The sequence below is a fragment of the Rhizobium sp. 25PS6 genome (assembly GCF_032464655.1).
GTDB classification, from domain to species: domain Bacteria; phylum Pseudomonadota; class Alphaproteobacteria; order Rhizobiales; family Rhizobiaceae; genus Rhizobium; species Rhizobium laguerreae.
Map to the genome: position 1 here is coordinate 1 of NZ_JAWDIV010000015.1, position 54209 is coordinate 54209.

Genomic DNA, 54209 nt, shown 5'->3' on the forward strand with positions numbered 1-54209 from the left:
TGGGGAGAAGAGGGAGTAGCGAAGTCGAGCACCAAGCAAGGGTTGGGACAAGTATGTCGAACATGATGAAGGCGCTGGTCAAAGCGAAACCGGAGGTCGGGCTCTGGATGGAGAATGTGCCGGTGCCCGAGGTCGGGCCGAACGATGTGCTGATCCGGGTGAAGAAATCTGCAATCTGCGGCACCGACGTCCATATCTGGAACTGGGACCAGTGGGCGCAGAAGACCATTCCGGTGCCGATGGTGGTCGGCCATGAATTCTCCGGCGAGATCGCCGAGATCGGCTCGGCGGTCACCCGCTATCATGTCGGCGAGCGGGTTTCCGGCGAGGGGCATATCGTCTGCGGCAAGTGCCGCAACTGCCGGGCGGGCAGGGGGCATCTCTGCCGAAATACGCTCGGCGTCGGCGTCAACCGGCCGGGTTCGTTCGGCGAGTTCGTCTGCATTCCCGAAAGCAATGTCGTGCCGATCCCGGATGATATTTCCGACGAGATCGCCGCGATCTTCGATCCGTTCGGCAATGCCGTGCACACTGCGCTTTCCTTCGATCTCGTCGGCGAGGATGTGCTCGTCACCGGTGCTGGGCCGATCGGTATCATGGGCGCGCTCGTCGCCAAGCGATCCGGCGCCCGCAAGGTCGTCATCACCGATATCAATCCGCACCGGCTGGAGTTGGCGCGCAAGCTCGGCATCGATCACGTCGTCGATGCATCGAAGGAAAACCTCGCCGACGTGATGAAGGCGATCGGTATGACGGAGGGTTTCGACGTCGGGCTCGAAATGTCGGGGGCCGCACCTGCCTTCCGCGATATGATCGACAAGATGAACAATGGCGGCAAGATCGCCATTCTCGGCATTGCGCCGGCGGGCTTCGAAATCGACTGGAACAAGGTGATCTTCAAGATGCTCAATCTCAAAGGCATCTACGGCCGCGAGATGTTCGAGACCTGGTACAAGATGATCGCTTTCGTCCAGGGCGGCCTCGACCTTGCGCCCATCATCACCCACCGGATCGGTATCGACGACTTTCGCGACGGCTTCGAGGCGATGCGGTCGGGCAACTCGGGCAAAGTGGTCATGGACTGGATGTGAGAAGGGTGAATGCTTTGCGCCGTCGTGCCGGTCGGCAGGTATGCCGCCGGCTTGACGGCAAAACCGGCAGAAAATCCTACGTATGAGACCGCGCGGCGGGCAAAATCTTTACTGCCCTTGTCTTTTGTTCACGGCATCTTAAATAAGGTTCGCAATCGCTGCCGCGGTTCAAAGCCTGTGGATAAGGCTTTTTCCGGTGTTTCGTGCGCTTTTTTTCTGGAAAAGCTTGACGAGAACAAAAAATGTGGGAATCACCGTTCGACTTGTTGAAACGGTGAACTGGGTCAAGGCGGATCGCGCAACCATGGCCGGCAATCCAAAAGCAAGAAAGCTTTGCTGTTCGGTGCCGGCAATCGTGGTTAATCAGGCTTTAAATGTCATCCCGTTAGGTGGGCAAAGGTGATTCGAGGGCGGCGCGTGCGGCGCGTCAGGCCCTGAGACAGCCCGTTCACCGTAGCGAGATTGGATAGCGTCAGGAAGGCGACGATATAAATGGCAACCAAGGTCAAAGAGAACGAAGACGCGGAAGTCGAACGCGACAGCGCAAGCGACGGCCCTCTTCTCGATCTTTCCGACGACGCGGTCAAGAAGATGATCAAGGCCGCCAAGAAGCGCGGCTATGTGACCATGGACGAGCTCAACGCGGTCCTGCCGTCCGAAGAAGTAACGTCCGAGCAGATCGAAGACACGATGTCGATGCTGTCCGACATGGGCATCAACGTCATCGAAGACGAGGAAGCCGAGGAAACCGGTGCTTCCGGCGGCAGCGATGACGACGACGCCGGCGGCGACGAGGAGAGCGAAGGCGGCGAACTCGCGCCTTCGAGCGGCACGGCGCTTGCGACCGCCAAGAAAAAAGAACCGACCGACCGTACCGACGATCCGGTTCGCATGTACCTGCGCGAGATGGGCTCGGTGGAGCTTCTTTCCCGCGAGGGCGAAATCGCGATCGCCAAGCGTATCGAGGCCGGCCGCGAGACGATGATCGCGGGTCTCTGTGAGAGCCCGCTGACCTTCCAGGCGCTGATCATCTGGCGCGACGAGCTCAACGAGGGCACGACGCTGCTGCGCGAGATCATCGATCTCGAAACCACCTATTCCGGCCCTGAGGCCAAGGCTGCGCCGCAGTTCCAGAGCCCGGAGAAGATCGAAGCCGATCGCAAGCTGGCAGAAGAGAAGGAAAAGACCCGTCGCGCCCGGTCCGGCGACGACGACATCACCGATGTCGGCGGCGAAGGCCTGCCTCCCGAGGAGGAGGAAGAGGACGAGGACGAATCCAACCTTTCGCTGGCGGCGATGGAAGCCGAGCTTCGCCCGCAGGTGATGGAGACGCTCGATACGATTGCCGAGACCTACAAGAAGCTGCGCAAGCTGCAGGACCAGCAGGTCGAGCAGCGGCTGTCGGCTTCCGGCACGCTGTCCACCGCCCAGGAGCGCCGTTATAAGGAACTCAAAGATGAGCTCATCAAGGCCGTCAAATCTCTGTCCTTGAACCAGAACCGCATCGACGCCCTGGTCGAGCAGCTCTACGACATCAACAAGCGCCTCGTTTCCAACGAGGGCCGCCTGCTGCGTCTGGCCGAGTCCTACGGCGTCAAGCGCGACTCCTTCCTGGAACAGTATCAGGGCGCCGAGCTCGACCCGAACTGGATGAAGTCGATCGGCAATCTGGCCGCCCGCGGCTGGAAGGAATTCGCCAGGGGCGAAAACACGACGATCCGCGACATTCGCCAGGAAATCCAGAATCTGGCGACCGAAACCGGTATCTCGATCTCGGAATTCCGTCGCATCGTCCATATGGTGCAGAAGGGCGAGCGCGAAGCGCGCATCGCCAAGAAGGAAATGGTCGAAGCGAACCTTCGCCTCGTCATTTCCATCGCCAAGAAGTATACGAACCGCGGCCTGCAGTTCCTCGACCTCATTCAGGAAGGCAATATCGGCCTGATGAAAGCGGTCGACAAGTTCGAATACCGCCGCGGCTACAAGTTCTCGACCTATGCGACATGGTGGATCCGCCAGGCGATCACCCGTTCGATCGCCGACCAGGCCCGTACGATCCGCATTCCGGTGCACATGATCGAGACGATCAACAAGATCGTCCGCACATCGCGCCAGATGCTGCACGAGATCGGCCGCGAGCCGACACCGGAAGAACTGGCCGAAAAGCTCGCCATGCCGCTCGAAAAGGTCCGCAAGGTCCTGAAGATCGCCAAGGAGCCGATCTCGCTCGAAACCCCGGTAGGCGACGAAGAGGATTCGCACCTCGGCGATTTCATCGAGGACAAGAATGCGCTGCTGCCGATCGACGCCGCCATCCAGGCGAACCTGCGCGAGACGACGACCCGCGTTCTCGCCTCGCTGACACCACGCGAGGAACGTGTTCTGCGCATGCGCTTCGGTATCGGCATGAACACCGACCATACGCTTGAAGAAGTCGGCCAGCAGTTCTCGGTTACCCGCGAGCGTATCCGCCAGATCGAGGCGAAGGCGCTGCGCAAGCTGAAGCATCCGAGCCGCTCCAGAAAGCTGAGAAGCTTCCTCGACAGCTAAGACTCCGACGACGCCGTTCTCATTGGAAAAGCCGGGCTTCATGCCCGGCTTTTGCTTTTGTGATTAATTCCAATGATCCCGGCATCTTTCTTGTCCCTCCATGGTGACAAGTCTATAATCCGGCCACGGGGGAAGGCATCGATCGCAACGCGCGAGCGAGCACTGACGTGTGCCTAGATGAATCAATCCTCCGTTAGATCCGGATGATTCAGACCTGACGGGCCTGAAATCTGAATCCGGACCCACATCAAAGAAATAGAGCATGACGCTGTCCGAAAACCGCTGACACTTTTCGGCACCATGCTCTGGGAGGTGCGACATGACCACTTATATTCTTTTGATCAATTGGACGGATCAGGGCATCCGCAATGTCCGCGACTCGGCGAAACGGCTCGACGCCGCGAAGAAATTGCTCACCGGCGTCGGCGGCTCCTTCAACCAGTTCTATCTGACGATGGGCGGGCACGACATGGTCGCCGTCTGCGAGGCGCCCGATGACGCCGTCATGGCGCATTTTACCCTCTCGCTGGCGATGGGCGGCAATGTCCGCACGGAGACGCTGAAGGCATTCCCGGAGGCTGCCTATCGGGATCTCATCGGCTCGCTCGGGTAGCCGGAGCCGGAGATCGTCGATCTTGAAGGTTGCGGAGCGTTAGCGGCGCTGGCAGGTGGTCGACGATGGCGCGGCCGACCAATAACTTTCATCGCTGCTCGATCACGCGATTTTTTTCATTTGTGGCTTGATGCTGCCGGCTTTAGAGGCCACATCGCTGCTGTGACAGAAGAAGACGTAGAACCGGCGGAAGCGCAGCACGAAACGGGAAAGCAGCGGCCTGAAGTCCGCTGGGGCGTTGTCGCGTCCGTTGCTGCGCATATTCCTATCATTGCTGTTCTCATTTTCGGGCTGCCGAAGATCGAGCCGAAGCCTCCCGAAGACGAGAGCGTGAAGGTGGAACTGGTTCCGCCGCCGGAGGAGAAAAAGCCGGAGCCCAAGCCCGAGGAAAAGCCACCGGAACCGAAGCCGGCGGAAGAGGCGAAGAAAGAGCCGCCTCCACCGCCTCCGCCGCCATCGCCTCCGAAAGCTGAGAAGCAGCCCGAAGCGCCCGTCGCTCCCCAGCCACAACGTGTCGCTCGCCCGGTCTTCGAATTTGCCGAGAAGGATTCAGCGCCGGAACAAAGCGAGCGGGGTAGACCGCAGCAGCCGGAAGCGCCAAAACCGCCGGTCGTTGAGGCAAAACCCGAAGAAACGCCGCCTGTAGAATCGCCGCAACTTCAAAAACCGGAGGTTACGGAGACTATGCCTGCCACGAATCCGCTGCCGCAGGATATCGAACTTCCCGAGATAGAGACTGCTGAGGCCAATCCGGAAAAGAACGGGCCGGCTGCCGCAGGACAGGACGAGGCAAAGACGAATTTCGAGCAGGCAGTGCCGCCAACGGATTCAAGCGCCGTAACCTCCTCAACGCCATCAGACGCCGAGGCCAAGGAATCGAACAAGCTCACGAAAGCGAAGACGCTGTTTACCGACAAGTTTGTTTCAGACCACACGGTCAAGACGGCGATGAATAACTTGCCGCGTCAAACGCGAGGCGGCCAGCTTTGCTGGAGCGAGCTTAGGGAACAGCTCCTTCATTCATCTGCGGCATATGATTCCAATATTATCGAGGTGCCTCAATACGAGCTCCCGAATGGCAATTTCCTCACGCTTAAGGGAAGCGCGTTCTATGACGGTCAGAAGTTGCGGCAATTGGCATTCAGTTGCGAAGTGAATGACAACGCGACGAAGATTGTATCGTTTGAATTTGGTGTCGGGAATGTAATCCCCAAAAGTGAGTGGGCGCGCTATCACTATCCAGACGGCGACGCGGAGCATCGGTGAGCTTCGCTACAAGCCCCGCGCAAGGGACCGCATCTAGCCTCTTCCCATGGCCGTGATGATTCCGGTGAAGAAGAGGGCAGATGATATGTCGAACGAGATCGAGCGTTTTTTTGAGCATCAGGACGAAGCCGTCAGTGCGCTGTTCCTGGAAAACAAAGGCGATGAGCTGACCGATATTCTGGTGGCTGCTCTGGAAGAGGCTTTCGAAATCCTTCTCGAAGCCGCACCCGCCAAAACCGTTCATTGAGGTCGCAGAGGGCTCGCTCAGTCTGCCAATGTGTGCTGACCGATCGCGCCGCTTGTGTTGTCCCGCCCTGTCGGGATAATGCGCCAGCATCAATGGCCTAGATATCATGTCGATTTTCCGAGAGGATCAACCGCCGTCGGCGGGCGCGCTTGATGCCCGTCTGGCCGGTTATCGGTTCGAACGCGATGCGCTCGGCCGCTCCGCCGCGAGTGTCTTCCGGCTGGAAGCTCTCGGATTGCCGACGCTTTATCTGAAGGTCGAAAACGTCGGTCCTTTTGCCGAAATCGCCGACGAGGCGGCCAGGCTTCGCTGGCTCAAGGCTTCGGGTCTGACCTGTCCCGATGTCATTGCAGAGGATAGCGACGGTGTGCGCAACCGGTTGCTGATCAGCGCGCTGCCCGGGAGTGATCTCGCCAGTGCATCAGTGCTGACGCCGCTTGCGCGGGTTGAGCTGCTGGCTGCGGCACTTCTTGACCTGCATCGCCTGCCGATCGCATCCTGCCCGTTCGACCATCGGCTGGAGGCGCATATCGCGGCCGCAAAAGCGCGGATGCAGGCCGGCATCGTCGACGAGACCGATTTCGATGAGACGCGGCTTGGAAAGAGTACGGAGGCTCTGTTTGCCGAACTCGAAAGCGGGAGGCCTGGCCGCGAGGATCTCGTCGTCACCCATGGTGATGCCTGCCTGCCGAATTTCATCGCTTCGGAAGACGGGTTCTCCGGCTATATCGACTGCAGCCGTCTCGGCGTCGCCTACCGCTATCAGGATATCGCGCTCGCCTGCCGCAGCATCGCCTATAATTTCGGCGAGGCGCTGGTGCAGCCCTTCCTTGATCGCTACGGCATGCCGGCCACGGATCCAGCGAGCCTCGATTATTACCAGCTGCTCGACGAGTTCTTCTAGGCAGGCATCCTAGCTGCAATGATTGCGTCATCTCACTGTGGCTGGCAGAGTATCCGGCCATCGGACCTGCGGACAGACCATGGCGAAAAACCAGTTCAGGATGTTGCGCTCGGCGCTATCAGGCGTCGAAGCGGTGGAGGCGGAAACGCATCACAGCTTCGCCCGGCATACGCATGAGCAGTTCGGCATCGGCTTGATGTCTGCCGGTGCGCAGTCGTCGCTCAGCGGCCGCGGCATGGTGGAGGCTGAGGCCGGCGACATCATCACGGTCAATCCGAACGAGGTGCATGACGGCGCGCCGATCGGCGAGGGCCGATCCTGGCGCATCCTCTATTTCGATCCGACCATCGTCACCGGTCTGTCGCGAGAGATCAGCGAAAGCGGCGCGGCGCGGTCGGAAATCCCGCATCCCGTCATTCGCAATGCGGCGATCGCCGCCCGCTTCGAAACGCTGTTTGGCGCGGTGACCGGCGATGGAGCGGCGGACGAGTTGCTGCATCAGGAACTGCTTCTGCAGCTCGTCGCCGATGTCATGCGGGAGCGCTGTGATACCGAAGAGCGGCCACTGGTGCCGGCGTCGATCCGCGCGGCCCGAGACCTGATCGACGACGATCCGCTTGCCGCCGTCTCGCTTGCCGATCTCTCCAGGGAAAGCGGGCTCAGCCGCTTCCAGGTGCTGCGCGGTTTTACCAAGGCGACAGGATTGACCCCGCATGCCTATCTCGTCCAGGCCCGTATCCATATCGCCCGCCGGCTGATCGCTCAGGGCATGCCGCTTGCGGAAGCGGCCTTTGCCAGCGGCTTTGCCGACCAGAGCCACATGACGCGCGTCTTCGTGCGCAAATACGGTCTGTCGCCGCGCCTCTATGCCGGCGCCTTTCTCTGAGCGGTGTCGGCCTGTCGAGCTTCGTCACCGGCACGGCGATGCTGGCGGATGGGCGGAGTTTCGATCAGCAGGACGTAGGTAGGTGATGGAGAGATCAGTCCTCCGTGCCTGAGGTACAGCCACCAGCCCTCGTCCTTCGAGGCTCCGGCCTGCAGCCTGCGCGCCTCAGGATGAGGGCTGATCGTGGTGCCGCGGGCTGCCACCTCTCTCCAGCCTCATCCTGAGGTGCCCCGTAAGGGGCCTCGAAGGACGGGGCTGGCCGCCGCGCTTTAGTTCTCTGTTTTATGCCTGCAATTTCGTTCAAGACCCCGACAGGTTCCTGCTGTTTTCTCGGCGCATCTAACAGGAGACGCTGAATGTCGAGGCAGGTTCAAGGTTATGTCTATCTAGCGCTGGCGATGCTGACTGTGGGAAGCACGGTCGTCGCCAGCAAACTCATCGCTTCGGGTCTGCCGCCGTTCAGCGCCACCGCACTGCGCTTCGCCATCGCCTTTCCTGTCCTTCTCCTGCTGATGTGGGCGACTGGCGTGCGGCTGCCGAGGTTTTCCCGGCATGACCGCCTCATCCTCATCATTCAGGCCGGGGCCGGCAGCGTCGGTTATACGACGCTGCTGATCTCCGGCCTCAGCCTGACCTCGGCGGCCGATGCCGGCGTCATCATCGGCACGCTGCCGGTGGTGTCGGCCGCAATCTCCATCCTGCTGCTTCGCGAACGGCCGCAGCGTGCCCTGCTTCTGGCCGTGACGCTTGCAACGGCGGGCGTGCTGTCGATCGCCTTCACGCAGGATGCGGCCGGAGGGGCGCTCTCCGGCAATGCGCTGATCTTCCTGGCTGTCGTCTGCGAGGGGCTGTTCATCCTGCTGAACAAAAGACTGAAGACGGAGGTTGCGCCGCTTGCCCTGTCGACGCTGATGGCCGGCATCGGCTTCATCGTTGCAGCCATCCCGGCTGTTTTTGAAGCGCCTTCCGCAGATGGTATTTCGGCAAGCGCTGTCGCCGCCGTCGTCTATTATGCGCTGGTGCCGACCGTCGGCGGATTTCTGCTGTGGTATGCGGGGGCGGAGAGGGTGAGCGGCACGGAAGCCGCGCTCTTCACCGCGCTGGCTCCGGTTTCCGCCGTCATGCTTGCCTTCGTCATCCTTGGCGAGCAGGTCGGCCTCAACCAGATCGCCGGCATCGCCTGCGTGCTTGCGGCCGTGCTCGGGCTTGCCTTTGCCGGACGCCGCACAGTGAAACTTGTCGGTGGGAGATAGATCATGCAGTTCAGCCATTCCGATGCCATATGGCAGGCCTTTCCGGAGCTTCGCGCCGGCGCGGTCCATGCGAAAGGCATCCATGCGGATGCCGATGTCGAGGCGGGGATCGCAGATTTCAACGCAATCGCCGAGGCCCGGCTGGCCAAAGCGCAGGAAGGCGAATTCCCCGAAATCCAGGCCTGGCGTCGCGGCTTTTCCCGCATGGGGCTGAAGCCGACGCAATATCGCTGCGCTTCCGAGGCGCTGCTGCGCCGTTTCCGCCAGGAGCACGCACTGCCGCGCCTGCATCCGCTCGTCGATCTCTGCAATGCGATTTCACTCGCCTTCGCCATTCCGATCGCCGTTTTCGACACCGAAAAGATCGCTGGCGATCTCGAAGTCCGGCGAGCCAAAGGTGACGAGACCTATCTGACCTTCGGCGGCGACGTCGAACATCCGGAGCCGAACGAGGTGATCTTCGCAGACGGCAAGGAGAGGGCGCATGCGCGGCGCTGGACGAACCGGCAGAGCGGGCTTTCGGCGGTGCGGCAGACGACGCGTTCGGTGCTGATCGTTGTCGAGGCCTTGCATGCCTCCGCCGGCGACGACGTCACCAGGATGATCGAGACAATTGGCGATGCGCTTGCAAGTCACTGGCCAGTGGTGCCGAAAACGGCGATGCTGAGCCTGGCATCGCCACGTTTCGAATTCCGAGGATTTGAGACTCACGACGCTTGATGTCTTGGGCCGGCGACATGTCCGCCCTATCTCAGTGGGATCGATACCTCCTGGAGACGAATCCCCATGTCAGAAAAGATGTCAGATAAGTCGATCAAGATTCCGGGGCCGGATCATCCGATCAGCGTCGATCATAATCCCTCCCGCGTCGTCGTCATGCTCGGCGGCAAGACGATTGCCGATACCCGCAATGCGCTGACGCTGCGCGAAGCCTCCTATCCGCCGGTACAGTATATTCCGCGTCGGGATGTGGACATGTCGCTGCTTCAGCGCACCGACCACGCCACCCATTGCCCCTATAAGGGCGACGCTTCCTATTACAGCATCATTCCGGGCGGCGAGCGTTCGAAGAATGCCGTCTGGACCTACGAGGCGCCGAATGCCGCAGTCAGCAGCATCAAGGACCATCTCGCCTTCTATCCCGACCGCGTCGACGGCATCGAGGAAATGGCCTCTCCGGAAGCCGGCGCCTTCTGACGCTGCGCATGACATCGAAGCCGTTCCGGCGGAACATGTTCGCCACGGGGCCGTTAGGGTGATCTAGCGGGGGATAAGTCGTGCCGAAATTCTACTTTCAGCTTTTCGATCGGGATGGCGTCGGGGCGACCGAGACGGGATATGATTTCGACTCTGTCGAGGCTGCGAAAGCGGAGGCGCGGCGGGTTCTCGCGGAAATGGCCGCCGAAGGCTTGCCGGCTGCACCTTTGAATATGCTGTCGGTGGAACTCTTCGATGAAAGCCGGCGGCCGCTGGCGAAAATCCGGCTGGTTCTCGAAGAAATTTCGAAATAGCCGCGTCGGCGTGCATGCCTTGAGTAGCCCGATCGAGCCGAAGCAATCGAAAGACTATGTCAAAGTTAATTGCCGGCTATGAGGGCGGGTCTTAGCGTCTCGCATCACAATCGACCGAGTCGGATTGATGCGTATGTGTGAGCGGCGGCAGCCCTTAAACGGCGGCCGCTATCGTAAGACGTCGAGCCATTCATTGCTGAAGACGAGACTGGCAACCGTGACAGGAACGCCCTTCTCGTTGCGAACGGTGACGGCGATCGTCATACGATCACTCGCGGGCAGTTCGTCACGGGCCACATCCAGCAGGATGCGGGTCACCTCTTTCGGAATGTCTTCACGAGATCTGAGCTCGGTGCCGTGCTCGTCGCGCGTGGGACCTTCGCCGTTGTGTAGATCGAAATAGTAGCGAGCCATGTTTTTTCCTGCGCGTCACAGGGAGAAATCACAGATGAAGACAATTGTTCCGAGGCTAGAGCCTTTCCCGGTCAGATTGCAGCATTCTGTTGGCTCAAACGGAGTCGGATGGTCGACCGGCCGGCGCGCGTCGTAGCCCAGCTCTACGGCCAAGCCGGCCGATCGATCAGCCGGCCCGTTTCAGCCAACCCCCCGCAGATTTGCCTGGCAAATCCGCAAGAATTTAGAATCGCCGGGCGCACCTATTGCTTCGCATAGCGAAGCAGTGCGGCCGGTGGGCCGGGCATCTTTCCGCCAGCATCAGAGGCGATCGGCTCGGACATACCAGAAGGTATGCCCTTCGCCAATCGCCTCTGCCCTGACGAAAACCTGCTCCGGCAGAATGCTGCAATCTGACCAGAAAAGGCTCTAGGCATTGATTCTTATAGAAAATACAGGTCGCATCGAAATGGTCCGGAACTTTTGCGATATCGGCGGGCAAGGCCATGATTGAATCTCTGCTGCTGAACCTTGGAAGCCGCGATGTGCTATCGGCCGAGGAGGAAAGCCATCTCAGAGCGATCATCGTCAAAGACAGGCACTTCGTTGCCGGAGAGGATCTCGTCTCCGAAGGAAGCCGTCCGACCTACAGCACGCTGCTGCTCGATGGCTTTGCGGCGCGCTACAGGCTGATGGCCGATGGCAGTCGCCAGATCACCGCGCTGCACGTCGCTGGCGATTTTGTCGATCTGCACGCTTTCCCGATCAAGAAGATGGACCATGGCGTCGTTGCGATGTCGTCCTGTCACGTCGCTTTCGCCGATCATGCCGATCTCAAGGCGATCACCGAAGGCATGCCGCATCTGACCCGGCTGCTCTGGCTCGATACGTTGGTCGACGGCGCCATCCACCGCGAGCGGATCGTCGCCATGGGCCGGCGTTCCAAGCGCGCCCATATCGCTCACCTCGTCTGCGAACTCTTCGTGCGGCTGCAGGTGGTGAAGCGGACGCGCGGCGCAAGCTTCCACTTTCCGTTGACGCAGATCGAGATGGCCGACGTCCTCGGCGTTTCCGTCGTCCACCTCAACAAGACATTGCAGGCGCTGAGACGCGAGGGCGTGTTCACCTGGGAGAACCGAACGATCACCATCGTCGATTGGGAACGTCTGCAGGAGATCGCGGAATTCGATCCCGGTTATCTCAGCATCTCCAGGGAGCCGCGCTAAAGGTTGTGCGAGGCGGGCCGAGGCATGGCACAATCCGGTGACGGCAGCTCATTCCGATTGACAAGCCATCTATTCCAGCACCTCCAACCAGCTCGGCGAATTTGAATCCGGCATGATGGCGGCAGCCCGGGCCGGTTGCCACCGGCGTTGTCGGCGGGCTCGGCACGATCGTCGTCGTCGCCCTGTGGATGCGGCTCTTCCCGGATCTCACCAAGGTCAAGACGCTGCAGGGCTAGCGTATCTATACGCGTTGAAAGCGGCGACCGCTCCCGTTAGGTTCGGCCCGAAACATCATTCGGCGGAGCCGCGCGTGACGACAAATTTTCTATCCTATGTGCTTGCAGCGTTTTTTACCTCGGTGCCGGCCGTGGCGCTGGCCGAGTGGCAGGCGGTCGAAGAAGTGCGGCCCTATTCGATATCAGGCACGTCGGGGGCCGGGCTCTATGCATCGATCGGCGAGCGTGGGCCGAAGGCGGGCGGCTTCGGCCGGGCAATCGCGCATACGACGTTCAAGCTGACCTGGACCAGGAAATACGAACCGCAGGCAAATGCCTGCGTGATCGTGACCAACCGGCCGAAGCTCATCATCACCTATACGCTGCCGAAACCATCTGCTGCGCTGCCAGCCGCCGTGAAGAGCAGCTGGGAGGGCTTCATATCAGGGGTGCAGGCGCATGAGCGGGTGCATGGCGAGACCATCAAGGAGATGGTCAAGGAAATCGAGGCGATGAGCATCGGCCTCACCGTTGCCGACGATCCCGATTGCAAGAAGATCAGAATCGAGCTGACCCGCCGGCTCGGCGAGATCTCGCAAAGACAGCGCCAGCGCGGCCGCGACTTCGACAAGATCGAAATGGGTGATGGCGGCAATATCCAGCAGCTCATCCTCAAACTGGTGAATGGGCCGTGATTGGAGTCGGAGAGGTGAGATCGATGCAGATGGCTGGCGAAGCCTCCAGATTAAGGGCCCAACAGGTTGGTGGGACTACCGGTTTCATTGCGTGGGCTCTGTCATAATCCATTATTTGGACAGCCACTGAAAATGGCATCTCTCCCGCGCCCTGATCATAGCGGCTGATTGTCTTGATGAATTTCCCTGAAGTCTTCGATATCCAGATGTCGATTGCCGCACTCCATTTGTAACGGTGCCAGTATGCGGAATAGTGAAAAGCCAGGCCTTCTTCGGTTTGCGAGTTCCCGAGCTCTTTACAAGACGTAAAGATTGGCAGCCCCGAATTTGCATCGAGAGGGGTACGAATGGGCAGCCGCTTATCTTCATCCCAGACACCATTTTCGATTCTGGAATAGAAGACACCGTCTATCGCCCGCGCCTCCATGTAAGGTCTGAGATGACCATCTTCTTGCAACTCCGATACAGTAAAGCTGTAGCGCCCGCTATTGTGGGTGTTTTCGTATGCACGGTTAACGGCATAGCAGGATTTATCCTCCCCTTTGAACGCTTGCAGATGAAAAGAGCGACTATCTTCCGCGCCCAGAACGGTTGCGATTTGGATCAGAGTTAAACAAAAAACGGATGCAGCAATAACACGCATGGGAAACCTGCGGATGAAATGACGGGTAGAATCTGAAGATTTCTACTTATACGTCACATTGATATCGGTGCAATTTCCTACTTCGCGATTTCGTACTATCGACCGCGAAAATCTGTAAGTGCTTCGTCCCTGGACCTGTCCGGCCGCTCTCCTATCTTTCTCTGCTGACAAGTGCAAAGGGGGAGCGAGATGTCCTACGTCGATGGTTTCATCGTGGCGGTTCCGAAGGGGAATATCGAGGCCTACAAGGAATTCTCGACCTTCGCCGGCTCGATCTGGAAGGAATATGGCGCGCTCGAATATGTCGAATGTATCGGCGATGACGTGCCCTATGGCGAGTTGACCTCCTTTCCCCGCGCCGTGCAGGCGAAGGAGGACGAGGTGGTGGTGTTTTCCTGGATCGTCTACGGCTCGCGCCAGGAGCGCGACGATATCAATGCCAAGGTGATGGATGATCCCAGGCTCAAGGGCGACCAGTGGCAGATGCCCTTCGACGGCAAGCGGATGATCTACGGCGGCTTCGAGACGCTGCTCAGGCTCTGAAGCTTGACTTTCAAACTCTGCCGCCGCTCAGGAATGACGATGTGCATGCAAGACTTTAGGCCAGGCGCGCGAATGGCAGGATGCTTGGCCTCCCATGTTCCCTTCTGCCTTGCGCGAGCGCATAATCGCTCCGCGGGGCTCGGCAGGCTACCGGCTGCCACCGTGGGGGGACGGACATGCAGCGACGTGATTTCATCAAGGGACTGATCGTGCTTGGCGCCTGCCCGGCCTGTGCCGGTGCTGGCTTTGCCGCCGAAGGTGCGCATTGGAGCTATGAGGGCCAGTCAGGCCCGGACCACTGGGGCGCGATGGCGCCGGAGAATACCGCCTGTTCAGCCGGTTCGCAGCAATCGCCGCTCGATCTGACGGGTGCTGTCAAGGCGGAGCTTCCGCCAATTGCGATCGACTGGAAGGCTGGCGGCAGGATCGTCAACAACGGCCACACGATACAGGTCAACATGCCCGGTGGCAGCAGGCTTTCGCGGGCCGGTAACAGCTACGAGCTGCTGCAATATCATTTCCATGCGCCGAGCGAACATCATGTCGACGGCAGGAGCTTCCCGATGGAGGCGCATTTCGTCCACAGGCACAAGGAAACCGGCACGCTTGGGGTGCTTGGTGTATTCGTGACACCGGGTGCCGCCAATCCCGGCTTCTCGCGGCTGGCGGCCGCCTTTCCTAAAACGGCAGGCGGCGAGGCTGCGGTCGATGTCAACCCGAACGGGCTGCTGCCGAAAGAGCTCACCTATTGGTCCTATGAGGGGTCGCTGACGACGCCGCCTTGCAGCGAGATTGTCGATTGGATGGTGCTCAGGCAGCCGATCGAGACCGACGAGAACGATATAAGCGCCTTCACGACGCTCTATCCGATGAATGCCCGGCCGGTGCTTGCCGCCAACCGGCGCTTCATCCTTTCTTCTTTCTGAAGCGGTCAGTGGTTTGCCCGCGCAAGCTTGACTTGCACGCGCAAGCTTGACTTGCGCCAGTCAACGCGCCAACTCGCGAGAGATGTCATCTCGAAGCGGGAGAGCGCCTTGCCTCAGACGATCCTCACCTTGTCCACACGCGGACAGGGCCTTTACGAGTTCACGCACCAGGCGGAGGCCTTCGTCAGCGCGTCGGGGCGGGAGGAGGCGCTTCTGACCGTCTTCGTACGCCACACATCCTGTTCGCTGCTCATTCAGGAAAATGCCGATCCCGACGTGCGTACCGATCTTCTCTCCTTCTTCCGCCGCCTCGTGCCTCCGGCCTCCGATCCCGACATGGGCTGGATCGTGCATAGGGCCGAAGGGCCGGACGACATGCCGGCGCATATCAAGGCGGCGCTGACGCAGGTCTCGATCGGCATTCCCGTCGCCAGGGGGCGGCTGATGCTCGGCACCTGGCAGGGCCTTTATCTTTTCGAGCATCGCGACCGGCCGCATCGGCGGGAAGTCGTGTTGCATCTCAGCTCCTGAAATCGGTTAATTCTTGTGAATGCAAACTGAATGCCCGGTTCGAACGCCGTTCAGTTTGCTGCGTTTACTGTCGAGACAATCCCTGAAGGGAGAGCTTGGAATACCAATCGACGGAGACATCCCATGACGCATTTCCTGACCAAGGCTTCGCTTGCCGCTCTGCTCGCCCTCTGCACCATTCCGGCCACTGTTTCCACGGCGGCCGCCGCCGGACCGCAGACGAACTTCGTCGTCGAGGCGCAATATCATCGTCCGATCCGCGGCTGCTCGCCGATGCACGCGGTGCGCAAGGCGCGTGATTTCGGCCTGCGGAGAGCCCACATCACCCGCATGTCGCCGCGGGTCGTCGTCGTTGCCGGGCGCGACCGCCGCGGCTGGGACAGGATCACCTTCGCGAATGTCCGCGGCTGCCCGCTGATCCGGCGCTGAGGACTGCAGCCGGAGGCGCCGATGCGGCGCTTCCGGTCTGTTTTTGCCTTGACGGTGACACTTTCAGCCGTCTCTTCTCTGACCTGTATGAGTGATTCCCAAATGACGCTTCGGCGTCATGCGGATTAATGGGGAGGGCGGCTTGACCGGCCCGACTTTCAAACGAAAAGGTTTTTCGATGATGCAGTTTCTGGCAAAGGCGGGTCTTGCCGTCATGCTGACAGTCGGCACCCTGGCCGGTACGGTGGCCCCGGCCGCCGCCCAGTTGAATATCATTATTGGCGAGCCGGACCGTGGTCCGCCGCAGGATTACCGCCGTCCGCCTCCGGGCCCGGGCTACGGCCGGCCGTCGCGCGGCTGCAATCCGCAGCTCGCCGAAAACCTCGCCCGGGACTACGGCTTTCGTCGCGCCCGCGTCGTCGACATCACCCCGCGCCGCGTGATCGTCCAGGGCTGGACGCGTCGCGGCCCTGATGAAATGAGCTTCGGCAATGTGCGCGGTTGCCCCGCCCTGCGCCGCCGCTAATCGTTGGAAGAATACGCCGCCCCGTCTCCCCGATGCGGCGGCCACAACCGCCTTTGCCAGTCTCCCCGATCGGCAAGGGCGGTTTTCTTTTTGAAAATCTTTTTACAGCCCCGCACATCTGAAAAGACACGCGGCGCTGCAATGTCTACTGTTCGATGGCGAAGGTCACGGTGACGCTGACATTGTAATTGTTCTCGCCGCCCTGGACGGGAACGGCAGCGTCGGATGCCTCCTTCATCATCGTGGCGCGATAGACCGGCTGCGGCATTGCGCGCGGGACGTTCTCGTTGATCTCGAGAATGCGGCCGAGCTTGACGCCGGCGGCTTCGCTGAGCGTCTTCGCCCTCTTGACGGCATCGGCGACCGCATTCTTGCGTGCCTCTTCGATCGCGGCGTCCGGCTTGTCGTTGGTGAACTGGATTTCGCCGCCCTGGTTGATGCCGAGGGTGACGGACTGGTCGATCACCGCGCCGAGCTTGGCGAGATCGCGCAGCCTGACGGTGACGGAATTGATGGTCTGGTAGCCGATCAGCTGCGGCTGCTGCTGCTGGCCGTCGACCGGCTGCGGATAATTGTATTGCGGCTGGATGGAAAAGCCGGAGGTCTGCAGATCTCGCTCGGCGATGCCGCCGCTCTTCAGCGCGGCAAGTACGTCGTTCATCGCCTTGTTATTCTCGTCGAGCGCTTCGCGGGCGGTTTTCGCCTGTTTGACGACGGCGAGATTGACGACGGCCATATCGGGAGCGACGGAGGATTCGCCATCGCCGGTCACCGAAATCACCGGCTCGCGCGGCTTTGCCTCCTGCGCGAAGGCGGGCGCTGAGGCGGCGAGCGGCAGCGCCAGAAGGGCGGTCATCAGGACAGTTTTGGTATAGATCGGCGCCATGTTTTCATTCCTTGGTTGTCGTTTCCCGGAACAGCTTTCTGTCGGTTGATTGTGAAGCTATTACGGCGAGAAAAGACAGGCGCATGCGTAGCGAGAGAAAAATCTGCGGGGGCATGCGTTTGGGCTGAACCCGGAGGGCGTCCGCCGCCCGTTAGAAGCCGAAACGGCTGGACCGGAACCGACGGCTCGCTATCATATGGCGATCATCGACGACGAGGAAACAATGTTCGAAACGCTCGATCCCGTCCCGTCCGAGATCGCCACCGCGATTTCCGATGGCCTGAACGCCTTCAACGAGAGCGCTGAGATCAGACGCGAGGCCTTCGCCATCGTCTGGCGGGAAAACGGAAGGCTTATCGCCGGAATAACGGCGTCCGTTTCCTTCTCGATTCTTTTCATCGGCAATCTGTGGGTCGCGCAATCGCTGCGCCTGAGCGGCATCGGCCGGAAACTGATGGCGGCGGCGGAAGAAGAAGGCCGCCGCCGCGCGGCGGTCGCGGCCTGCGTCGACACACTCTCGACCCAGGCGCCGGATTTTTACCCGAGGCTCGGATACGTCGAATTCGGCAGGGTCAGCGGGCATGCCGGAGGCCGGCCCGTTGACCGGATCTGGTTCCGGAAGGAATTTTCCGCCGCGGCATGATCAGAAGCCGCTGGCGGCTTCCCATCAGATATCAACTGAAATGACATTGGAGGACGTATCGCGGGAGCAGACGAGTCTGTTGACTCGCCAATTGTCCTACTAGGCGCCGAAATCGTCCATGAAGGATGGGTGGATGGCGGGCTTGCGCTCTTCGCGTGCGTCGCGAATGCGCTGGGGAACCGCACCGAGACCGGCGACGAAGCGGGTCAGGAGATTGCGGTGGAAAAGTTTCTGTATGGCACTCATGGCAGTTCACTCATTCTTTTTTTTGTTAGCCGGCAGCATATATTTTGCCCAGACTGCCGTAACAATGGGCAATTTTGCATGACAGTTATGTGACAGTGCATGGCTTGAGGGTGGCTGGCCTAAAAGGTGATCACATTGGCGTTAGAAGGGGCCGCCGGGGGCGGTCGGCTGCTATAAATCCTCGTCGGTAATCGCCGTGGGTGGTAGATTGCCCGCTTGGGGTAAAACCAGCCCCTCCGAAGGAGAAGCTCAGATGAACCGATTTTTCGCATTTGTCGCGACCGGAACGCTGATCAGCCTTGCCACGATCATTTCGGGCTGCACATCGTCCGGAAGCGTCGACCAGACGTCGTCGATCGGCGGCGGTTATTATGAGCGTCAGCCGCTTAATCCGGCGTGTGGGGGTGGGTTCAGGCCGAGCGATGGGCGTTCTTGTAGCTATTAGAAATGTGCGCAGATCGGGCATGACGCCGTGCTAACAGCTGCACGGACGATCAGGAAACGCCCGCCGCCGAGGTCGGTTACCCGCTTGGGCCGTACCGCAATGAACATCACCACCTTGAACTCCTGCTTGGCGTCCAAGGTTATCACTCAGTGAAGCCCTTGCAGTCTGTTTCGCCGCTCTGCCAGCAGTTCATTTTGAACCAAATTCCTGGCATTGTCCGAAAGACCATTTGGCCCGAGCAGACCAAGTTCGGTAAACCGCGCTTCAATTTCCTTAGGAATGCTATCCGCTTCGTGTTGGCAAAGGCGCACGAGCCACTTCCATTCGTCGCTAGTCATATCCCTGTGTACGACCATGAATTGCTACTCCTCCCGAGAACAACGACTTCCATTAATAAGTACCACAACTTCTATCGAAAGGCAGGTGGCTCGACGATCAGGCTGATCATACGCGTATCAATCCGCAAAGCGCTGCACGAACGCGAAGTTTCCGATCATTCTCAATAAATCTCGACCAGCCGATGGTTGGCAACCGTGGTGCATACTCCTTGTCGCAGTCTCACGCGACGATCAGCACGAACTCGCTTCCTAGCCCTCAGGCGTAGGCAGAAAATCAACGCACCGATCCTTCTGCCGTATCGGCGTTTCGTCCTGCTGTGAGGGTTTCTAGAGGAAATTGCCGTCAGTGACGGCCACCCCACCGTCAAAAGACAATCGCGACTTTTTAGGGATAGCCGCGCAAGCCGGACTTTTATTTGCGTACTGTCGTCCGGATCAGGATGATCTCGAAGCGCTCCTGCTTTGCAAAGAAATCGAGCATGCTTCGAAGCGGCTTAAGGGAGCTTCGAAAGGTTTCCGAAATTCCGGAACCTCCTGTCAAAATTGCGGAAATTGGCGTCCGGCTAAAGGAGATTGATTTGAACCACTTAATGCAAAAGATGGTGGGCCCGGAGGGACTCGAACCCCCAACCAAGCGGTTATGAGCCGCCGGCTCTAACCATTGAGCTACAGGCCCTTGGCGCCGTGTCCGGCGCTTGGGTGCCGGGGCAATGGTTCCCGCAGCACGGTTTCCGCTCTAACGCAAATCCGAGGGAGCCACAAGCGGGGAGCGCACGCATCTGTGGACGATGCATAATTCGTGGGCAGCCACTGGAACCTTCTGGCGCGGGCTACACTTACTCAAGTCACATCCGCATGAAGAGGGCGATCGCAGATGGTGGCTTCGAACAGTGCCGTGGTGCTCATCGTGGAGGATGAGCCGCTGATCCGGTTCAATATCCTCGATGTGCTGGAGGATGTCGGTCATGTGGTGCTGGAGGCGGCCAACGCCGACGAGGCTCTGGTGGTGCTGAAGGGCAGGCAGGATGTCGATATCCTGTTCACCGACGTTAATATGGCCGGGTCGATGGATGGTCTCCAGCTTGCCAAGCGGGTGCGAGCGATGCGGCCGAATATCGGCATCATCATCACCTCGGGCATGGTGCGGCTCGATCCGATGGCGCTGCCCGCCAATACCGCCTTCCTGCCGAAGCCTTATCTGCACGACACGCTGATTTCAACGATCGATACGCTGATGACGTAAACACGCCGCGCAGCCGCAAAACGGGGACTGTTTTTGCGGCTGCGCGCGAGGCGCCGGGAGACTTGCTCGTCTTCAGGCGGGGCGGAGGGGAACCACACCCTCAGCTGAAGCTGCTCTTCAGCGCCTCGTTCTCGTGATGGGCCTTCTTCTCGTAGATCGTGAACAGCGCCATCGAAAGGAGATAGGAGAGGAAGGGATCCCCTATCTGCGTGGCGATGTCGCGGGATGCGAGAACATGGCGCTCCAGCGCGCCGATATCCTTCTGCATTGCGGTCTGCGGGGCGGTTTCAGCGAGGCGGTTCATGCTGCCATCTCCAGGAATTGGGTCACGACCGAGCGGGCCGGCACGTGCCTGACATAAAGGGGTAGGGTGAGGCCGAGGGCGGCGCGCATCTTGCGCAGCACCCGGTCCGATACTTCGAAGGCGCCGCAGCAGACGGGGTATTTGCCGTAGCCGTCTGCACGGCCGAGTTCTTCCACTTCGGCGCCGGCGCGCTTGTAGACGCGCTTGAGGTAGGGCTCGTAGTTGGAAATCATCGTATGGATGCCGTGATCGAGCGCGCATTCGCAAAGCGCAAGCAGCATCATGGAGAAGGCGCGACCGGCATCGACATTGGAGAAATCCTTGGCGATCGCCTCCTCGTCAATGCACATGCGCGTGCCTTCCCAGATGCCGGGGGCGATAAGATTGGCGGCATCTGGAAAAGTCTCGCGGAAGACATCGTAGAGAAGGGTCGGGCCGGTCGTCGGCATCAGGCGCATCCCGCCATAGAGGCGGGTGCGGCTATCGTTGCACCAGACGAGATAGGCGGGGGCGAGCGAATCGTAGCTGTCGCGTTCGTAAGGGCCGATGACGGGAACGTCCCAGCCGAGCGTATCGGCGAAGACCTTCTTGCGCAGGCGAAACATCTGGTCGAGTACGGCAGCGTATTTCTGATACTCATGTGCCTGAATGATAACGAACATTTTGCCCTCCAGCGTTTTCAAGTTCGTGGAAAGCACAATGGTTCAAGCGGGCCGGTTCGGAAATTCCCTCAGATGGGCCCCCTCAAATGAGGGGGGCAGAGCATGTCGCGCAAAAGTGTGCAGCGGTTTTGCGAGAACGACATGCGCCAACAAAGACCTAGGGATTGATGATGCGCAATTGCACGGCCCGGGAGGCGGCGGCCGAGATCGTGGCGCAGCCGAGCTTGAAGCGGGCGGTCTTCAGATAATCGCGCGTCGTGTGCTCCGATATGCCGAGGATGACCGAAATATCCTTGTAGTCCTTGCCCAGCGCCGTCCAGTGCAGACACTCGATCTCGCGCGGCGACAATGACGGCACCGGATCGTTCTCGCCGTGCAGCTCATAGACGGCCTTGCGGTGGATCAGATGGGCGATCTCGATCCATTCGTTGCGGCAGCGGCGGACGAGTTCGGCCCATTCGTCGGCCGGTATGCGGGCATTCAGCGACAACAGCGCGCGGCGCTGCGCCTTGTCGGCGACGGGAATGGAGTAGCCGTTGCCGCCGATACCGTGCTTCTGGGCATCGACCAACATGGCATAGGCCTCCGGCGTCGGCTCGACCTCGCTCCAGTCGAAGGGCAACTGGCGTTCGAAGCCCTGTTTGACGATCGGATCGACCTTCACATAGCTGTTCAAGAGGTAGCGGGAGACCCAGGCATCCGGATAGGTGGTGCGCACGAAGGGCGAATCGATCTTGGCCGCGATCGTCTGGGCGAGATGGTAGGTGACGAAATCGAGGCCATATTCCGCCTGGAGAATGCGGATGGCGGCATCCACATTGGCCGCAGCCTTGATCTGTTCGAAAGCGGACTCGAATTTTTCGCTGTAGGTATTCTCAATCATTTCCACTGCCCCAATCCCCTCAATCCTACCGCGAGGGCTGTCATAAATACAAGGCATCCCCACATATGCGGGGAATGACAATCCGGGTCCCATCTGCTAGCGCCTTTCATGAGGAGACCTCATATGGACAGCAAGAGACCATTCGCGATTGCCGAATGCCAACAGGCCGCCAAGGGCCTGAAATCCAGCTGGCAGGACATGGCAGGCTCCGAAGCGCTGATCCGCGCCCTCGTTGCCGAACGCAACGGCGACACGCCGCTGGCGCTATTCTGGACCGAGGTCCACCGTGCGCTCTGCCAGGAAAACAGCCCCTTCTGATAATCGGCTTTCACGAAAGGCTCGGGCTTTTCTCCTTGGCTAAACAGCGCACCACCCGGGCACGGCAGCAAAGAAGTCCCGCCGCCTTTCTATGTAATTATCGATGAACACGTCTTCATTCTTGTCGCGATTCGATTCTACGATGAAAGCGTCGGACGATAGCGTATTCGGATATATGGTTAATAAACCCGCACTATTTCATCGATTTGTGCCAAAACGGGTTGACGAAGAATTTGCGGCAGGAGCAAAGATGTTTGTGGAAACGGTTACACTCCTCACCTGTGCCGCCACTGGCTGCAGAATGTTTCGACTGTCATCACCGATGCGTGGAATGGAATGACTGAAAAGCGCGTGCATCTGGTTTTCAAGACCCATCTCGATATCGGCTTTACCGATCATGCCGAGAAAGTCCGCCGGCAATATCACGAGCGCTTCATTCCGCAGGCGATCGAAACGGCCAAGCATTTTCATGCCGAAAATCCCGACGAGCCGAATTTCATCTGGACGACGGGCGCCTGGCTGATCTGGGACCATCTGAATTCGCGCTCGGCCGCCGAGGTGGCAGCGCTGGAACAGGCGATCGAGCGCGGGCTGATCCGCTGGCACGGCCTGCCGTTCACCACGCATACGGAGCTGATGTCGCCGGACCTTTTCCGGGTCGGGCTTTCCTATTCGCAGGAGCTCGACCGCCGCTTCGGCAAGACGACGATCGCGGCGAAGATGACTGATGTGCCCGGCCATACGCTCGGCATGGTGCCGCTGCTTTCCGAGGCGGGCATCCGCTTCCTGCATCTCGGCGTCAATACGGCCTCACCGCCGCCTGATGTGCCCGACATCTTCCGCTGGCGGGCGCCCGGCGGCGAGGAAGTGGTGGTCATGTACCAGCGCTCCTACGGCGAGACTTGTTTCCCCGACGGTCTCGAGGACGGGCTGAGCTTTGCCCATACCAAAGACAATATGGGGCCGCAGAGCGTGCCGCAGACGGCCGAGGCCTATCGCGAATTACGCGCCCGCGAGCCGGATGCGGTCATCCGCGCGGCGACGCTCGAGGATTACGGCGCCATTCTCTGGAGCGGGCGTGAGCGTTTCCCTGTCGTCGAGCTGGAACTCGGCGACAGCTGGATCCATGGCAGCGGCAGCGATCCGGTGAAGACGGCGCGGTTCCTCGCGCTGCAGAGGCTCTACGACCGCTTCGCGGCGGATGGGCTCGACGCGCGGCGTCTCGCCTTCGGGCGCGGACTGGCGATGGTGGCCGAGCATACCTGCGGCGTCGATATCAAATCCTATCTGCGTGACGACAAGGCATGGTCGCGGTCCGATTTCGAGGCCGCGCGCCGGTCCGATTATCGCTTCGCCTATACCGAAGCCTCATGGGACGAGCAGCGCGCCTATCTCGACCAGGCGGTCTCGGAACTCGACGAGACAGACCGGAAGGCGGCCCAGGCGGTGCTTGCCGATATCGCCACGCCTGCCGTGATCGAGGGCGGTGGGCGGCAGCTCCGTCTGCAGACCGGCGGCTGGTCGATCGGGCTCGACGGTGCGAGCGGCGATGTGGCCGAAATCACCTCTCCCTCCGGCCGGACGATCTCCGGCCGCGATGGCTCGCTGATCGCCTATCGATATGAGAGCTACGATGCCGGCGACGTTATCAGGCATATGGAGACCTACCTGACCCATCGCCAGGAATGGGCGGTGCTCGACCATGACAAGCCGGGGCTTGCCCGGTCGGGGGCAACACTTTCGAAGATTTTTCTGCCGGCGCTGGAAGCAACTGATGGGGCGAGCATCCTTCTGTCGATGCCGGCCGAGGCTGTGCAGAAATATGGCGCGCCGCCGCAGGTGATGCTGCATTTCACCGCCGAGGGCGATCACCTCGACCTCAGCCTGACGTTGCTTGACAAGCCGGCCAACCGCATGCCGGAGGCAAGTTTCTTCTCGTTCACGCCTGATGGTGCCGGGGACTGGAATTTCCGCAAGATGGGCCTCTGGCACCGATCCGGGAATATTGCGACAAGCGGCGGCGGGCAATTGCAGGCGGTGACATCAGCACGTGGTGATCTTGCCGATGGCCCGCTGACGATCGAAACCTTCGATGCGCCGCTGGTTGCTCCGCAAAGCTCGGATTTCATGACATTTTGCAAGACGCTGCCGGATTTTACCGCCGGCATCCGCTTCAATCTGCACAACAATAAATGGGGAACCAATTTCCCAATGTGGTGGCAGGGAGATTTTCAAGCCCGCTTCCGGCTCAGCCTGGGCTGAGCCGGCAAGAGGGAAGGGTCAGCCGGCCTTTGTCGAAGGATTGACCCAGTCCTGACGCGGCATTTCGGGCCGCTGCGGTTTCGGACGAAACTTCACTAGCACCTCGCGGCCATCGACGGAGGCCTGCGTACGTTCCAGCGCATCGCGTTCGGCAACCGCTTGGCGCCAATGTTCGTCGTCGCGGCCATCAGGGCGGCCCTGTTCCTCCCAGATCGCGTAAGCTCTTTTGCTAATCCATTCGTGGCGTCTGTCGCTCATCTATCCGTTCCGTTCGACAAAGTGTTATTCGGCAATTCTGTCCTGCAGAACCGGTGGCCGGCGCTTGGCTGCCATCAGCAGGTCGAGCTCGATCGAGGAGGGCCCGAAACGGGTGAACAGGCTTTCAGCCTGCTCGTTTCGGAGGCCGTATTTGGAGGCGAATTCATCAAGGCTATAGGGACGGCCGCGCAGGATTCTGCTCCGGCGCTCCGGTTCACGGATTTGCGTCATTGGTGGTAACCCCAGTCGGTTTGGCGAATGTAAGAACAAAACAGATTACAGCGCCAAAAGTTCCGTGATTTCGCAGCGATTTCTGCCCTTTGTGCCATTCCGGACCGATCTCAGGCGGGAGGCAAAAATATTTGACGAATGGCGGATGCCGAGAAAATTTCCACTAAAACATGCAAGAATATCATGGCGTTATGGAATTCGCTTCCATGCGCGCGGATAAATGGGCTTTACCCCAGCGCGTTACTCTATAGAATCAATAGTGTTATTCGGTTCGCAGGGGCAGCAAACGCTCCGTTCCCCGCGTTGGCGCGACCGATACCGGAGGACTTTGGCTTCAACCCATCAAGAGGAGACAGACATGATGAATGCACTGCCGCCACTTCATGACGGCCACGCGCCGTTCAACCTCCAGCAGCTGTTTCGCGAAGCGCTCTATGCCTTCGAGGAATGGGACAGCGAATTGACCGAGCCGATCGTGACCTACGAAGGCCGGGTCATCCCTATCAGCTTCGTTTTCGAAGCCATGCGCGAATGCACCGACATCGTGCCGATGAACATCGTCGGCGCTGTCACCGAGCGGCTGACCAAGCCGTGGGAGGGCGAAGGCCCGCTCGACCAGATGACTTTCTCGACGGCGGCGCGTGTCATGCGCGTTTTGGTGCGCAAGCGCCTTCACGTCACTGGGGCTGCGGATCTCGTCGCCGTTTCGGCCCACGCGTCCGAAGACCAGGGCCGCGACTGACAAAGTGAGGATCGCGGCCATGGCTGCGATCCTTTTCCGCTTTTTGGCGGAACCTCGCTTATTCCCAGCCGTTTAATTCGGCAGGCACAGCCCGCCACTACAGCGCCCTTTTCGAGAGTCGCAAAGGGCGCTGTAGCACTTCGAATTGCTGCATAATCTATCCTTAAATCGATCCCGATTTAAGAATTATGCAGTGGTGACGGGCGAGGAATGAAGCACCATGCTAAAATCTATTGTTCATGAAATCATCGGCACACCCAAGCGTGAGCCTGAGCTTCCGCAATCGCTCGAGCAGTTTCGCGACAGGAAACGGGTGCTGATCATCTTTGCCGATGCGCAAGATGACCGCGCGCTCATCCAGGATGAATGGCTGCGCAAGGCGCATATGCGCTTGATCGAGGAAGACGTCGAGGTGTTCAGTATTGCCGGCGGCGGCGCGTTTGCGCTGTTCGACGATGACTGGGAACTCGATGCCGACGATATTCGCGATCGGCTGCAGGGACCGCCGTCCGGCGAGTTCGGGTTGATCCTGATCGGACGCGACGGAACCGTGAAGCTGCGCTCGGGCGAGCCAATGAGCGCCGAGGATATCTTCGCGGCCTTCGAGATGTTGCCAAAGAAGACGCCCTGGTAGGGTTTCGAGAGTTCGTTTGAAGCGGGCGCGGTGAAGCATCCGCGCCCGCATCTTTTGCATGCTCAGAGTTCGAAGGCTTCCTTGAGGCCCAGGCTCTTGCGTTCGCGCAGGTCGAGATCTGCCTCGATATGGGCGATGTGATGCAGCATCAGCTGGCAGGCGCGGTCGAGTTCTTTGCTTTCGATCGCCGAGATGATGTCACCATGTTCGGAATGGCCGCAGCTCGATGCGGTCGACTGCCCGTAAAGGGCAATCACCAGAGACGAGCGGGCGACGAGCTCCTCCATGAAGCGCTGCATGATCGAATTTCCCGATATGACCGCCAGCGTCAGATGAAAATCGCCCGATGCCTTGATTTCAGCGCGGCGCGCCGTCTGACCACGCTCGCTCATCAGGCGGCCTTCTTCCAGTAGAAGCTGTCGCAGATGGGTAATATCGTCAGACGTGATCCGCGTTGCCGCCTCGCGCAATATGCCGGGTTCGACCAGGCGGCGGGCGGAAAAGATCTGGCGAGCCTCATCAGGCGAGGGATAGGCGACGAAGGCGCCGCGGTTCTTTTCGACGCTGACGAGGCCTTCATAGGAGAGCGCCTGCAGGGCGGCGCGGGCAAGCGTGCGGCTAACGTTGAAGAGATTGCCGACATCGCTTTCCGAAAGCTTGGTGCCGGGAGATAGCCTGCGCTCGACGATCGCTTCGCGAATGGCATCGCGGATCTGTTGCGCGCCTGTTTCGGCTGAGTCTTCGGCCTGCTGAGCCTTCGCGGCGGATTTCATGAAATTTATTTCCCGATGGTCGGCAAAGCATATCCGTGTTCGCAGCAAAAGTTAAACAGAATTTGTGCCCGAAATGGTGGTGGGATTGTATACGATGTTTTGCACAAATTGCGCACGATAGCCTAAATCATGTGCAGATGGCGTTGCGCCTATAATTTTCTCTCTCTATGGCGGTTTTGATAAAATCGTTATTTCGCAATGGCTTCCTTTAAGCAGCGGAGTTTGGCACGGCAGATGCATCGTCTTTTCCAAACAGGGGAAGGCATGATGTCGAAAGCGGCAGAGATCGATATAGTATCCGTTTCGAAGGTCTATGGCGCGACGACGGCGGTTCATGCGATCAGCCTGAAGATTCCGGCCGGCTCCTATTGCTGCTTCCTCGGCCCGTCGGGCTGCGGCAAGACTTCGACGCTGCGCATGATCGCCGGCCATGAGAGCATCTCGTCGGGCGATATCCGCCTCGGCAATGCCGTCGTCACCGATTTTCCGCCGGCCAGGCGCGGCACGGCGATGATGTTCCAGTCCTACGCGCTCTTCCCGCATCTCGATTTGATCGACAACGTCGCCTTCAGCCTGAAGATGAAGGGTGTCGACAAGCAAGAGCGGCGGGCCAAGGCGCTCGAGATGCTGAAGCTGATGCAGATGGAGGCCTATGCCGCCAGGCGTCCGGCCCAGCTTTCCGGCGGCCAGCAGCAGCGCGTGGCGCTAGCGCGCGCGCTGATCACCGATCCGGAAGCGTTGCTGCTCGACGAGCCGCTGTCGGCGCTCGATCCGTTCCTGAAGATCCGCATGCGTGCCGAACTCAAGAAACTCCAGAAGTCGCTCGGCATCACCTTCGTGCACGTCACCCACAGCCAGGAAGAGGCAATGGCGCTCGCCGACGTCATCGTCATCATGAATGACGGCCGGATCGAGCAGGCGGCAGCCCCGCGCGAGGTCTTCGAGCGTCCGGCGACGGCCTTCGTTGCGCGGTTCATGGGCGATCACAACGTGCTGTCCGGCCGGGTGACGTCGAGCGAGAACGGCGTGTTCGTCATGACCGTGCCGGAAGGCCAGAGCTTTTCCGTGCGCGGGACGGGCAGGGAGGTCGGCGAGCCCGTCGATATCGGCATCCGCACCGACCGCGTGCGCCTGCAGGTGGCGACCGAATGGACGCTCGGCTTCGACGGCATCGTCTCCAACATCGAATATCGCGGCTCTTCCGTGAAGATCACCGTTATCGGCGCCGGCAGCGACGACTTCACCGTCATTGCCGACGACGGCGACTATTTCGCCCGGCCGGTCGCCGTTGGCGACACCGTCTCGCTCAGCTGGGCGCTCGAGGACGCCGTGCTTCTCGGCCGCTCGTCCGCGTGAGCGATCACCATCAAGAACACTGAACCTTCCATATCCAAGAAAAGGGGAACTGACATGACGACTGAAACGACATCGACCAAGGCGGAGAAGGGACTTTCCCGCCGCACGCTGCTGAAGACGGGTGCTGCCGCCGTCGGCGCCATCGCCGGCTCCGGCGCCATCACCGGCTTTCCCACCATCTGGGCGCAGACGAACATCACGCTTCGCCAGTTCGGCACCGGCGTTTCGAACATCAATGCCATCGCCGAGAAGTGCAAGGCCGATCTCGGCATCACGCTGGAGATGACGGCGACCGATTCCGATGCCGCCGCCCAGCGCGCCGTCACCCAGCCTGACAGCTACGATATTGCCGACATCGAATACTGGATCGCCAAAAAGGTGTTCCCGACCGGCGTGATGCAGCCGATGGACGTCAAGAAGCTGAAATATTACGACAAGATCGTACCGCTCTTCATCAACGGCAAGCTGAAGCCGGAGAGCGTCATCGCGCAAGGCACGGCGCCGCACACGGTCGGCTTCGTCGAAGCGCAGGATTCCAAGAAATTCGCCAAGGAAGCGACACAGTGGATGACGATGGTTCCGACCATCTACAATGCCGACACGCTCGGTATTCGCCCCGATCTCGTCGGCCGCGAGATCACCAGCTGGGCCGACATCATGGATCCGAAGTTCAAGGGCAAGACCTCGATCCTCAATATTCCGTCGATCGGCATCATGGACGCCGCGATGATCATGGAAGCCATGGGCAACATCAAATATGCCGACAAGGGCAACATGACCAAGGAAGAGATCGACAAGACGATCGAATTCCTGATCAAGGCCAAGGGCGAGGGCCAGTTCCGCGCCTTCTGGAAGAGCTTCGACGAGTCGGTGAACCTGATGGCGTCGGGCGAAGTCGTCATCCAGTCGATGTGGTCGCCGGCCGTCGCCGCCGTCCGCTCCAAGGGCATCGCCTGCAAGTATCAGCCGCTCAAGGAAGGCTATCGCGCCTGGGGTGGCGGTCTCGGCCTTGCCTCGCACCTCAAGGGTGCGCAACTCGACGCCGCCTATGAATACATCAACTGGTACACATCGGGCTGGGTCGGCGGCTATCTCAACCGCCAGGGCTACTATTCCGCCTGCATGGACACCGCCAAGAACTTCATGACGGCGGACGAGTGGGGCTACTGGATCGAGGGTAAGGCTGCCACCGGCGACATCATGTCGCCCGAGGGCAAGGTCATGGAGAAGGCCGGCGCCGTTCGCGACGGCGGCTCCTTCGAAGCCCGCATGGGTGCTGTCGCCTGCTGGAACTCGGTGATGGACGAAGACCGCTACATGGTCCGCCGCTGGAACGAGTTCATCGCGGCCTAAGCGATTGTCGTTTTCCCCTCCCCAACCCTCCCCACAAGGGGGAGGGAGCCTGGAGAGGCGGTGCGGCAAGGACACTCCTTCCTCCTGTGGGGAGGAGGTTCGGAGGCGGCGCGGCAAAGATACTCCCTCCCCCTTGTGGGGAGGGTTGGGGAGGGGTCTTCTCGAGCCCTCTCTTTAACGACCGGACGAATGACGAGCTTCCGAAAGGGTAAGGGATGGCGACCATCGCAGCGGAAACGGAGGAGGATGGCCAGGGCGCGCGCGGCGGGCGCGGACTGAGGCTTTCCCCATCGGCGATATCCTATCTCCAGGCGACGCCGCTGTTCGTCATTCTCGGCTTGTTCTTCCTGCTGCCGATCGCCATGATCGCGGTCGTCAGCTTCTGGGACTACGACTTTGCCGGCCTCTATCCCGACTTCCTGACGATGAACTACACCGACACGCTCGGTTCGTGGGTGACGTGGAAGATCTATCTCAACACGCTGAAATTCACCGCGATCGTCTGGGCGCTGACGCTCGTCATCGGTTTCTGGGTCGCCTATTTCCTGGCCTTCCACATCCGCAAGACGTCGACGCAGATGATCCTCTTTCTCGTCTGCACCGTGCCGTTCATGACGTCGAACATCATCCGCATGATTTCGTGGATACCGGTGCTCGGGCGCAACGGCCTCGTCAATTCGACGCTGATCAAGATGGGCATCATCCCGCAGCCGATCGAATGGCTGCTCTATTCCGATTTCGCCGTCGTGCTCGCCATGGTGCATCTCTATACGCTGTTCATGGTGACGCCGATCTTCAATACGCTGATGCGCATCGACCGGTCGCTGTTCGAGGCGGCGCGCGATGCCGGCGCCTCCGGCTGGCAGGTGTTGTGGAATGTCGTCTTCCCGCTCGCCAAACCCGGCATGGCGATCGGTACGATCTTCGTCGTGACGCTTGTGATGGCTGACTTTTCGACAGTGCAGGTGATGTCCGGCGGCCAGAGCGCGTCGGTGGCGCTGATGATGAAGAACCAGATGTCGCTGCTGCAATATCCGGCCGCTGCCGCCAATGCCGTGGTGCTGCTCGCCGTCGTGCTGTTGATGGTCGCGGCCATCCTGCGCGTCGTCGATATCCGCAAGGAGCTTTGAGATGAGCCACGAAAAACGCGGCCTGGAATTCTATCTGCTGGCGCTCTTCTTCATCATCTTCGTGCTGTTCCTCTACGGGCCGCTTTCGGCGATTCTGATCCTCTCCTTCCAGGGTCCGGACGGCGGTCTGACCTTCCCGATGAACGGCGTTTCCACGCACTGGTTCTTCAACCTGTTCGAGAAGCAGGCGGTCGGCGATTTCGGCGCATCGTTCCGCCGCTCCTTCACCCTCGGGCTAATGGTGATGGTGGTGACCGTCGTCGTCTCGCTGCTCGCCGGCCTTGCCTTCCGCCGCCGTTTCCGCGGTTCGACGGCGCTCTTCTACGCCACGGTCGCAAGTCTCGTCGTGCCGTCGATCATCATCTCGCTCGGCATCGGTGTCGTCTTCCAGCAGGGAGGGCTCAAGCCCGCCTGGTATTCGTCGGCCTTCGGCGCCCATCTCACCTGGACGCTGCCCTTCGGCGTGCTAATCATGTTTGCCGTCTTCAACCGTTTCTCGTCAGCCTATGAGGAGGCGGCGCGCGACCTCGGCGCCAGCTCCTGGCAGACGTTCCGCCACGTCGTGCTGCCGATGATCGCCCCGAGCCTGGTCGGCGTCGGCCTGTTCGGCTTCACGCTCTCCTATGACGAATTCGCCCGCACGCTGATGACATCAGGCACCTACAATACGCTGCCGCTCGAAATCTACGGCATGACCACCAACGTCACGACGCCGGTGCTCTATGCGCTCGGCACGGTGACGACGCTGTTTTCCTTCACTATCATTCTCCTCGCGCTCGGCATCATGACGATGCTCAGCCGGCGGCAGGCAAAGATAAACTGACATGCGCATCCTCATCGTCAATCCGAACACCACGGCCTCCATGACCGAGAAGGCCGCTACCGCCGCGCGTGCGGTGGCGGCATCCGGCACGGAGATCGTCGCGGCCACCTCGCGCATGGGGCCGGTTTCCATCGAAGGGCATTACGACGGAGCCTTAGCGATCCCCGGCCTGCTCGCCGAACTCAGGGAGCGGCAGGCGGTGGGTTATGACGCGGCTGTCATCGCCTGTTTCGACGATACCGGGCTCGAAGCGGCTCGGAGCTTTGCCGATGTGCCGATCCTCGGGCTTTGCGAATCCGCCGTGGTGACGGCGGGTTTCCTGGCGCAGCGCTTCACCGTGGTGACGACGCTGGAGCGCTCGCGGGTGCTGATCGACAATCTGGTGCGCCGCTACGGCATGGGCGACCGCGCCAAGGTGCGCGCTTCCGATATCCCGGTGCTGGAGCTGGAAGATGCGGCCTCCGGCGCGATCGGCAAGCTGAGGACCGAGATCGAGCGGGCGCTTTTGGAAGACGGCGCCGAGGCGATCGTGCTCGGCTGTGCCGGCATGACCGATCTGGCGCGCGAACTGCAGGATATCTACGGCGTGCCCGTCGTCGACGGCGTTGCCGCCGCCGTCAAGCAGGCCGAAGCGCTGGTGTCGCTCGGGCTTTCCACCAGCAAGCGCGGCTCCTACGCCCCGCCGCTGCCGAAACCATTCATCGGGGCGATGGGCGGTTTCTCGCCGGTCGTGTGACCGTTTCGAGATGCTGACGCCGAAGCTCTGACGAAGAGCGTTTCCGTTTTCTTCGAGTGACAAAAATGCTCCATCTCTTTGTCTTCGCGCAATTCCTGACGCAAGACCGCCGCGCAGTTTTGCTGGAATTGCTCCAGCGGTAGGCCCAAGTTTTTGCTTTACTTTTTTGCTCTCCGCGAGAATGGTCTGCACGGATCATCGCGGAAGAGGAACGCTCATCATGACAATCGAGGACGATCTCAGCCGGATCGTGGAGCAGGAGAAAGTGCTGAGCTTCGACGCCTTCGACCTGACGACGGCATGGCAGCTCGGCAAACTCCTGCAGGAACTCGCCACCGAGCGCGGCCTCGGTATCGCGATCGACGTGACCCTGCATTCGATGCCCGTTTTCTATGCTGCCCTCCCGGGTGTGACGCCCGACAACGTCAATTGGGTCCGCCGCAAGCGCAACATGGTGCTGCGTTATTTCCGCAGCAGCTATGCCTCCGGTCTGAAGCTGCAGAAGGACGGCAAGACGGTCGAGGATAACGGACTTTCCGGCGCCGACTATGCGCCGCATGGCGGCAGTTTCCCGATCAACGTCAAGGGTACCGGCTGTATCGGCGCCGTCACCGTCTCGGGACTGCCGCAGCGTGACGACCACAATCTCGCGGTCGAGGCGCTGGCGCTGATGCTCGCCAAGGATCTGGATACGCTGCGGCTCGCCTGAGATGGCTGCAATTTCCGGCAAGCGCCGGATGGGCGATGGCTACGAGCCGCATGTCGACGATATCGAGGGGAGGCTGATCTATTCGCTTCCTGTCGATTCGGGGCATGTCAGCCTGTCTTTCGAATATGAGATCGAGGCCGGCGATCTGGCTGTGCTGCTCGATGACGCCTATCGCCGGGCGGTCCTGCATTGGGTTCTTCACACCAAGCTTCAGCCCACGATCACCGGCATGGCCGGGAAGATATCGCAAGCGGATTTTCGTGCGCTCTTGTTGGAGATTTTGCATTCGCCGGTCGACGACGTGGAGCGGATGATCGAGGCCGTGAACCGCCGGCACAATATTCGTTTGCAACATTATATTCGTCTGGATCTGGCGCAGGAGCGCTGACGATGCTTTTCGCTCGTCATGCTCGGCCTTGTGCCGAGCATCTGCCGCGCTATCCGTAGATCCTCGGCACAAGGCTGAGAATGACGTCTCTTGCCGGTGAGGCCGTTCGCCTCAGAGCTTGCCGCCAGCCTCAGTGATGCCCTTCGTCAGGCTGCCCGTCGCCGGGAAAAGCGGGATGAGACAGGCCTGCAGCGCGTGGTAGATATCGCCCTTACCGGGGAAGAGCGAGTGCGAGGGAACGAGATCCTCCGTCAGCTCCTCATGCCAGCCGCCGTTCTTGTGGTCGATGAAGGCGCGCTCGATCACGTTCCAGATCTTGCGGTAGCTCTCTTCATGGAAATCGCTCGGCAGGTGCTCGCTGAGGAAATGTGCGGCAGCCGCACCTTCGCAGGCTGGCCACCAGAGCTTGTTGCGCTTGGCAGGCTTGTCGTCCCAATCGAGCGTATAGAAGAAGCCGCCCTTGTCGTTGTCCCAGCCGAGCGCCATGGATTGCGCGAACAGCGCCTTGGCCGCATCCGGCATCCACTCGATCCGTTTGCCGCCGAGCGCCCAAAGCTGCAGGATGAGGCGGGCCCATTCCAGCCAATGACCGGGCGTCGTGCCGGCCGGGCGGAACATTTCATTCGAATGATAGTAAGCCTTGTCGAGATTCCATTCGGCATCGAAATGCTCGGCGACGCGCCAGTCGACCGAACCCGCCGCGCGGCGGATAACGAGATCGGCGATGCTTTCGGCCTTGGTCAGGTATTCCCTGTCGCCGGTGGCTTCGAAGGCCGCCATCAGCGCTTCGGTCAGGTGCATGTTGGAGTTCTGGCCGCGATAGGCACCGCCGTCGAGCGGCTGCCAGTCGGCGGTGAATTCCTCGGCGATCGCGCCGTGCTTCGCTTCCCAGAATTTTGTGTTGAGGATCTCGGTGATATCGGCGAGCATGCCGTCGGCAAGCGGATGGCCGATCGTCTTTGCCGCTGAGGCGGCGAGCAGCACGAAAGCATGGCCATAGCCCTGCTTGTTGGAATCGACCGGACCGTCATTGTTGAGCGACCAGAAATAGCCGCCGTTTTTCCGGTCGCGATGATGGTTCCAGATATAGTCCATGCCGTGGTCGACGACGTCGGAGGCTCCGGGGCGGCCGAGCAGCGCGCCGATCGAGAAGCAATGCACCGCGCGCGCCGCGATATGGATGCCGCGGACCTGGCCATCGGCGTCGAGAGGCCTACCTTCGTCGTCGAGATCGTAGAAGCCGCCCTTTGGGTTGACCGAATTGTGCTGGAAGAAATCGAAGAGACCATTCGCCTGGGTCAGCAGCCAGCTGCGGTGATAGGCGCGGGTCGTCCAGTTTCCAAGCACGGCGTTGCCGGTTGCGGGTGCCATGATGCTCCTCCGATTTCGTGCACAAAGCGTCCTAAACGCCTATATAGGCGTCGTGCGAGTCTGTCATCCGGCTATCGCATCGGCCCGAAAATCGGGATCGATTTTCGGAAAGCACGACGCCAAGATTCAAACGCTACAGCGTCCTTTGCGCGTCTGAAGAGACGCGCGGCACTGTAGATTTGCAAAGCACTAAATCGACAGGCATATATTGACATAAAGATATCTTTATGTGATTTGGAAGCCTGGTCTTACGACGTCAAGGAGCCCTCCCGTGTTTGACAATCTCTTTGGTCCGGAAACGGGCAAACGTGACGGCAGTGAAGTTTTCGCAGCTTTGAGACAAGCCGCGAGCGAACGCATCCTTGTTCTGGACGGCGCCATGGGCACGCAGATCCAGGGCCTCGGCTATGATGAAGACCAGTTCCGCGGGACGCGCTTCATCGGCTGCGCCTGTCACCAGAAGGGCAATAACGACCTTCTGATCCTGACCCAGCCGGACGCGATCGAAGAGATCCATTACAGATACGCCAAGGCCGGCGCCGATATTCTCGAGACCAATACCTTCTCCTCGACCCGCATCGCGCAAGCCGATTATGAGATGGAAGGTGCGGTCTACGACCTCAACAAGGAAGGCGCCGAAATCGTGCGCCGGGCGGCACAGCGCGCCGAGCGCGAGGACGGCCGCCGCCGCTTCGTCGCCGGCGCCATCGGGCCGACCAACCGCACCGCCTCGATCTCGCCCGACGTCAACAATCCCGGCTTCCGTGCCGTCACCTTCGACGATCTGCGTTCCGCCTATGGCGAGCAGATCGACGGGCTGATTGACGGGGGCGCCGACATCATCCTCATCGAGACAATCTTCGACACGCTGAACGCCAAGGCTGCGATCTTCGCCTGCGAGGAGCGCTTCGAGGCCAAGGGCGTGCGCCTGCCGGTGATGATCTCGGGCACGATCACCGACCTTTCCGGCCGCACGCTGTCCGGCCAGACGCCATCTGCCTTCTGGAATTCGGTGCGCCATGCCAATCCCTTCACGATCGGGCTCAACTGCGCGCTTGGTGCCAATGCGATGCGCCCACACCTGCAGGAGCTTTCGGGTGTTGCCGATACCTTCATCTGCGCCTACCCGAATGCCGGCCTGCCGAACGAGTTCGGCCAGTATGACGAAACGCCGGAGCTGATGGCGGCGCAGATCGACGGCTTCGCTCGCGAGGGCCTCGTCAACATCGTCGGCGGCTGCTGCGGCTCGACGCCGGAGCATATCAAGGCGATCGCCGAGACCGTTGCGAAATACAAGCCACGTCCGATTCCCGAGCATCGCCCGTTCATGTCGCTGTCGGGCCTCGAACCCTTCGAGCTGACCAAGGACATCCCCTTCGTCAATGTCGGCGAGCGCACCAACGTCACCGGCTCGGCCCGCTTCCGCAAGCTGATCACCAACGGCGATTTCACGGCTGCGCTCGATGTGGCGCGCGACCAGGTCGAGAACGGCGCGCAGGTGATCGACATCAACATGGACGAAGGCCTGATCGATTCCGAAAAGGCGATGGTCGAGTTCCTCAACCTGATCGCCGCCGAGCCTGACATCGCACGTGTGCCTGTGATGATCGACTCGTCGAAGTTCTCGATCATCGAATCCGGCCTGAAGCGCGTTCAGGGCAAGCCGATCGTCAACTCGATCTCGCTGAAGGAAGGCGAAGAGAATTTTCTCGCTCAGGCTCGGCTGTTGCACAATTACGGTGCGGCCGTCGTCGTCATGGCCTTCGACGAGACGGGGCAGGCGGACAGTTATGAGCGCAAGGTTGAAATCTGCACGCGCGCCTACAAGCTGCTGACCGAAAAGATCGGCTACCCGCCGGAGGACATCATTTTCGACCCGAACATCTTCGCGGTCGCGACCGGCATCGAAGAGCACAATAATTACGGTGTCGATTTCATCGAGGCGACGCGGACGATCCGCGAGCGCATGCCGCTGGTGCATATTTCGGGCGGTGTGTCGAACCTGTCCTTCTCGTTCCGCGGCAACGAGCCGGTGCGCGAGGCGATGCATGCCGTGTTCCTCTATCACGCCATCCAGGCGGGCATGGACATGGGCATCGTCAATGCCGGCCAGCTTGCCGTCTACGACAATATCGATCCCGAGCTGCGCGAGGCCTGCGAGGACGTGGTGCTGAACCGTCGTCCTGATGGTACCGAGCGGCTGCTCGAAGTGGCGGAGAAATTCCGTGGCGGCGCCGCACGCGAAGGCCGCGTCCAAGATCTTTCCTGGCGCGAATGGAGCGTCGAGAAGCGTCTCGAGCATGCGCTGGTCAACGGCATCACCGAATATATCGAGGCCGATACCGAAGAGGCGCGCCTGCAGGCCGCCCGGCCGCTGCACGTCATCGAAGGGCCGCTGATGGCCGGCATGAACGTCGTCGGCGATCTGTTCGGCTCGGGCAAGATGTTCCTGCCGCAGGTGGTCAAGTCGGCGCGGGTGATGAAGCAGGCGGTGGCCGTGTTGCTGCCGTATATGGAAGAGGAAAAGCGCCTCAATGGTGGCGACCAGCGTCGGTCAGCCGGCAAGATCCTGATGGCGACGGTCAAGGGCGACGTGCACGATATCGGCAAGAACATCGTCGGCGTCGTGCTTGCCTGCAACAATTACGAGATCGTCGACCTCGGCGTCATGGTGCCGGCGACAAAGATCCTCGAAACGGCCATTGCCGAGAAGGTCGACGTCATCGGCCTCTCCGGCCTGATCACGCCGTCGCTCGACGAGATGGTGCATGTTGCTGCCGAGATGGAGCGGCAGGGCTTCGAGATCCCGCTGTTGATCGGCGGGGCGACGACCAGCCGCGTGCATACGGCCGTGAAGATCCATCCCGGCTACAACAAGGGGCAGACGGTTTACGTGACCGATGCGAGCCGCGCCGTCGGCGTCGTCTCCGCACTGCTGTCGCCGGAAACGCGGCAGAGCTATGTCGACGATGTAAGAGCCGAATATGCCAAGGTGGCGGCCGCCCATGCGCGCAGCGAGGCCGAGAAGGTGCGCCTGCCGTTGCCGCGGGCTCGCGAGAATGCCCACAAGATCGACTGGTCTGCCCACCAACCGACCAATCCGCAATTCTTCGGCACGCGGGTGTTCGAGGATTACGATCTGGCCGAGCTTGCCAAATATATCGACTGGACGCCGTTCTTCCAGACCTGGGAGTTGCGCGGCCGCTACCCCGCCATTCTCGACGACGAGAAGCAGGGCGAGGCGGCGCGCGCGCTCTGGGCCGACGCGCAGGCGATGCTGAAGAAGATCATCGACGAGAAGTGGTTCCGCCCGCGCGCCGTCATCGGCTTCTGGCCCGCCGGCGCCGTTGGCGACGATATCCGGCTGTTCACGGACGAGAGCCGGAAGCACGAGCTTGCCACCTTCTATACGCTGCGCCAGCAGCTTTCGAAGCGGGACGGGCGGCCGAACGTGGCGCTCTCCGATTTCGTGGCGCCGGTTTCAAGCGGTGTTCAGGATTATGTCGGCGGCTTCGTGGTGACGGCCGGCATCGAGGAAATCGCCATCGCCGAGCGTTTCGAGCGGGCGAACGACGATTATTCCTCAATCCTCGTCAAGGCGCTGGCCGACCGCTTCGCCGAAGCTTTTGCCGAGCGTATGCATGAGCAGGTGCGGCGCGAATACTGGGGCTATGCCAAGGACGAGACGCTCAGCAAGGAGGATCTCATCACCGAAGCCTATGCCGGCATCCGCCCGGCACCCGGTTATCCCGCCCAGCCCGATCACACCGAAAAGGCAACACTTTTCAAACTGCTCGATGCCGAAAAAGCGGCCGGCGTGAAGCTGACGGAGAGTTATGCGATGTGGCCCGGTTCCTCGGTCTCCGGCCTCTATATTGGCCATCCCGACTCCTATTATTTCGGCGTCGCCAAGGTGGAGCGCGATCAAGTCGAGGATTATGCGGCGCGCAAGCAGATGGCGGTGTCTGAAGTCGAGCGCTGGCTCGGGCCGGTGCTGAACTACGTGCCGCGCAAGACGGACGAGCAGATCGAAGACGCGGCCTGATTGCCGAGGCTTCGCGGTCGCTTAGAGCATGATGCCGAAAAGTGTGAGCGGTTTTCGGACGACATCATGCTCTCACTATTTAATTTAGGACAGGATTCAGATTTTAGGCCGACCCGGCCTAAAATCATCCTGTTCTATAGCGGCGTCCTCAGAGGTTGATTCGATAAATGAAAAGCCGGAAGGGTTCACCTTCCGGCTTTATGATTTTGATTCGGCTCAATAATTGCCCGCATTCAGGCTGTTTGAATTTGATAGCGGAATTGACGATGAGGTGGTATGCTTAGCCAAGTTAGCTAATGAGGGCGACGATGCAAGTTACTATCCATGTCGCAAAGACCAATCTGTCGAAATTGATCGACGCTGCCCTTTCCGGTGAGGAAGTGGTGATCGCCAAGGGGCGCAAGCCTGTCGTGAAGATCATTCCGATTGTGCAGTCTTCCTTCAAGATCGGGTTGCTCAAAGGGCAAGTTGTTGGAAATGGACCCGACTTTTTTGAGCCCATGGATCAGGGCGAGCTTGCGGCTTGGGAAGGGGGCGAGTGAACTCGCTCTTGCTCGACACCCATGCGTGGGCATGGTCGCTGACCGGCGACGGGCGGCTCTCGGCCAAGGCGATCGCTCTGATCGAAAAGGCGGAGACGATTTTCGTCAGCCCAATATCCCTATTTGAAGTCGGGCAGAAGGTTCGTCTCGGCAAATGGCCGGAGATGGAGCCTTTCATCGGCCGGCTGCCGGAACTGCTGCACGAGCAGGGTGGCATTGCCGCGGCATTGACACCGGAAATCTGTCTGACCGCAGCCATGATGGACTGGACACATCGCGATCCGTTCGACCGGTTTCTTGCCGCGACCGCCATGCAGAATGGGATACCGCTTATCTCCGCCGATGCGATCTTCGATGATCTTGTCGGAAATCAGCTTTGGATCGCCCGCTTCTGGTAGGGCTTACGCCACTGCGATCGTCAGCTCCGCGACAAAGTCATAGGCGTCGCCGCGATAGAGCGAGCGGGTGAATTCGACGGCGCGGCCGGAGCCCAGATAGGAGATACGCTCGATCGACAGGCCGGCCGCACCCGCGGAGACGCCGAGAAGCTGGGCGTCGGCTTCCTTCATATTGGTGGCGGAGATGCGCTGCACGGCGCGCACCGGGCGGACTTGGAGGCGTTCGAGTTCGGCATAGAGCGAATTGGTGACGGCCGAGGGATCGGGCAGGAATTCGCCGGAGACGCTGGCATTCTCGATCGCCAGCGGCTGGTCGTCGGCGATGCGCAGGCGGGAAAGGCGCGAAACCTTGACGTCGGTACCGAGGCCAAGGATCATCATCTCGTCGGGCGAGGGGGTGTGGACGCCCTTGTGCAGCCATTCGGAGCGGGAGGACATGCCGCGGCGCGCCATATCCTCGGTGAAGGAGGTGAGCTGCGACAGGCGCTGCTCGACCTTGGAGACCGGCTTGGCGACGAAGGTGCCTGAACCGTGACGGCGCACCAACAGGCCATCGGCGACGAGTTCGTCGATCGCCTTGCGCACGGTGACGCGGCTGACGGCGGCGAATTCGGCGATGTCGCGTTCCGGCGGCAGCGCATCGCCGTGCCCAAGCGTGCCGGTGCGCACGGCTCCTTCGAGCGTGCGGCGCAGCTTGACGTAGAGCGGACCTGTGCCGGCTGCCTGCAGGCGCTCCAGGGAAAGGAGGGTGGCGAGGTCGTCGGTCATGCCGCACCTCTCTGCTTGTCGTTCAAGAGCTTGACCGCAAGTTCCACCGCGCCCTGCAGGGCATCGCCTTTCGGTCTGGCAAGCAAAGGCCTGTAGCGCTCGGAAAGCCACGGCTCATAAGCTTCAGCAAGACCGCCGAGCAGGCAAATCGATGGGCATTCGGGCCAGAGCAGCGCTTCGAGACTTTCGCCGATCGCCGCTGCCGCATCCGTGACGATGCCGACTGCCACGGCATCGCCCTTAGCCGCATGTTCGAAGACGGTGGGGGCGTAACTGGCAAAATCCTTCGGTCTTGCCGAATGGGCGAATTCGACGATGCGCTCGGGATCATTGCCGTATTCAGTCATGACCACGTCGGTGATCGGCGATGCCGGACGCACCCCGTCATGGGCAAGCAGTGATCGTTCCAGGAGATCGCGGCCGAGGCGGGCACCGCTTGCCTGGTCGCCGACAACGAAACCCCAGCCGCCGATGCCGTTCAGCCGGCCATTCTTGCGGGCATTATAGACCGAGCCGGTGCCGAAGGCGCCAACGATGCCGTCGGCATCGCCGAGCGCACCCTGCAGGGCGATCAGCGCATCGGTGATGACGCGGCCTTCGGCAAAGGGCAGGGCCTTTTCGATTCGCCTGCCGTAATCGCCGACGTTCGCCCCGGCGACGCCGACGACCGCTGCGACAGAGAAAAGGGTTTCAGCGGCAAGCCCGGCATCGCGGAGCGCCTGCCGGGCGGATTCGACGATGTTGAGAAGAGAGTTTTCGAGATCCGACAGGATGTTGGCAGGGCCTGATTTGCCGCGACCGATGACATTGCCGTTCCTGTCCGCGACTGCGGCCCGGCAGCTCGTTCCGCCGCCGTCTATGCCGATTGCAAGCTCCGTCATCGGGCCTCCGAATATGCCGTTCCCCATGGTTTTTAATACAATACCAAAAAAATACCATTTACCAAGTGGGAATGATGGAGAAAATTCATCTTTTTATCATGTTGATTTTATTAGCTAAAATTTTTTAATCAATTTTAGCCGGCCAAAAAGTTAAATTCGGCTGGACAATTGGTATTTTTTTGGCCTTAATTCGGCAAAAGGGAACAGCGCTTCGAGGTCTACGAAAACCGGCAGTTAAACCAAGCCGGAACCGCTTCGAGGATGATCGAGATGACGACCCGCCGGCCCGTCAAGCTGGTGGCGAAGGTCAGGCATCCATCGGCTTTCCCCATCATTTCGCCGCTCCCGGTGCAGACGCCGGGAAGGCGCGCAGTTCGGCCGCAGGCGTCCGCCTTCGTGTCCGTTGAGCTTTCGGGACCGGCATTGCTGGCGGTCCTCCAAGGGGCGTTGGGTGTTACCTCAAACACGCCAACTGCTTGTTTCAGATCGAAAACAGCGCCTTCAGGTGCTTAAAACAGGAGAGGGAAATGAAAAACACTGCTCTGAAAAGCTTGCTGCTTGCCTCCAGTCTGCTGACTTCAGTGGGCCTCGTCCATGCCGCCGACGTCACGCTGACGGTCGAAAGCTGGCGTAACGACGACTTGCAGATCTGGCAGGAAAAGATCATCCCGGCCTTCGAAGCGAAGAACCCGGGCATCAAGATCGTCTTCTCACCGACTGCGCCGACCGAATACAACGCCTCGCTGAACGCCAAGCTCGATGCCGGCTCCGCAGGCGATATCATCACCTGCCGTCCGTTCGATGCCTCGCTCGAACTCTTCAACAAGAAGCAGCTCGCCGACATCACCAGCCTTCCTGGCATGGAGAACTTCTCGCCGGTCGCCAAGGCCGCCTGGAGCACCGACGACGGCAAGTCGACCTTCTGCGTGCCTATGGCTTCGGTCATCCACGGCTTCATCTACAACAAGGACGCCTTCGACAAGCTCGGCATCTCGGTGCCGAAGACGCAGGACGAGTTCTACGCAGCGCTCGACAAGATCAAGGCCGACGGCACCTACATCCCGCTCGCCATGGGCACGAAGGACCTCTGGGAGGCCGCCACCATGGGCTACCAGAACATCGGCCCGAACTACTGGAAGGGTGAAGAGGGCCGCGAAGCCCTGATCGCCGGCAAGCAGAAGCTGACCGATGCCGAGTGGGTCAAGCCCTATGAAGAGCTTGCCAAGTGGAAGCCCTATCTCGGCGACGGTTTCGAAGCTCAGACCTACTCCGACAGCCAGAACCTGTTCACGCTCGGCCGTGCAGCGATCTATCCGGCCGGTTCGTGGGAAATCGCGCTGTTCAACAGCCAGGCCCAGTTCAAGATGGGCGCCTTCCCGCCTCCGGTTCCGAAGGCAGGCGACACGGGCTACATCTCCGACCATCCGGATATCGGTGTTGCCCTGAACGCAAAGAGCACCCATGCCGAGGAAGCCAAGAAGTTCCTCAGCTGGGTCGCTTCGCCGGAGTTCGCTGATATCTACGCCAACTCGCTGCCGGGCTTCTTCAGCCTGAACTCCACCCCGGTCAAGATGTCCGATCCGCTCGCTCAGGAATTCGTTTCCTGGCGCGGCCCGTACAAGTCGACGGTGCGCTCGACCTACCAGATCCTGTCGCGTGGCACGCCGAACCTCGAAAACGAGACCTGGGTCGAATCGGCCAACGTGATCAACGGCACGGATACGCCTGCGGTTGCCGCCAAGAAGCTGCAGGACGGCCTCGACAGCTGGTACAAGCCGGCCAAGTGATAGCGTGTGGAGGGGCGGCGTTTGCCGCCCCTCATCCGGCCTGCTGGCCATCTTCTCCCACTTCAGAGGAGAAGGAGACTCGCAGCGACCTCCCAGCCCGACTTGGCATCAAAGCAGGGCACGTTCCTTCTCCCGGCAGCCGGAGAGACGGTCAGGGGTGAGGCGCAATGTTTCCATCTGCGCTGCACCTTGCGGCCAGTCGACAAGAACAGGCAAAAGCCATGAGCGAAACCGACAACACGGTCGATATCGTCCCGATCAGGCGCCCGGTGCGCTGGCATATCTTCGTCTTCATGCTGCCAGCCCTGATCGTCTATTCTGCCGTCATGGTGCTGCCGCTCATCGAAACGCTCAGGCTTTCGCTCTACAATACGGTCGACGGGCAGCCGGCCTTCGTCGGACTGGCGAATTTCAAGGTGCTGTTCGGCGATGCGCGCTGGGCGCGCGATTTCTGGAATGCGCTGGTCAACAACCTGATCTTCTTTGCCATCCACATGTGCGTGCAGAACCCGATCGGTGTGGCGCTTGCCGCCCTGCTTTCGGTGCCGAAGCTCCGCGGCGTCGCCTTCTACCGCACGGCGATGTTCCTGCCGACGCTCTTGTCCTTCGTCATCGTCGGCTTCATCTGGAAGCTCATCCTTTCGCCGATCTGGGGCGTGGCGCCCTGGATGCTCGATCTCATCGGCTTGAAATTCCTGTTCGCGCCCTGGCTCGGCAAGTCCGGCTCGGCGCTGATCGCGGTGTCGCTGATCTCGAATTGGCAATATATCGGCATTCCGATGATGCTGATCTATGCCGCACTGCTCAGCATCCCCGAAGAGGTGATTGAGGCGGCCGAATGCGACGGCATTACCGGTTGGGCCCAGTTCTGGAAAATCAAGCTGCCGCTCATTCTGCCGGCGATCGGCATCATCTCGATCCTGACCTTCGTCGGCAATTTCAACGCCTTCGACCTGATCTATACTGTGCAGGGGGCGCTGGCCGGGCCTGACATGTCGACCGACATTCTCGGCACGCTGCTCTACCGCACCTTCTTCGGTTTCCAGCTTCAGCTCGGCGACCGCTCGATGGGCGCGACGATTGCCACGGTGATGTTCCTCATCATCCTCGCCGGCGTCTCGCTTTATCTCTTCGTCATCCAGCGGCGCATGCGTCGCTACCAGTTCTGAGGAGCGCGCATGTCCAAGGCACGCACATCTCCCATCCGCACCGGCCTCGTACATCTGGCGCTGAGCGCCTATACGCTGGTCGCGTTGTTTCCGGTGTTCCTGACCATCGTCAACTCGTTCAAGGATCGTGCTTCGATCTTCCGCGAGCCGCTGATGATCCCGACGCCGTCGACCTTCAGTCTGGTCGGCTATCAGACGGTGCTCGGGCAGGGCGATTTCGCCACCTATTTCCAGAACAGCTTTATCGTCACGATCGTCTCGATCCTGCTGGTACTGCTCTTCGGCGCCATGGCGGCCTTTGCGCTTTCCGAATACCGTTTCCGCGGCAATATGCTGCTCGGGCTCTACATGGCGATCGGCATCATGATCCCGATCCGTCTCGGCACGGTGGCGATCCTGCAGGGCATGGTGGCGGCCGGCCTCGTCAATACGCTGACGGCGCTGATCCTCGTCTATACCGCGCAGGGCATACCGCTGGCGATCTTCATCCTGTCGGAATTCATGCGCACGGTTTCGGACGATCTGAAGAATGCCGGCCGCATCGACGGGCTTTCCGAATATGCGATCTTCTTTCGCCTGGTGCTGCCGCTGGTGCGCCCGGCCATGGCGACGGTCGCGGTGTTCACCATGATCCCGATCTGGAACGATCTCTGGTTCCCGCTGATCCTGGCGCCCTCCGAGGCGACCAAGACAGTGACGCTCGGCTCGCAGATCTTCATCGGCCAGTTCGTCACCAACTGGAATGCGGTGCTGGCGGCGCTGTCGCTGGCGATCCTGCCGATCCTCGTCCTCTATGTCATCTTCTCGCGGCAGCTGATCCGCGGCATCACGTCAGGAGCCGTCAAGTGACCGAAAAACCGATCCGCGTGCTCGTTGCCGGCCTCGGCAATATGGGCCGCAGCCATGCGCTCGCCTATCATAACAATCCAGGCTTCGAGATCGTCGGTCTCGTCAACCGCTCGACGCCGCAATTGGGGCCTGAGCTGCAGGACTATACGATCCATCCCGACTTCACGACGGCGCTGGCCAAGCTGAAGCCGGACCTCTGCTCGATCAACACTTATTCCGACAGCCATGCCGATTATGCGGTCGCCGCCTTCGAGGCGGGCTGTGATGTCTTCGTGGAAAAGCCGCTGGCGACCACCGTCGCCGACGCCGAGCGCGTCGTCGCGGCAGCCAGGAAGGCGGGGCGCAAGCTGGTGATCGGTTATATCCTTCGCCATCATCCTTCCTGGATGAAGCTGATCGAGGAGGCGCGCAAGCTCGGCCCGCCTTACGTCTTCCGCATGAACCTCAACCAGCAGTCCAGCGGCCCGACCTGGGCGACGCACAAGTCGCTGATGCGCACGACCTCGCCGATCGTCGATTGCGGCGTGCATTATGTCGACGTCATGTGCCAGATCACCGATGCGAGGGCCGTCGAGGTACGCGGCATGGGACTGCGCATGTCCGACGAGATCGCTGCCGACATGTATAATTACGGTCACCTGCAGGTGCTGTTCGAGGACGGTTCCGTCGGCTGGTACGAGGCCGGCTGGGGCCCGATGATCTCGGAAACAGCCTTCTTCGTGAAAGATGTGATGTCGCCGAAGGGGGCGGTGTCGATCGTCATGGATCCGAACGCGAGGTCCGACGATATCGACACGCACACCAAGACCTCGGTGATCCGCCTGCACACGGCCGAGACTGGGCCTGACGGCAAGTTCATCCGGCCTGACCAGGATATGACGATGACGGGCGAGCCCGGTCATCAGGCGCTCTGCGACCTGGAACAGGCCTTCATGCTGAGGGCGATCCGCGAGGATCTGGACCTCGACCGCCATATGGCGGATGCGGTGGCGTCGCTGCGCATCTGCCTTGCCGCCGACGAGAGCGTGCGCACCGGCCAGCCGGTCAGATTATAAGGAAAGACCCGTGGGATCGCTTCAACTCAAATCCATCCGCAAGACCTATGGCACGCATGAAGTGCTGAAAGGCATCGACCTCGAGGTCAAGGACGGCGAATTCGTCATCTTCGTCGGGCCGTCGGGCTGCGGGAAATCGACGCTGTTGCGCAGCATTGCAGGCCTCGAAGACGTCACGTCAGGCGCCGTCGTCATCAATGGCCGCGATGAGACGTTGACGCCGCCGGCCAAGCGCGGCATCGCCATGGTGTTTCAGTCCTACGCGCTCTATCCGCATCTGACGGTCAAAGACAATATGGGGCTTGGTCTCAAGCAGGCCGGCACCGCCAAGGACGAGATCGAAAGGCGTGTCGGCAAGGCATCCGGCATGCTTTCGCTGGAACCTTATCTGGCGCGCCGGCCGGCCGAGCTCTCCGGCGGCCAGCGCCAGCGCGTCGCCATCGGCCGCGCCATCGTGCGCGAACCGGAACTTTTCCTGTTCGATGAGCCGCTGTCGAACCTAGATGCGGCGCTGCGTGTCCAGACCCGCCTCGAAATCGCCCGGCTGCACCGCAGCCTGAAGGCAACGATGATCTATGTCACCCACGACCAGGTCGAGGCGATGACGCTCGCCGACAAGATCGTGGTGCTGAATGCCGGCGCGATCGAGCAGATCGGTTCGCCGATGGAACTCTACAAACGACCGGCCAATGTCTTCGTTGCCGGCTTCATCGGCTCGCCGCAGATGAATTTCATCGCAGCCGAGAAGGTCGGCGACCACAGCGCCAAGACGATCGGCGTGCGTCCCGAACACCTGACGTTGTCGCGCGAACAGGGGACCTGGGCTGCGAAGGTCGTGCATGTCGAGCATCTCGGCGCCGACACGATCATCTATCTGGAATCCGACCAGTGCGGCCTGCTGACCGCACGTCTGTTTGGCGAGCATCAGTACGAGCCGGACGAGATCGTCTATGCGACGCCGGATCAGGCGCACGTCCATCGTTTCGACGCCGACGACCAGGCGATCCGTTAAGCGCATGACAGAACGAAAAGCCCGCCAGCCAACCCGACGGGGTTTTCGTTTCCAGTCGGGTGCGGGTTTGATCAGCCGAGCACGGGCCGCAAGAAGCTGCGTTCATAGCTGACGATACTGCGGTTACGTTTGTCGAGTTCGAAAGCCGCCTGACATTCCGGATCGCTTGCCATGCGTGTGCGATAGTCCTCGTAGGCGGCAAGGCTCGGGAAGGAAAACAGTGCAATGGCAATATTGTTGGCGCCTTCGGATGGCAGGAAATAACCGTGATGGGTGCCGCCCATCCTGTTGACGATCGGAATCCAGAGCCGGGCATATTCCTCGAATTCGGCAAGCTTGTACGGATCGATCACATAGCGCAGGTGGCAGGTAATCATTGAAATATCCCATTTTCTTAAAGTGCCAAGCAGAGGGCTACCCGGCTCATTTGGTTCGCTCAACTTCTGGCACCGGCCTCGGAGAGTTCAAGTGCCTTATGGTGATGGCTGCATCACGATTGCTGACGGGTCGGATCACCTGAAATGAAAAAGGCGCCGTTTCGCGGCGCCTTTGCCTCAGCAGTATTGGCGAAATCAGTCGCGGATGATCAGCAGGTCGGCTGCCATGAAGCGCAGGGTTACGGTTTCGCCGGCCTGCGGCGGGGTGATGCCGGGGCTGTTGAACATGTCGAAGGAGATGACGTTGCCCCCAACATTCATGCGGGTGCGAATGACCGACCCCAGGAAGTGGGCCGAAACGACCTGGCCGGTCAGCGCCGTGTCGCTCTTGACGCTGTCGGAGAGCGAGCCGGCTTCCGGACGCAGGGCCAGCGAGATGGTTTCGCCAGTCTTGTGAGCTGCGACCGACTGCTTCAGCGTGATACCCTGATCGCCGATCTGGATGCGGTTGGTGTCGGGATCGACGACCGTGGCTTCGATGAGGTTCAGCGTGCCGACGAAGGAGGCGACGAAGCGCGTCGCCGGCGTGTTGTAGATCTCGAAGGGCGAACCTATCTGGTCAGCCTTGCCGGCATTCATGACGACGATGCGGTCGGAGATCGACAGGGCTTCTTCCTGATCATGGGTGACGAAGACCGTGGTGATGCCGAGCTGCTGCTGGATCTGGCGAATTTCCTCGCGCAGCGAGACGCGGATCTTGGCGTCGAGCGCGGAGAGCGGCTCGTCGAGCAACAGCACCTGCGGCTTGACGGCAAGCGCGCGGGCAAGGGCGACACGCTGCTGCTGGCCGCCCGATAGTTGATAGGGGAAGCGGTCGGCCAGATGATCGAGTTTGATCAGGCCGAGCATTTCCTTGACGCGGGCGTCGATCTCGGGCTTCGGCGCGCCGGCGACCTTGAGGCCGAAGGCGACATTGTCGTGCACGGTCATATTGGGAAACAGCGCGTAGGCCTGGAAGACCATGCCGATGTTGCGCTGGTTCGGCTTCAGCGAGCTCTGATCCTTGCCATTGATGGTCAGCGTGCCGCCGGTCGGCGTTTCGAAGCCGGCGATCATGCGCAGGACGGTCGTCTTGCCGCAGCCTGACGGGCCGAGAAAGGAGACGAACTCACCCTTTTCGATCGTCATGTTGAAGTTCTTGACGACCTGGACCGGGCCGAAGGATTTCTGAATGTTGGTCAGCGTGAGAAAAGACATGAACCAGATACCTTAAGCCTTTGCCGGGCGGGCTTTGCCGACGCGGGAAACGATGTTGAGCAGGCCCATGCTGAGCCAGGTGATCGAGAAGGCGATGACGGCGAGCGCCGAAGGCTCATAGGCCTTGTTGGCACCGACGAGCTGCAGGTAGGGACCGAAGGCCGGACGGTTGAGCAGTGCGGCGAAGGTGAATTCGCCCATGACGATCGCGAGCGTGATAAAGGCGCCTGAAAGCACGCCGCTCATGACGTTGGGGAAAATGCATTTGAACATGATGGTCGTCCAGCTGGCGCCGAGACTTTCGGCTGCCTCCGTCAGGGTGCGGACGTCGATGGCGCGCATGGCGGTATCGACGGCGCGGTACATGTAGGGCAGGGACAGGGTGATATAGGAGAAGACCAGCAGGATGTTGGTGCCAGTCGTTGAACCCGTCAGCGGCAGGTAGGACGACGAATTGTACATCCTGAGGTAACCGAAGACGATGACGATCGCCGGAATGACAAGCGGCAGCAGCGTGATGAATTCGACGACGGGGCGCATCTGCGGCAATCGCAGCCGCACCCAATAGGCCGTTGGCACGACGAGCAGCATGCCGAAGACGATGGTCAGCAGCGCCATCAGCATGGAATAGCCGAAGGTCTCGCGGAACTGAATGTCCGAGAAGACCGATTGATAGGCGTCGAGGCTGTATTCGCCGCGGCGCATGCGCAGCGAAAACTCGATGGTGCCGATCAACGGAATGACGAAATAGGATGCACCTAGAATGACGGCGATCCAGGCTCCGAGACGTTGAGCTTTCATTTCTGCCACCGTTCGGCGCGCATGCGCAGCAGGAGGTAAAGGACGTTGGAGACGCCGGTTATCACGATCATGCCGAGCGCGATGGCGTAACCGAGGTTGGCATTGTGCAGAACGTCGCCGCGGATCTGCGCATAAAGCAGGATCGGCACGATGTTCAGCGAACTGCCGGTCAGCGCAAAGGCTGTGGCGATGGCGCCGAAGGCATTGGCGAAAAGCAGCAGCGTCGTACCGAGCAGGCTCGGCCAGAGGATCGGCAGCGCGACCATCGTCCAGTATTGGCGGTTGGTGGCGCCGAGAATCTGCGATGCTTCGCGCCATTCCTTCTTCATGCCGTCGAGGGCCGGCGTCAGGATCAGCACCATCAGCGGGATCTGGAAATACATGTAGGTGATGGTGAGGCCGAAGAAGGACAGCAGATTGAAACCAGTGCCGTAGAGATTGAAGCCGAACCATTCGCGCAGGAAGATCGTCACAAGACCGGTGCGGCCCAGCGTTGCGAGGAAGGCGAAGGCGAGCGGCACGCCGGCGAAATTCGAGGCGACGCCGGAGAAGGTCAGCAGTGTCGAGCGCACGGAGGCGGGCAGACCGCCGAGCACGACGGCCCAGGCAAGGAAAAAGCCGATCAACGCGCCGCCGAGGGCGGAGGCGACCGAGATGCGGATACTAATCCAGTAAGCGCTCATGATCGATGGCGTAAAAAGATCGCCGATATTCTTCAGCGTGACATCGCCCTCGGGCGTCAGGAACGCGCCCACCACGAGATAAAGCGTGGGGATGATCAGGAATAGCAGGGAGAAAATAATGAAGGGTGCGATGCCCAGCCAGTCGATCACGCGGTCTTTGTTGATCAAGGGGGCACTGCTCGCCATCGGCGTTGAAACGGTGCTCATGGAAAAGCTCATCCTGGGGCGTCGGAGTGAGAAAACCTCCCCGCCTTGCAGCGGGGAGGCAGGATCAAACTTTACTGAACGTTGGCGCCGACGACGGAATCCCAGTTCTTGGTGATGGTTTCCTTGCCGGCGGCCTGCTCTTCCAGCGTCGGGAAGACAGCCTTTTCATAGGCTGCTGCCGGCGGCAGCTTGTCGAGCAGTTCCTTCGGGATCTTGTTGTTCTTGGCAAGATCGTTGAAGCGGATCGGGTGGCAATAGCCCTTCAGCCAGCCGAGCTGACCTTCGTCGGAATAGAGATATTCCATCCAGAGCTTGGCAGCGTTCGGGTGCGGAGCGAAGGCGGAAATCGCCTGGACGTAGACGCCCGCAACGACGCCGGTCTTCGGAACGACGACCTCGAAGGGAGGATTGCCCTTCAGGCCTTCGCCCCACGAGAGGGCGTTGTAGTCCCAGGCGATGACGATCGGCGTGGAGCCCTGCGCGAAGGGAGCAGCCTTGCCGACGACCGGCACGAAATTGCCGCTCTTGTTCAGTTCGGCGAAGAATTTCAGGCCTTCCTCGGCTGCCTTGGCCGCGTCGCCGCCGGATGCGGAAAGACCAGCGGCGTAGACGCCCTGGACAGCCTGGTTGGCGCTGCGCGGATCGCCTGCGAGGGCGACGCTGTTTGCATAGTCGCTCTTCTTCAGGTCGGCCCAGTCGGCCGGCGATTCCTTGACGAGATCCTTGTTCACCAGGAGCGCGAGAACGCCGTAATAGTCGCCGTACCAGTAGCCTTCAGCATCCTTGGCGGTATCCGGAATGGAATCCCAGGTGGAGACCTTATAAGGCTGGATCAGGCCGTCTTTCTTGGCAGACGGGCCGAAAGAGAGGCCGACGTCGATGACGTCAGGAGCCTGCGGGCCGGTGTTGCCCTTGTTGGCCTTGATGGCTTCGATTTCGTCGCCCGAACTTGCATCCGGGTTCAGTTCGTTGACCTCGAGGCCGTACTTGGCCTTGAAGCCGGCAATGACGTCGCCATAGCCGCACCAGCTGTGCGGCAGAGCGATCGTCGTCAGGCTTCCTTCTTTTTTGGCGGCGGCGATAAGTTCAGCGCTCGGCTCGGCGGCGGCAATCGCGGTCGAGGCCACGATCATCGCAGTAGAAAGCGACAGAAGTCGAGAAATGTTAGAGATCACTGTTGTTCTCCTTCGGGTTTTCAGTGTCTGGCGATGCTGTTAATGAGATTACATGAAGCTTGTGTGACAGTTCGGTGACGTTAATTCTGCTGTGAATAGCGAGGGTTGCGACAAATGCTTTATTTGCGACAACGCCGTCTGTTTCCGCGAAAAATCCGTCATTGTTTTTCTTCTGTTTTAGTCTTGTCCTCCTAACCCGGTTTGCGGAAAAGCCTGGTCTGCTCAAACAGGCCTTCCAGTGTCTTCATGCGCTCCTTCGTCTCGTCCCAGGTCGAATTCTGCACGGCCTCGATCAGCGCTTCGACGATGAAAAGGGTGACGACGGAGGAATCCCAGGCCGACGGCGCCTCGATCCGGACGCGGAAGGCATGCCTGGCGAGCTTGGCCGCGGGCGAACCCCACTGGTCGGTGAAGACGATGATTTCGGCGCCGCGCTTGCGGGCGGCGGTCGCAAGGCTCACCATCTCCTGCTCATAGCGGCGGATGTCGAAGATGATCAGGATGTCGCCGGCATTCATGTTGAGGACATATTGCGGCCAGCTGCTGGAATTCGACGATAGCAGCGTCGTTGCCGGCCGGATCACCTGCATATGCGTGAAAAAATATTCGGCAAGCGCGCCGGTGATGCGGCCGCCAACGAAATAAAGGCCGCGCTTGCGGTCGGAGAGCAACGCGGCGACGCTGTCGAACGTCGCGGTGTCGAGATCGGTCAGCGTCTGGCGCAGATTGCCCATGATGGCATCGGCGAAACGGTTGAGAATATGGGTGCCTGGTGCGTTCTGCGCCCAGCGGTCGTGCTTGGCGATCGGGTTCGAGATCGTCGCCTCGACTTCCTGATGCAGATGCGCCTGAAAGTCCGGATAGCCCTTAAAGCCAAGCTTCTGCACCATGCGCACGACGGTCGGCGTCGAGACGCCGGCGTTTTCGGCGATCGTTGTGATGCTGCCGAGGCCGGAAACCGGATAATTGTCGAGCAGGCTTTCGGCCAACTGCTTCTCGGCGCGCGTCAACACCCCCAAATGCGAGTGTATGACGTCCGAAACCGTCTTCGACGCAACTGTCACGTAACTATGCTCCCCGGGATGGTCTGGCGCCACTTTCCCACTCAAAGTTAACAACGCTGTCACAATCCATGTCAACCGCTGTCATGAAAAGAAATTTTCAGTCCATGCTTGACACTGGCCGAAACCTGAAGAATTCTTTTCTTCATCAAGAATTTGTTAAGGGATAGGAGTGGCGCCTTTGGTGCTGGCCCGGCCGAAAATCCTCAGCGAAGCGGACGGCGACTGCGTCGGGATCGAACGCACCCAAGGCCGGAGCTCGGTGCTTCTGATCTGCGAGCACGCTTCGAATGCGCTTCCAGCCGTTTTCGGCGATCTCGGCCTGCCCAGCGAAGCGCTCTCCAGTCACATTGCCTGGGACCCGGGCGCGCTTGCGGTCGCCCGCAACATATCGGAAGCGCTCGACGCGACGCTCGTTTTCCAGCGGTTCTCGCGGCTTATCTATGACTGCAACCGGCCGCCCAGTTCACCCGGCGCGATGCCGGAGACCAGCGAGATCTACGCCATTCCCGGCAACAGGGATTTGAGCCCGGAAGAACGGCTTGCGCGCACCGACTCGCTCTACGTGCCTTTCCACGACGCCATTCGCGGGCTGATCCGTGATCGCCGGGCTAGGGGGCAGGACAGCATCATCGTGACGATGCACAGCTTCACGCCGGTCTATCACGGCCGCGAACGCGCCGTCGAACTCGGCATATTGCACGACGAGGACAGCCGGCTCGCGGATCGTATGCTGGAGGTCGCGGCCAAGGCGCCGCTTTACAGGACGGAACGCAACGAGCCTTACGGACCCGAGGACGGCGTGACCCACACGCTGATCCTGCACGGGCTTTCGAATGGCTTGCGCAATGTGATGATCGAGGTCCGCAACGACCTCATCGCAGACGATATCGGCCAAGGGGTCATGGCCGATTATTTGAAAGGGTTGCTCCAGCAAAGTCTGGACGGCTGAAGAAAAAG

The 54209-nt window shown here is 60.4% G+C and carries 62 protein-coding genes, 1 tRNA gene and 1 pseudogene; 43 read left to right on the forward strand and 21 right to left on the reverse strand.

Going from position 1 to position 54209, the window contains the following annotated elements; genetic code table 11:
* Positions 1-53 precede the first annotated feature (53 nt).
* The 12 genes from tdh (at position 54) to RWK44_RS21385 (ending at position 10321) form a co-directional block, all read left to right on the forward strand.
* On the forward strand, positions 54-1091 hold the full coding sequence (gene tdh, locus RWK44_RS21330) for an L-threonine 3-dehydrogenase (RefSeq protein ID WP_011652887.1): 1038 nt from the start codon (positions 54-56) through the stop codon (positions 1089-1091).
* Positions 1092-1100: 9 nt separating this feature from the next.
* Positions 1101-1361, forward strand: coding sequence for a hypothetical protein (locus RWK44_RS21335; RefSeq protein WP_221942413.1), 261 nt, complete (start codon positions 1101-1103; stop codon positions 1359-1361).
* A 222-nt stretch (positions 1362-1583) separates the two neighbouring features.
* Positions 1584-3641, forward strand: a complete 2058-nt coding sequence (gene rpoD, locus RWK44_RS21340; RefSeq protein WP_131664637.1) for an RNA polymerase sigma factor RpoD — start codon at positions 1584-1586, stop codon at positions 3639-3641.
* Between the two features lie 319 nt (positions 3642-3960).
* On the forward strand, positions 3961-4254 hold the full coding sequence (locus tag RWK44_RS21345) for a GYD domain-containing protein (RefSeq protein ID WP_020050986.1): 294 nt from the start codon (positions 3961-3963) through the stop codon (positions 4252-4254).
* Positions 4255-4374: 120 nt separating this feature from the next.
* A complete protein-coding gene (locus RWK44_RS21350; RefSeq protein ID WP_316029356.1) occupies positions 4375-5520 on the forward strand; it encodes a DUF930 domain-containing protein in 1146 nt (381 codons plus the stop codon).
* 46 nt (positions 5521-5566) lie between these two features.
* The gene (locus tag RWK44_RS21355; protein ID WP_316029385.1) at positions 5567-5767 is read left to right on the forward strand and encodes a hypothetical protein; all 201 of its coding nucleotides are present in this window, start codon (positions 5567-5569) and stop codon (positions 5765-5767) included.
* A 106-nt stretch (positions 5768-5873) separates the two neighbouring features.
* Positions 5874-6671: an APH(3') family aminoglycoside O-phosphotransferase gene (locus RWK44_RS21360; protein ID WP_316029357.1), complete on the forward strand. Its 798-nt coding sequence runs from the start codon at positions 5874-5876 to the stop codon at positions 6669-6671.
* Between the two features lie 79 nt (positions 6672-6750).
* The gene (locus tag RWK44_RS21365; RefSeq protein ID WP_131664642.1) at positions 6751-7557 is read left to right on the forward strand and encodes a helix-turn-helix transcriptional regulator; all 807 of its coding nucleotides are present in this window, start codon (positions 6751-6753) and stop codon (positions 7555-7557) included.
* 356 nt (positions 7558-7913) lie between these two features.
* Positions 7914-8810, forward strand: coding sequence for a DMT family transporter (locus RWK44_RS21370; RefSeq protein ID WP_131664643.1), 897 nt, complete (start codon positions 7914-7916; stop codon positions 8808-8810).
* A gap of 3 nt (positions 8811-8813) precedes the next feature.
* On the forward strand, positions 8814-9530 hold the full coding sequence (locus tag RWK44_RS21375) for a B3/B4 domain-containing protein (RefSeq protein WP_316029358.1): 717 nt from the start codon (positions 8814-8816) through the stop codon (positions 9528-9530).
* 78 nt (positions 9531-9608) lie between these two features.
* On the forward strand, positions 9609-10007 hold the full coding sequence (locus RWK44_RS21380) for a DUF427 domain-containing protein (RefSeq protein WP_168284033.1): 399 nt from the start codon (positions 9609-9611) through the stop codon (positions 10005-10007).
* An 80-nt stretch (positions 10008-10087) separates the two neighbouring features.
* Positions 10088-10321 carry a DUF6894 family protein gene (locus RWK44_RS21385; protein WP_131664645.1) on the forward strand — a complete coding sequence of 78 codons (234 nt, stop codon included), beginning with the start codon at positions 10088-10090 and terminating at the stop codon, positions 10319-10321.
* Positions 10322-10489: 168 nt separating this feature from the next.
* On the opposite strand, the gene RWK44_RS21390 is transcribed toward RWK44_RS21385, so the two are convergent.
* A complete protein-coding gene (locus tag RWK44_RS21390) occupies positions 10490-10735 on the reverse strand; it encodes a DUF6894 family protein (protein ID WP_316029359.1) in 246 nt (81 codons plus the stop codon).
* Between the two features lie 485 nt (positions 10736-11220).
* On the opposite strand from RWK44_RS21390, the gene RWK44_RS21395 reads away from it, so the two are divergent.
* The 3 genes and pseudogenes from RWK44_RS21395 to RWK44_RS21405 all read left to right on the forward strand — a co-directional run bounded on the left by RWK44_RS21395 (position 11221) and on the right by RWK44_RS21405 (position 12850).
* Positions 11221-11940, forward strand: a complete 720-nt coding sequence (locus RWK44_RS21395; RefSeq protein WP_131664647.1) for a Crp/Fnr family transcriptional regulator — start codon at positions 11221-11223, stop codon at positions 11938-11940.
* A gap of 76 nt (positions 11941-12016) precedes the next feature.
* Positions 12017-12176, forward strand: a pseudogene (locus RWK44_RS21400) (MFS transporter); the annotation flags it as partial.
* 74 nt (positions 12177-12250) lie between these two features.
* A complete protein-coding gene (locus RWK44_RS21405) occupies positions 12251-12850 on the forward strand; it encodes a DUF922 domain-containing Zn-dependent protease (RefSeq protein WP_131664648.1) in 600 nt (199 codons plus the stop codon).
* Here the strand turns inward: RWK44_RS21405 and RWK44_RS21410 are convergent.
* The gene (locus tag RWK44_RS21410; protein WP_316029360.1) at positions 12828-13493 is read right to left on the reverse strand and encodes a hypothetical protein; all 666 of its coding nucleotides are present in this window, start codon (positions 13491-13493) and stop codon (positions 12828-12830) included. The two genes, RWK44_RS21405 and RWK44_RS21410, sit on opposite strands and share 23 nt — an antisense overlap.
* 189 nt (positions 13494-13682) lie before the next feature.
* On the opposite strand from RWK44_RS21410, the gene RWK44_RS21415 reads away from it, so the two are divergent.
* From RWK44_RS21415 to RWK44_RS21435, 5 genes are all read left to right on the forward strand, one after another.
* Positions 13683-14036, forward strand: a complete 354-nt coding sequence (locus RWK44_RS21415; protein ID WP_130763676.1) for a DUF1428 domain-containing protein — start codon at positions 13683-13685, stop codon at positions 14034-14036.
* Positions 14037-14212: 176 nt separating this feature from the next.
* Positions 14213-14962 carry a carbonic anhydrase gene (locus RWK44_RS21420; RefSeq protein WP_168284028.1) on the forward strand — a complete coding sequence of 250 codons (750 nt, stop codon included), beginning with the start codon at positions 14213-14215 and terminating at the stop codon, positions 14960-14962.
* 108 nt (positions 14963-15070) lie between these two features.
* Positions 15071-15493 carry a secondary thiamine-phosphate synthase enzyme YjbQ gene (locus RWK44_RS21425; protein WP_222010281.1) on the forward strand — a complete coding sequence of 141 codons (423 nt, stop codon included), beginning with the start codon at positions 15071-15073 and terminating at the stop codon, positions 15491-15493.
* 123 nt (positions 15494-15616) lie between these two features.
* Positions 15617-15922, forward strand: coding sequence for a hypothetical protein (locus RWK44_RS21430; RefSeq protein WP_003541573.1), 306 nt, complete (start codon positions 15617-15619; stop codon positions 15920-15922).
* Between the two features lie 178 nt (positions 15923-16100).
* Positions 16101-16448, forward strand: coding sequence for a hypothetical protein (locus RWK44_RS21435; RefSeq protein WP_316029384.1), 348 nt, complete (start codon positions 16101-16103; stop codon positions 16446-16448).
* 145 nt (positions 16449-16593) lie between these two features.
* Here the strand turns inward: RWK44_RS21435 and RWK44_RS21440 are convergent, their stop codons facing one another.
* Positions 16594-17334 carry an SIMPL domain-containing protein gene (locus RWK44_RS21440; RefSeq protein ID WP_131664650.1) on the reverse strand — a complete coding sequence of 247 codons (741 nt, stop codon included), beginning with the start codon at positions 17332-17334 and terminating at the stop codon, positions 16594-16596.
* Positions 17335-17530: 196 nt separating this feature from the next.
* Here RWK44_RS21440 and RWK44_RS21445 point away from each other — a divergent pair, with 196 nt between their 5' ends.
* Positions 17531-17977, forward strand: coding sequence for a GNAT family N-acetyltransferase (locus RWK44_RS21445; protein ID WP_131664651.1), 447 nt, complete (start codon positions 17531-17533; stop codon positions 17975-17977).
* Between the two features lie 99 nt (positions 17978-18076).
* On the opposite strand, the gene RWK44_RS21450 is transcribed toward RWK44_RS21445, so the two are convergent.
* Entirely contained in the window at positions 18077-18223 is a 147-nt protein-coding gene (locus RWK44_RS21450; protein WP_018242953.1) for a hypothetical protein, read from the reverse strand.
* Positions 18224-18476: 253 nt separating this feature from the next.
* On the opposite strand from RWK44_RS21450, the gene RWK44_RS21455 reads away from it, so the two are divergent.
* Positions 18477-18668, forward strand: coding sequence for a hypothetical protein (locus tag RWK44_RS21455; protein WP_077978844.1), 192 nt, complete (start codon positions 18477-18479; stop codon positions 18666-18668).
* 146 nt (positions 18669-18814) lie between these two features.
* On the opposite strand, the gene RWK44_RS21460 is transcribed toward RWK44_RS21455, so the two are convergent.
* Both RWK44_RS21460 and RWK44_RS21465 read right to left on the reverse strand, forming a co-directional pair.
* Positions 18815-19024, reverse strand: coding sequence for a hypothetical protein (locus RWK44_RS21460; protein WP_012558428.1), 210 nt, complete (start codon positions 19022-19024; stop codon positions 18815-18817).
* Between the two features lie 582 nt (positions 19025-19606).
* Positions 19607-19682 (reverse strand) — tRNA-Ile (locus RWK44_RS21465).
* A 198-nt stretch (positions 19683-19880) separates the two neighbouring features.
* On the opposite strand from RWK44_RS21465, the gene RWK44_RS21470 reads away from it, so the two are divergent.
* The gene (locus RWK44_RS21470) at positions 19881-20249 is read left to right on the forward strand and encodes a response regulator (RefSeq protein WP_131664652.1); all 369 of its coding nucleotides are present in this window, start codon (positions 19881-19883) and stop codon (positions 20247-20249) included.
* 100 nt (positions 20250-20349) lie between these two features.
* Here RWK44_RS21470 and RWK44_RS21475 read toward each other — a convergent pair whose 3' ends face one another.
* The 3 genes from RWK44_RS21475 to RWK44_RS21485 all read right to left on the reverse strand — a co-directional run bounded on the left by RWK44_RS21475 (position 20350) and on the right by RWK44_RS21485 (position 22098).
* Positions 20350-20553 (reverse strand): hypothetical protein, encoded by a 204-nt coding sequence (locus tag RWK44_RS21475; protein ID WP_131664653.1) that lies wholly within the window; start codon positions 20551-20553, stop codon positions 20350-20352.
* Complete coding sequence (locus RWK44_RS21480; protein ID WP_003541559.1) at positions 20550-21215, reverse strand: acyl-homoserine-lactone synthase; 666 nt, start codon at positions 21213-21215, stop codon at positions 20550-20552. Before RWK44_RS21480 ends, RWK44_RS21475 begins: the two co-directional genes overlap by 4 nt.
* 157 nt (positions 21216-21372) lie before the next feature.
* A complete protein-coding gene (locus RWK44_RS21485; protein WP_020050903.1) occupies positions 21373-22098 on the reverse strand; it encodes a LuxR family transcriptional regulator in 726 nt (241 codons plus the stop codon).
* A gap of 123 nt (positions 22099-22221) precedes the next feature.
* Here RWK44_RS21485 and RWK44_RS21490 point away from each other — a divergent pair, with 123 nt between their 5' ends.
* Together RWK44_RS21490 and RWK44_RS21495 are read left to right on the forward strand one after the other, a co-directional pair.
* Complete coding sequence (locus RWK44_RS21490) at positions 22222-22416, forward strand: hypothetical protein (protein ID WP_131664654.1); 195 nt, start codon at positions 22222-22224, stop codon at positions 22414-22416.
* A 336-nt stretch (positions 22417-22752) separates the two neighbouring features.
* Positions 22753-24678 carry a DUF5054 domain-containing protein gene (locus RWK44_RS21495; RefSeq protein ID WP_316029361.1) on the forward strand — a complete coding sequence of 642 codons (1926 nt, stop codon included), beginning with the start codon at positions 22753-22755 and terminating at the stop codon, positions 24676-24678.
* 18 nt (positions 24679-24696) lie between these two features.
* Here the strand turns inward: RWK44_RS21495 and RWK44_RS21500 are convergent, their stop codons facing one another.
* Together RWK44_RS21500 and RWK44_RS21505 are read right to left on the reverse strand one after the other, a co-directional pair.
* Complete coding sequence (locus RWK44_RS21500; RefSeq protein ID WP_025395376.1) at positions 24697-24936, reverse strand: DUF2934 domain-containing protein; 240 nt, start codon at positions 24934-24936, stop codon at positions 24697-24699.
* A 24-nt stretch (positions 24937-24960) separates the two neighbouring features.
* A complete protein-coding gene (locus RWK44_RS21505; protein WP_131664655.1) occupies positions 24961-25167 on the reverse strand; it encodes a hypothetical protein in 207 nt (68 codons plus the stop codon).
* Between the two features lie 358 nt (positions 25168-25525).
* On the opposite strand from RWK44_RS21505, the gene RWK44_RS21510 reads away from it, so the two are divergent.
* The gene (locus RWK44_RS21510) at positions 25526-25909 is read left to right on the forward strand and encodes a hypothetical protein (protein WP_017988998.1); all 384 of its coding nucleotides are present in this window, start codon (positions 25526-25528) and stop codon (positions 25907-25909) included.
* A gap of 220 nt (positions 25910-26129) precedes the next feature.
* Complete coding sequence (locus RWK44_RS21515) at positions 26130-26543, forward strand: DUF4174 domain-containing protein (protein ID WP_131664656.1); 414 nt, start codon at positions 26130-26132, stop codon at positions 26541-26543.
* Between the two features lie 62 nt (positions 26544-26605).
* Here RWK44_RS21515 and RWK44_RS21520 read toward each other — a convergent pair whose 3' ends face one another.
* Positions 26606-27316, reverse strand: coding sequence for a GntR family transcriptional regulator (locus tag RWK44_RS21520; protein ID WP_131664657.1), 711 nt, complete (start codon positions 27314-27316; stop codon positions 26606-26608).
* Between the two features lie 267 nt (positions 27317-27583).
* On the opposite strand from RWK44_RS21520, the gene RWK44_RS21525 reads away from it, so the two are divergent.
* The 7 genes from RWK44_RS21525 to RWK44_RS21555 all read left to right on the forward strand — a co-directional run bounded on the left by RWK44_RS21525 (position 27584) and on the right by RWK44_RS21555 (position 33811).
* Entirely contained in the window at positions 27584-28672 is a 1089-nt protein-coding gene (locus tag RWK44_RS21525) for an ABC transporter ATP-binding protein (RefSeq protein ID WP_168284031.1), read from the forward strand.
* Between the two features lie 54 nt (positions 28673-28726).
* Complete coding sequence (locus RWK44_RS21530; RefSeq protein ID WP_131664658.1) at positions 28727-30025, forward strand: ABC transporter substrate-binding protein; 1299 nt, start codon at positions 28727-28729, stop codon at positions 30023-30025.
* 215 nt (positions 30026-30240) lie between these two features.
* Complete coding sequence (locus RWK44_RS21535) at positions 30241-31155, forward strand: ABC transporter permease (protein ID WP_003561140.1); 915 nt, start codon at positions 30241-30243, stop codon at positions 31153-31155.
* Between the two features lies 1 nt (position 31156).
* On the forward strand, positions 31157-31978 hold the full coding sequence (locus RWK44_RS21540; protein ID WP_131666331.1) for an ABC transporter permease: 822 nt from the start codon (positions 31157-31159) through the stop codon (positions 31976-31978).
* A gap of 1 nt (position 31979) precedes the next feature.
* Positions 31980-32714 carry an aspartate/glutamate racemase family protein gene (locus RWK44_RS21545; protein ID WP_316029362.1) on the forward strand — a complete coding sequence of 245 codons (735 nt, stop codon included), beginning with the start codon at positions 31980-31982 and terminating at the stop codon, positions 32712-32714.
* 220 nt (positions 32715-32934) lie between these two features.
* A complete protein-coding gene (locus RWK44_RS21550) occupies positions 32935-33423 on the forward strand; it encodes a heme-degrading domain-containing protein (protein ID WP_131666328.1) in 489 nt (162 codons plus the stop codon).
* Between the two features lies 1 nt (position 33424).
* The gene (locus RWK44_RS21555; protein WP_131666327.1) at positions 33425-33811 is read left to right on the forward strand and encodes a hypothetical protein; all 387 of its coding nucleotides are present in this window, start codon (positions 33425-33427) and stop codon (positions 33809-33811) included.
* A gap of 111 nt (positions 33812-33922) precedes the next feature.
* On the opposite strand, the gene RWK44_RS21560 is transcribed toward RWK44_RS21555, so the two are convergent.
* Positions 33923-35182: an AGE family epimerase/isomerase gene (locus RWK44_RS21560; protein WP_168284616.1), complete on the reverse strand. Its 1260-nt coding sequence runs from the start codon at positions 35180-35182 to the stop codon at positions 33923-33925.
* A gap of 271 nt (positions 35183-35453) precedes the next feature.
* Between RWK44_RS21560 and metH the strand changes: the two genes are divergently transcribed.
* From metH to RWK44_RS21575, 3 genes are all read left to right on the forward strand, one after another.
* Positions 35454-39227 (forward strand): methionine synthase, encoded by a 3774-nt coding sequence (gene metH, locus RWK44_RS21565; protein WP_168284617.1) that lies wholly within the window; start codon positions 35454-35456, stop codon positions 39225-39227.
* Between the two features lie 308 nt (positions 39228-39535).
* Complete coding sequence (locus RWK44_RS21570; RefSeq protein ID WP_020050887.1) at positions 39536-39769, forward strand: type II toxin-antitoxin system Phd/YefM family antitoxin; 234 nt, start codon at positions 39536-39538, stop codon at positions 39767-39769.
* A complete protein-coding gene (locus tag RWK44_RS21575; RefSeq protein WP_131666324.1) occupies positions 39766-40167 on the forward strand; it encodes a type II toxin-antitoxin system VapC family toxin in 402 nt (133 codons plus the stop codon). The genes RWK44_RS21570 and RWK44_RS21575 overlap by 4 nt, the downstream gene beginning before the upstream one ends.
* A 3-nt stretch (positions 40168-40170) precedes the next feature.
* On the opposite strand, the gene RWK44_RS21580 is transcribed toward RWK44_RS21575, so the two are convergent.
* Entirely contained in the window at positions 40171-40935 is a 765-nt protein-coding gene (locus RWK44_RS21580; RefSeq protein ID WP_131666323.1) for a GntR family transcriptional regulator, read from the reverse strand.
* Positions 40932-41816: an N-acetylglucosamine kinase gene (locus tag RWK44_RS21585; protein WP_168284619.1), complete on the reverse strand. Its 885-nt coding sequence runs from the start codon at positions 41814-41816 to the stop codon at positions 40932-40934. Before RWK44_RS21585 ends, RWK44_RS21580 begins: the two co-directional genes overlap by 4 nt.
* A gap of 527 nt (positions 41817-42343) precedes the next feature.
* On the opposite strand from RWK44_RS21585, the gene RWK44_RS21590 reads away from it, so the two are divergent.
* The 5 genes from RWK44_RS21590 to RWK44_RS21610 all read left to right on the forward strand — a co-directional run bounded on the left by RWK44_RS21590 (position 42344) and on the right by RWK44_RS21610 (position 47688).
* A complete protein-coding gene (locus RWK44_RS21590) occupies positions 42344-43603 on the forward strand; it encodes an ABC transporter substrate-binding protein (protein WP_131666321.1) in 1260 nt (419 codons plus the stop codon).
* A gap of 221 nt (positions 43604-43824) precedes the next feature.
* Positions 43825-44772, forward strand: a complete 948-nt coding sequence (locus RWK44_RS21595; protein ID WP_027664208.1) for a carbohydrate ABC transporter permease — start codon at positions 43825-43827, stop codon at positions 44770-44772.
* Positions 44773-44781: 9 nt separating this feature from the next.
* Entirely contained in the window at positions 44782-45621 is an 840-nt protein-coding gene (locus RWK44_RS21600; protein WP_017961350.1) for a carbohydrate ABC transporter permease, read from the forward strand.
* Positions 45618-46676, forward strand: a complete 1059-nt coding sequence (locus tag RWK44_RS21605; protein ID WP_131666320.1) for a Gfo/Idh/MocA family protein — start codon at positions 45618-45620, stop codon at positions 46674-46676. Before RWK44_RS21600 ends, RWK44_RS21605 begins: the two co-directional genes overlap by 4 nt.
* 10 nt (positions 46677-46686) lie before the next feature.
* On the forward strand, positions 46687-47688 hold the full coding sequence (locus tag RWK44_RS21610; RefSeq protein ID WP_131666319.1) for an ABC transporter ATP-binding protein: 1002 nt from the start codon (positions 46687-46689) through the stop codon (positions 47686-47688).
* Positions 47689-47759: 71 nt separating this feature from the next.
* On the opposite strand, the gene RWK44_RS21615 is transcribed toward RWK44_RS21610, so the two are convergent.
* The 6 genes from RWK44_RS21615 to RWK44_RS21640 form a co-directional block, all read right to left on the reverse strand.
* Positions 47760-48065: an NIPSNAP family protein gene (locus RWK44_RS21615; RefSeq protein WP_131666318.1), complete on the reverse strand. Its 306-nt coding sequence runs from the start codon at positions 48063-48065 to the stop codon at positions 47760-47762.
* Positions 48066-48260: 195 nt separating this feature from the next.
* Positions 48261-49322 carry an ABC transporter ATP-binding protein gene (locus RWK44_RS21620; protein ID WP_072637758.1) on the reverse strand — a complete coding sequence of 354 codons (1062 nt, stop codon included), beginning with the start codon at positions 49320-49322 and terminating at the stop codon, positions 48261-48263.
* A gap of 12 nt (positions 49323-49334) precedes the next feature.
* Entirely contained in the window at positions 49335-50123 is a 789-nt protein-coding gene (locus RWK44_RS21625; RefSeq protein WP_131639527.1) for an ABC transporter permease, read from the reverse strand.
* The gene (locus RWK44_RS21630; RefSeq protein WP_131639526.1) at positions 50120-51013 is read right to left on the reverse strand and encodes an ABC transporter permease; all 894 of its coding nucleotides are present in this window, start codon (positions 51011-51013) and stop codon (positions 50120-50122) included. Before RWK44_RS21630 ends, RWK44_RS21625 begins: the two co-directional genes overlap by 4 nt.
* A gap of 71 nt (positions 51014-51084) precedes the next feature.
* A complete protein-coding gene (locus RWK44_RS21635; protein WP_131666316.1) occupies positions 51085-52188 on the reverse strand; it encodes an ABC transporter substrate-binding protein in 1104 nt (367 codons plus the stop codon).
* A 191-nt stretch (positions 52189-52379) separates the two neighbouring features.
* Complete coding sequence (locus RWK44_RS21640) at positions 52380-53252, reverse strand: MurR/RpiR family transcriptional regulator (protein ID WP_017961343.1); 873 nt, start codon at positions 53250-53252, stop codon at positions 52380-52382.
* A 178-nt stretch (positions 53253-53430) separates the two neighbouring features.
* Here RWK44_RS21640 and RWK44_RS21645 point away from each other — a divergent pair, with 178 nt between their 5' ends.
* Positions 53431-54201, forward strand: a complete 771-nt coding sequence (locus RWK44_RS21645; protein WP_131666332.1) for an N-formylglutamate amidohydrolase — start codon at positions 53431-53433, stop codon at positions 54199-54201.
* Positions 54202-54209 lie beyond the last annotated feature (8 nt).

What these genes read in the sequence shown, in the direction of transcription:
- RWK44_RS21335 (WP_221942413.1), top strand. Translation starts at nt 1,101, where the DNA reads ATGCTTTGCGCCGTCGTGCCGGTCGGCAGGTATGCCGCCGGCTTGACG.
- RWK44_RS21345 (WP_020050986.1), top strand. Translation starts at nt 3,961, where the DNA reads ATGACCACTTATATTCTTTTGATCAATTGGACGGATCAGGGCATCCGC.
- RWK44_RS21420 (WP_168284028.1), top strand. Translation starts at nt 14,213, where the DNA reads ATGCAGCGACGTGATTTCATCAAGGGACTGATCGTGCTTGGCGCCTGC.
- RWK44_RS21490 (WP_131664654.1), top strand. Translation starts at nt 22,222, where the DNA reads ATGGACAGCAAGAGACCATTCGCGATTGCCGAATGCCAACAGGCCGCC.
- RWK44_RS21600 (WP_017961350.1), top strand. Translation starts at nt 44,782, where the DNA reads ATGTCCAAGGCACGCACATCTCCCATCCGCACCGGCCTCGTACATCTG.
- tdh (WP_011652887.1), top strand. Translation starts at nt 54, where the DNA reads ATGTCGAACATGATGAAGGCGCTGGTCAAAGCGAAACCGGAGGTCGGG.
- RWK44_RS21510 (WP_017988998.1), top strand. Translation starts at nt 25,526, where the DNA reads ATGATGAATGCACTGCCGCCACTTCATGACGGCCACGCGCCGTTCAAC.
- RWK44_RS21475 (WP_131664653.1), bottom strand. Translation starts at nt 20,553, where the DNA reads ATGAACCGCCTCGCTGAAACCGCCCCGCAGACCGCAATGCAGAAGGAT.
- RWK44_RS21495 (WP_316029361.1), top strand. Translation starts at nt 22,753, where the DNA reads ATGACTGAAAAGCGCGTGCATCTGGTTTTCAAGACCCATCTCGATATC.
- RWK44_RS21560 (WP_168284616.1), bottom strand. Translation starts at nt 35,182, where the DNA reads ATGGCACCCGCAACCGGCAACGCCGTGCTTGGAAACTGGACGACCCGC.
- RWK44_RS21545 (WP_316029362.1), top strand. Translation starts at nt 31,980, where the DNA reads ATGCGCATCCTCATCGTCAATCCGAACACCACGGCCTCCATGACCGAG.
- RWK44_RS21410 (WP_316029360.1), bottom strand. Translation starts at nt 13,493, where the DNA reads ATGCGTGTTATTGCTGCATCCGTTTTTTGTTTAACTCTGATCCAAATC.
- RWK44_RS21380 (WP_168284033.1), top strand. Translation starts at nt 9,609, where the DNA reads ATGTCAGATAAGTCGATCAAGATTCCGGGGCCGGATCATCCGATCAGC.
- RWK44_RS21630 (WP_131639526.1), bottom strand. Translation starts at nt 51,013, where the DNA reads ATGAGCACCGTTTCAACGCCGATGGCGAGCAGTGCCCCCTTGATCAAC.
- RWK44_RS21620 (WP_072637758.1), bottom strand. Translation starts at nt 49,322, where the DNA reads ATGTCTTTTCTCACGCTGACCAACATTCAGAAATCCTTCGGCCCGGTC.
- RWK44_RS21460 (WP_012558428.1), bottom strand. Translation starts at nt 19,024, where the DNA reads ATGGTCGTACACAGGGATATGACTAGCGACGAATGGAAGTGGCTCGTG.
- RWK44_RS21625 (WP_131639527.1), bottom strand. Translation starts at nt 50,123, where the DNA reads ATGAAAGCTCAACGTCTCGGAGCCTGGATCGCCGTCATTCTAGGTGCA.
- RWK44_RS21505 (WP_131664655.1), bottom strand. Translation starts at nt 25,167, where the DNA reads ATGACGCAAATCCGTGAACCGGAGCGCCGGAGCAGAATCCTGCGCGGC.
- RWK44_RS21595 (WP_027664208.1), top strand. Translation starts at nt 43,825, where the DNA reads ATGAGCGAAACCGACAACACGGTCGATATCGTCCCGATCAGGCGCCCG.
- RWK44_RS21535 (WP_003561140.1), top strand. Translation starts at nt 30,241, where the DNA reads ATGGCGACCATCGCAGCGGAAACGGAGGAGGATGGCCAGGGCGCGCGC.
- RWK44_RS21365 (WP_131664642.1), top strand. Translation starts at nt 6,751, where the DNA reads ATGGCGAAAAACCAGTTCAGGATGTTGCGCTCGGCGCTATCAGGCGTC.
- RWK44_RS21585 (WP_168284619.1), bottom strand. Translation starts at nt 41,816, where the DNA reads ATGACGGAGCTTGCAATCGGCATAGACGGCGGCGGAACGAGCTGCCGG.
- RWK44_RS21395 (WP_131664647.1), top strand. Translation starts at nt 11,221, where the DNA reads ATGATTGAATCTCTGCTGCTGAACCTTGGAAGCCGCGATGTGCTATCG.
- RWK44_RS21525 (WP_168284031.1), top strand. Translation starts at nt 27,584, where the DNA reads ATGTCGAAAGCGGCAGAGATCGATATAGTATCCGTTTCGAAGGTCTAT.
- RWK44_RS21550 (WP_131666328.1), top strand. Translation starts at nt 32,935, where the DNA reads ATGACAATCGAGGACGATCTCAGCCGGATCGTGGAGCAGGAGAAAGTG.
- RWK44_RS21375 (WP_316029358.1), top strand. Translation starts at nt 8,814, where the DNA reads ATGCAGTTCAGCCATTCCGATGCCATATGGCAGGCCTTTCCGGAGCTT.
- RWK44_RS21430 (WP_003541573.1), top strand. Translation starts at nt 15,617, where the DNA reads ATGACGCATTTCCTGACCAAGGCTTCGCTTGCCGCTCTGCTCGCCCTC.
- RWK44_RS21530 (WP_131664658.1), top strand. Translation starts at nt 28,727, where the DNA reads ATGACGACTGAAACGACATCGACCAAGGCGGAGAAGGGACTTTCCCGC.
- RWK44_RS21485 (WP_020050903.1), bottom strand. Translation starts at nt 22,098, where the DNA reads ATGATTGAGAATACCTACAGCGAAAAATTCGAGTCCGCTTTCGAACAG.
- RWK44_RS21455 (WP_077978844.1), top strand. Translation starts at nt 18,477, where the DNA reads ATGAACCGATTTTTCGCATTTGTCGCGACCGGAACGCTGATCAGCCTT.
- RWK44_RS21435 (WP_316029384.1), top strand. Translation starts at nt 16,101, where the DNA reads ATGATGCAGTTTCTGGCAAAGGCGGGTCTTGCCGTCATGCTGACAGTC.
- RWK44_RS21480 (WP_003541559.1), bottom strand. Translation starts at nt 21,215, where the DNA reads ATGTTCGTTATCATTCAGGCACATGAGTATCAGAAATACGCTGCCGTA.
- RWK44_RS21360 (WP_316029357.1), top strand. Translation starts at nt 5,874, where the DNA reads ATGTCGATTTTCCGAGAGGATCAACCGCCGTCGGCGGGCGCGCTTGAT.
- RWK44_RS21555 (WP_131666327.1), top strand. Translation starts at nt 33,425, where the DNA reads ATGGCTGCAATTTCCGGCAAGCGCCGGATGGGCGATGGCTACGAGCCG.
- RWK44_RS21440 (WP_131664650.1), bottom strand. Translation starts at nt 17,334, where the DNA reads ATGGCGCCGATCTATACCAAAACTGTCCTGATGACCGCCCTTCTGGCG.
- RWK44_RS21570 (WP_020050887.1), top strand. Translation starts at nt 39,536, where the DNA reads ATGCAAGTTACTATCCATGTCGCAAAGACCAATCTGTCGAAATTGATC.
- RWK44_RS21370 (WP_131664643.1), top strand. Translation starts at nt 7,914, where the DNA reads ATGTCGAGGCAGGTTCAAGGTTATGTCTATCTAGCGCTGGCGATGCTG.
- RWK44_RS21445 (WP_131664651.1), top strand. Translation starts at nt 17,531, where the DNA reads ATGGCGATCATCGACGACGAGGAAACAATGTTCGAAACGCTCGATCCC.
- RWK44_RS21515 (WP_131664656.1), top strand. Translation starts at nt 26,130, where the DNA reads ATGCTAAAATCTATTGTTCATGAAATCATCGGCACACCCAAGCGTGAG.
- RWK44_RS21540 (WP_131666331.1), top strand. Translation starts at nt 31,157, where the DNA reads ATGAGCCACGAAAAACGCGGCCTGGAATTCTATCTGCTGGCGCTCTTC.
- RWK44_RS21520 (WP_131664657.1), bottom strand. Translation starts at nt 27,316, where the DNA reads ATGAAATCCGCCGCGAAGGCTCAGCAGGCCGAAGACTCAGCCGAAACA.
- RWK44_RS21500 (WP_025395376.1), bottom strand. Translation starts at nt 24,936, where the DNA reads ATGAGCGACAGACGCCACGAATGGATTAGCAAAAGAGCTTACGCGATC.
- RWK44_RS21415 (WP_130763676.1), top strand. Translation starts at nt 13,683, where the DNA reads ATGTCCTACGTCGATGGTTTCATCGTGGCGGTTCCGAAGGGGAATATC.
- RWK44_RS21390 (WP_316029359.1), bottom strand. Translation starts at nt 10,735, where the DNA reads ATGGCTCGCTACTATTTCGATCTACACAACGGCGAAGGTCCCACGCGC.
- RWK44_RS21470 (WP_131664652.1), top strand. Translation starts at nt 19,881, where the DNA reads ATGGTGGCTTCGAACAGTGCCGTGGTGCTCATCGTGGAGGATGAGCCG.
- RWK44_RS21590 (WP_131666321.1), top strand. Translation starts at nt 42,344, where the DNA reads ATGAAAAACACTGCTCTGAAAAGCTTGCTGCTTGCCTCCAGTCTGCTG.
- RWK44_RS21580 (WP_131666323.1), bottom strand. Translation starts at nt 40,935, where the DNA reads ATGACCGACGACCTCGCCACCCTCCTTTCCCTGGAGCGCCTGCAGGCA.
- RWK44_RS21355 (WP_316029385.1), top strand. Translation starts at nt 5,567, where the DNA reads ATGGCCGTGATGATTCCGGTGAAGAAGAGGGCAGATGATATGTCGAAC.
- RWK44_RS21615 (WP_131666318.1), bottom strand. Translation starts at nt 48,065, where the DNA reads ATGATTACCTGCCACCTGCGCTATGTGATCGATCCGTACAAGCTTGCC.
- RWK44_RS21450 (WP_018242953.1), bottom strand. Translation starts at nt 18,223, where the DNA reads ATGAGTGCCATACAGAAACTTTTCCACCGCAATCTCCTGACCCGCTTC.
- rpoD (WP_131664637.1), top strand. Translation starts at nt 1,584, where the DNA reads ATGGCAACCAAGGTCAAAGAGAACGAAGACGCGGAAGTCGAACGCGAC.